Raw genomic sequence first — 46,082 nt, forward strand, 5'->3', positions numbered from 1 at the left:
CGAGGACGTCCGGTACTCGGGAGCCTCTCCGCCTTGCGATGCACGGCACCGGACGACGCGGGCCTGACCGGCAAGATCCGAAAGAGACGGCCTAGACCCGGTCGCCGCGCCGGGAGAGGGTCAGGGTGCGGTGGGCCGCCGCGACCACGGCCGGGTCCACGAACCGGCCGTCGGGGAGGGCCAGCGCGCCCGGGGTGGCCCGGGCGGCGGTGACGATCTCCTCTGCGGCGCTGACCTCTTCCGGGCCGGGCACGTAGGCCCGTTCGATCACCGGGAGCTGGCGCGGGTGGATCGCGGCCCGGCCGAGGAACCCGAGGGCCCGGCCGCGCGCGCAGGAGACGGCCAGCGCCTCCAGGTCCCGGATGTCGGGGAACACCGACTGCGCGGGCGCCACCAGTCCCGCGGCCCGCGCCGCGACCACCACCCGTGAGCGCGGCCAGTCCAGGCCCGCCTCGGCGCTGACGTTCAGGTCGGCCCGCAGGTCCGCCTCGCCGAGGGACAGGCCGTGCAGGGCCGGGTGCGCGCGCGCGATCTCGTACGCCCGCTCCACGCCCAGGGCCGATTCCAGCAGCGCGTACAGGGCCACGCCGCCGGTGCGGTTCGCGACGGCGGTGATCTGCTCGGGGGCGGCGATCTTCGGGAGCCGCAGCGCCGACAGCCCCCGGAGCCCGGTCAGGGCGCTGAGGTCGGCGCCTGCCCACGGCGAGTCCAGGGCGTTCACCCGGACCTGCACGGGCACCGGCGGCCGGTCGGCGAGCAGTTCGGCCGTCGCGGCCCGCGCGTACTCCTTGCGGGAGGCCGAGACCCCGTCCTCCAGGTCGACGATGACGGAGTCGGCCCCCGAGTGCAGGGCCTTCCAGACCACCTCGGGGCGGTCGCCGGGAGCGTACAGCCAGGTGAGGATCACAGGACTCCGTCCTTCGCGAGTGCGGTGATCTCGGCCTGGGTCAGGCCGAGTTCGGTGAGGACGGCCTCGGTGTCCGCGCCGTGGGGGCGGCCCGCCCAGCGGATGGCACCCGGGGTGCCGGACAGCCGGAAGAGCACGTTCTGCATGCGGAGCGGCCCGAGTTCCGGGTCCTCCACCTCGGTGATCGTGTCGAGCGCGGCGTACTGCGGATCGGCCATGACGTCCCGTACGTCGTAGACCAGCGCGACCGCCGCCTGGGCGTCCTCGAACGCGGCGATCACCTCCTCCGCCTTGTACCGGGCGATCCAACCGCCGACCGCCTCGTCGAGCACCCGCGCGTGGGCGGCCCGGCCGGAGCCCGTCGCGAACCAGGGCTCCGCGATCAACTCCGGTCGACCGACCAGCCGCATCACGCGCTCCGCGATGGACTGCGCCGAGGTGGACACGGCCAGCCAGCGCCCGTCCGCGCTGCGGTAGGTGTTGCGGGGCGCGTTGTTCGTGGAGCGGTTGCCCGTGCGCGGCTGGACGAAACCGAGCTGGTCGTACCAGAGCGGGTGCGGGCCCAGCACCGTCAGGATCGGCTCGATGATGGCCAGGTCCACCACCTGCCCCTGCCCGGTGCGGTCCCGGCCGGCCAACGCGGTCATCACGGCGTACGCGGTGGTCAGCGCGGCGACGGAGTCGGCGAGCCCGAACGGAGGCAGGGTCGGCGGGCCGTCCGGTTCCCCGGTGATCGCGGCGAAACCGCTCATGGCCTCGGCGAGGGTGCCGAAGCCGGGGCGGTGGGCGTACGGGCCGTGCTGGCCGAAGGCCGTCACGCGGGCCAGCACCAGCCGCGGGTTGGCGGCGGACAGCTCCGGCCAGCCCAGGCCCCACTTCTCCAGGGTCCCGGGGCGGAAGTTCTCGATGATCACGTCGGCGCCGGCGGCGAGGCGCAGCAGGGTGTTCCGCCCGCCGGGAGTGGACAGGTCGAGGGTCATCGTCCGCTTGTTGCGACCCAGCAGCTTCCACCAGAGGCCGACCCCTTCCTTGGCGGGACCGTGTCCGCGCGAGGGGTCGGGGCGGACCGGGTGCTCGACCTTGACGACCTCCGCGCCGAAGTCCCCGAGGAGGGTGGCCGCCAGCGGGCCGGCGAAGAGGGTGGCCAGGTCCAGGACGCGCAGCCCGGCGAGGGGACCGGCGGCGCCGGGGACCGGGCCGGGGCCGGCGGCGGGCGGGGGCAAAGGCGCGGAGTGGGGTGTCCGGGTCACGAGGCGCTCCCGGTGGCTCGGCCGGCCGCCGCGGCGCTCCCGTCCCCGGGCTCGGGGGCGGTGTCGGGGGCGGTCGCGGCGAAGGCATCGGTCTCGGACCGGGTCGGCATCGAGTCCTGGGCGCCGGGCCGTTGCACGGACAGCGCCGCCGCCGCCGAGGCCCAGCGCAGCGCCTCGGGCATCGGACGGCCCTCCCCGACGGCCACGGCGAGCGCCCCGACGAAGGTGTCGCCGGCGGCGGTGGTGTCCACGGCCCGGACCCGCAGGGCCGGCAGGGCCAGCGGCTCGCGCCCCCGCGCGGCGAACAGCACCCCGGCCCCACCGAGGGTGATCACCACCTGCGGCACGCTGCGCAGGAGCGCCTCGGCCGCCCGGTACGGGTCGGTGAGCCCCGTGAGGGTCGCCGCCTCGTGCTCGTTGGGCACCAGGAGGTCGGTGACGTCGAGGAGTTCGGCGGGCAGGGGTCGGGCGGGCGCCGGGGTGAGGATCGTACGGACGCCGTGGGCGCGGGCGGCGCGGGCCCCGGCGATCACGGCCTCCAGGGGGAGTTCGAGTTGCAGGAGCAGGGAGTCGGCGGAGCCGATCCGGGAGTCGTCGCCCGCCTCCAGCCCGGTGACGCGCGCGTTGGCGCCGGGGATGACGACGATGCTGTTCGCGCCCTCGTCGTCGACGGTGATGTGGGCGGTGCCGCTGGCCCCCTCCACCGTGCGCAGGGCGGCCGTCTCCACGCCGGCCGCGGCGAGCGCGGAGCGCAACCGTACGCCGAACTCGTCCGCGCCGACCGCGCCGATCATCACCACCTCGCCGCCGAGGCGGGCGGCGGCCACGGCCTGGTTGGCGCCCTTTCCGCCGGGGACCGTGTGGAACGCGCGGCCGGTGACGGTCTCCCCGAGGCGGGGCGCCTTGGAGACGTAGGCGACGAGATCCATGTTCGTACTGCCGAGCACGGCGATGGCCGTCATGAGCGGGCTGCCTCCTGAGCGGTGAGGTGGGCGAGGGTGTCGAAGCCGACGCCGTCGAAACCGGGCACGCTGGTGGCGAGACGGTTTCCCAGCGGCGCGGTCCAACGCCGCGGGAGCCGATCGGGCGATCCGGCGAGGAGCCCGGCGAGGGAACCGGCGGTGGCGCCATTGGAGTCGGTGTCCCAGCCGCCGGACACGGCGTTGCAGACGGACCGGGTGAAGTCGCCGTCGGCGTGGGTGAGCGCCGCCGCGATCAGTGCCGTGTTCGGCAGGGAGTGGACCCAGTGGTGGTGGTCGTAGCGGGCGTGGAGGACGTCCACGACCCGGTCGAATTCACGGTGCCGGCCCGCCGTGTCGATGCCGAGGCGGACGGCGTCGGCCAGGCGAGAGCGGGGCGGTACGACGGCCAGTCCGGCCCGCAGCGCGCCGTGCACGTCGCACCGGCCGCCGGCCGCCTCGGCGATGGCGGCGGCGGTGAAGAGCGCCGCGTAGATCCCGTTGCCGGTGTGGGTGAGGGCGGCGTCCCGGTGTGCCTGGGCGGCGGCGGCCACCGGGTCGCCGGGGTTGGTCCAGCCGTGGACGTCGGCCCGGATGAGGGCGCCGATCCACTCGCGGAACGGGTTGTGATGGGTGGCCGAGGCGGGGGGCTCCAGGCCCTGGAGGAGGTTGCGGTAGGCGACGCGCTCGGCGGTGAAGGTCCGGCCTGCGGGGAGTTCGTCGAGCCAGAGCCGTGCCACGTCGGCGGTGGTGAAGGACTTGCCGTGGCGCCGGAGCAGCAGCAGGTTCAGCAGGGGGTAGTTGAGGTCGTCGTCCTCGGGCATGCCGTCGATGTTCTCGGCGAGGGAGGTCGGTGCGGACCTGCGGTTCCAGGGATGCGCGGCCAGCAGCTCCGGCGGGACGCCGCGGGCGGTGAACCAGTCGGACAGCGGCCAGTTGCCGGTGGCGCGGGCCAGGGCCCGGATCCCGTCCAGGGGGAGTTTCTCGACGGGCTTGCCGAGCAGGCACCCGACGGCCCGCCCGAGCCAGGCGGCCTCCAGCCGGGCGACGTGGGTGAGGGCCGGCGGCGGCGCGGGGCGCTCGGCGAGGGTGGCGGGCCGGGGTTCGGGCCGGGGCCGGTCGGCGGGGCGGGTCGGCGGGGGAGCCGGGGGCCAGGTGGAGCGGATGGCGGCCCAGGTCTGCGGCTCGTCGGCGGCCAGCGGCGAGGGCAGCGCGGCGAGTTCGGCCAGGAGACGACCGGCGAGGGCGCGCAGCTCCGGCGGCGCGGGGGCGGCCGAGGCGCCGGCGCGGGCCGGGGCCACACGGCCCCCCGCGTCGAGCCAGGCGCGCAGCAGCGGCCGCGCCTCGCGCCCGTCCTCCGCCGCCTGACGGAACTCGTGCCCGACCAGGTCCTCCGGCTGGACCCAGGTCAGGCGCACCGCGCACGCCGCGGGCCCGGTCACCGCGGCGTCGCGATCTCGGCGAAGGCCGCCTCGTGGGCGCGGCGCCGTTCCCGGTCGCGGTCGAAGACCTCCCGGGCCACCGTCGTCAGCGCGGCCGCCGGCGCGTGCAGGTCCAGCCGGCTGGCCTCCGCCACCTGCTTCGCCCAGCCGGCGGGGACCACGGCCTCGCCGCCCAGGGCGCCGGCCATCGCCCCCGCCATGGTGGCGATGGAGTCGCAGTCCCGGCCGTAGTTGACCGCCCCGAGCACGGACTCCTCGTACGCCCCGTCGGCCACCAGCAGCATGCCCAGCGCGACGGGGAGTTCCTCGATCGAGTGCAGCCGCGAGGGCCGTCGGGCGCCGAGCGAGGGTGTGCGGTAGTCCGGGCCCACCGAGTCGTACGGGGCCACCGCCGCCCGCAGGGGGGCCAGCGCCGACTCGAAGTCCCGGTGGCGCGCGGCCACCTCGCACACCGCCGCGATGGCCTCCCGGGTGCCGTCCTTCGCCAGCGACAGGGCCGTCTCGACGACCGAGGCCGCGCTCGCGCCCGGTACGCACGCCGCCGCCACCGCGGCCGCGAACACGCCCGCCGCCTCCCTGCCGTACGAGGACTGGTGCGCGCCCGCGACGTCCAGCGCCTCCGCGTACGCGGCGGCCGGATGGCCCGCGTTGACCAGCCCGACCGGGGCCATGTACATCGCGGCGCCACAGTTGACGATGTTGCCGACGCCGGCCTCGCGGGGGTCCGTGTGGGCGTAGTGGATCCGGGTCACGATCCACTTCTCGGCCAGGAAGATCCGCTGGAGGGGCAGGGCCTCGGCTTCGAGTTCCGGGATCCAGCGGGGGTTCGTCATGAGGTCCGGGACGAGGTGGTCGGCGACCGCGTACGCGTCCAGGTGGTCCCGCACGCTCTCGTAGACCCGGACCAGCGCGTGCGTCATGAGGGTGTCGTCGGTGACGTGCCCGTCGCCCTTGTGGTACGGCGCGATGGGGCGGGCGGTGCGCCAGTCCTCGTACCAGGGGCCGACGATGCCGTGCACCCGGCCGCCGTGCCGTTCGACGATCCGGTCCGGGGACCAGCCCTCCACCGGGCCTCCCAGGGCGTCGCCGACGGCGGCGCCGATCAGGGAGCCGGCCACGCGGTCGTCGAGGGAGAGGGGAGCGTGCGTCATGTCCGAATCATCCCTTGGGGGTTGGAGTTTTTGGGGGAGGTGAGCTCCGTACGGGTGAGCAGCGCGGCGAGTTCGACGAGATCGGTGCCGGCGAGGCGGGGCAGCGCGCAGCCGGACAGGGTGCGGCAGGCCTCCCGCCAGGCGGGCGGGAGACAGTCGCCGCCCCCGAGGGCGCCGGCGAGGGCGCCGGCCAGGGCGGGGGCGGAGTCGGCGACACGGGAGAGGCAGGCGGCCGCCGGGACGGCCTCGGAGACCTTGCCGCGGGCCGCGGTGGCCAGGGCGAGGGCGACCGGGACGGTTTCGGCGGCGGCGATTCCGTAGCTGTACACGTGGTCGACGATCTGGTGTTCCAGCAGCGGGACGATGGCGAAGGCGCCGCCGTCCGGATCGGTGCGGGCGAGCTTGAGGGCGTGGCGGGCGTTGCGGCCGATCTCGGTGGAGGCGGGCAGTTGTTCGAGAGCGGCGTCCACGGCGGCGTCGGTGTCCGCGCCGGCGAGTGCGGTGGCGATGGCGGCGGCCATGGCGCGGGCGCCGTGCACCCCGTCGCCGTCCTGGGTGTACCGGGCGTCGAACTCCGCGAGGTCGGCCGCCGCGCGGGGGTCCCCGGGGTGGACGACGGCCAGGACGCAGGCGCGGACGCAGGCGGCGTCGTCGAAGTAGTGCGGGTTGTCGTGGCCGGTGGCGGGCGGGCGCAGGCCGGCGGCGAGGTTGCCGAGGCCGGCGCGGACGGAGATCCGGGCGCGCAGGGGCAGTACGGCCGACTCGACCTCGGGGGCGCGCTCGGCCGCCGCCGCGACCTCGGAGGCCAGGGCGTTCCACGCCAGGTCGATGGCCGCACGCATCCGGCGGGACCGGCTGAGGTCGCTGAGCAGCACCCCGGCAGCCGTCAGCACGGACTCGGCGGCGAAGGCGGCCCACTCGGCGTCGTCGGACGGGCCCAGGCGCAGCGGCTCCGGGGGCTGGTTGAGGGCGATCGGGACGGGGAGCGTGGTGGTGGCGTTCTGCTCGGCGAAGGTGTCGAGTTCGCGGGTGAGGCGGCGGGTCCACTCGGGCATCCGGCTGGCCCGGTGTCGGGCGGCGGGCCAGCCGGCCGCGTCGCCCGCGGCGAGACCGAGGAGCAGCCCCTCGATACGGCGCGGCCCGCTCGGCCCCGCCGGGGTGGAGGCGGTGCCGGTCGCCTCCGCGGGGGGCGGGGCGGCGAGGGCGGTGGTGCGCGGCCCGGCGGGCGGCGCCTCGGCCGGGGGGTGCCCGGGGTGCCCGCCCCGAGGGCCCCGGCCCGCGACCGTGCCCGGCGGGGGCGGACCCCCGAGCCCCGCGGGCGGGGTCGCGGCGCCCGGGACGGGGACGGGGACGGGGACGGGGGCGGAGACGGGGACGGGGACGGGAGCGAGGGCCGCGACGGGGACGGGAACGAGGGCGGGAGCGGGGGCCGCGACGGGGTCGGAGATGGGGACGGGAGCGAGGCCCGCGACGGGGTCGGCGGCGGGGGCCGCGACGGGAACGGGGACGAGGGCGGGAGCGGGGGCCGCGACGGGGTCGGAGACGGGGACGGAAACGGGGACGAGGGCCGCGGCGGGGACGGGAACGGGGTCGGCGGCGGGGGCGGGGGCCAGCGGGGGTGTGGCCTCGGCGGGCCGATCCGGTGCGGGCGGGCCGGCGGGAGGGTGGGGGCGGCCCGCTTCCGTGGGGGAGGTGGGCGGGGACGTGGGACCGGAGCCGCGCGTCCCGGTGGGCTCGGCCGAGTCCGGGGTGTAGGGGGAAGGGCTCATCGGGGGGTCTCGGCTTCCGGGGTGAGGAGGTCCGCGATGTCCAGGACGTGGTAGCCCCGCATCGAGGGGAGGCAACTGCCCCGGACCGGGCCGATCGCCGCCGCCCAGTCGGCGGGGATGGAGGGGATGCCGGACATGGCGCCGGCCAGGGCGCCCGCCACGGCGGCCGTGGTGTCGGCGTCCCGGCCCATGTTCACGGCCGTCAGGACGGAACCGGGGAAGTCCCCGCGACAGGCGGCGAAGGCGCCGAACGCCAGCCCCACGGCCTCGGGGGCCAGGTCCGTCCACGGGTAGCCGCCGATGACCACCGCCGAGCGCACCGCCCGTTCGCCGCGCGGGGCGGCGGTGACGGCCCGGCGCAGGGAGCGGGCCGTCCAGGAGTCGGACGGGATGACGGACAGGGCCGCCGAGACCACGGAGGCGGGCGAGCCGCCGGCCATGGCCGCCGCGACGCCCGCGGCGACGGCCTGGCCCCCGTAGATGCCCTCCCCGTCGTGGCTGACGGAGCCGTCGATGGCGACCAGTCGGGCGGCCTCCGCGGGCCGGCCCGCGGCGAAGACGCCGAACGGGGCGGCCCGCATGGCCAGTCCGTCGGACCAGGCGTGGCGGTGCTGCGCCGAGATGGGGGCCGCGAGCCCCCGGCGGAGGTTCTCCAGCGTGCCGCGTTCGGAGAAGCCGGCCCCCCGGAACGGGCCCTCGTCCAGGTCGGCGATCCAGTGGTGCCAGGCCCGCTCGACGTGGGCCACGGTCAGCGCGGAACCGTGCCGGGCCAGCAGCAGGCCCGAGAAGATCGCGTACTCGGTGTCGTCCGTGCCCGCGGGGTCCTCGGACACGAAGCCCTCGATCCGACCCCACTTCGCCCGGATCTGCGAAGGCTTCATGTTCTCCGCCGGGGCTCCCAGCGCGTCACCCACCGCGAGCCCCAGAAGAGCGCCCCGGGCTCGTTCGAGGAGGACCTGCGGATTGCATGCAATCAGCTCCATGGCGCGCCTCTCCACTTGATGGGACTCATGATGAGCCCTTGGGGGATTTGTGCCATGGCATGTGGTTTGTCGCTTGCCGCGAAACACCACCCGAACGCTCTCGTCACCCGGTCGCCGACCCACGAAACCGCAGGTAAGTACGGCCTTCCTTGCCGGCGGAGAGCGAAAATCGTGCGTAGGTTCGAGGTGTTCAGGGGGAGTGGGTTTCTGCGCGTCGCCTTCGCGCGCCCACTCGCAGGAAAAGGGGAGATACGCCGCATGTCCATCATCGACACCGAAGCGCCGCTGCACACCGCCCACCGCGACAACCACACCCACCGTGACGTCAACGGCGGATGGCTGCGGCCGGCCGTGTTCGGGGCGATGGACGGACTGGTCTCCAACATCGCCCTGATGACCGGAGTGGCGGGCGGCGCGGTCGCGCCGCAGACGATCGTCATCACCGGCCTCGCCGGTCTGGCCGCCGGCGCCTTCTCGATGGCCGCCGGCGAATACACCTCGGTCGCCTCGCAGCGCGAACTGGTCCTGGCGGAGCTCGACGTGGAGCGTCAGCAACTGCGCAAGCACCCGATCGACGAGATGGAGGAGTTGGCCGAGCTCTACGTGTCGCGCGGCGTCGCCCCCGCCCTGGCCCGCGAGGTGGCGATGCAGTTGTCCCGCGACCCGGAGCAGGCGCTGGAGATACACGCCCGCGAGGAGCTGGGCATCGACCCCGACGACCTTCCGTCGCCGCTGGTCGCGGCCGTGTCGTCCTTCGGGTCGTTCGCGCTGGGCGCGCTGCTCCCCGTACTCCCCTACCTGCTCGGCGCGACCGCGCTGTGGCCCGCCGTCCTGCTGGCAATGGTCGGACTCTTCGCCTGTGGCGCGGTCGTCGCCCGGGTCACCGCCCGCTCCTGGTGGTACAGCGGACTGCGGCAGCTCGTCCTGGGTGGCGCGGCCGCCGGTGTGACGTACATCCTGGGAACCTGGATCGGCGGCGCCATAGGCTAACCGGCGCGGGAGTGAGACACTATGCGGTACACAACATAAGTAGTCCGTTACCCGGCGGTTTCGATTCCGTGTCCGCGGGGCATCAGGACAGGGCGTCGGGCAATGGTGCCCGCTCCGTGCCGGGACAGCCGCGGCCCGTGACGCGTCCACAGATGTTCATGAGATCCAAGGGACCTCCCGGCAGGCCCCTTCTCCCCCTTCGGGCATGTCCGCATGTTGGAATGCGATATCCGCTTCTCGGGATTGCCGTCATCATGTAACCTGCACGAAATTTTGCAGAGGGCCAACGTCGTCCCTCGGCCATGCACATATGCCACGACGACGACGGGAGAGCCGATGCGTTCCGCATCCACGCACTCCGCGACCGGCCTCAGCACCACCGCCTGGTCGCCCATGGACGGTCGCCCCGCCCAGCAGGGCATGTACGACCCGCGCAACGAGCACGACGCCTGCGGCGTCGGCTTTGTGGCCAACCTCAGCGGCGAGGCCGGCCACACGCTGGTCGAACAGGCGCTGACCGTATTGCGGAACCTCGAACACCGCGGCGCCACCGGCTCCGAGCCCGACTCGGGCGACGGCGCCGGAATCCTGTCCCAGGTGCCGGACGCCTTCCTGCGCGAGGTGGCCGGTTTCGAGCTCCCCGAGGCCGGCGCGTACGCCGTCGGCATCGCCTTCCTCCCCGCCGACGGCACCGCACAGGCCGTCGCCGTGGAACGCATCGAGGCCATCGCCGTCGAGGAGAACCTCACGGTCCTCGGCTGGCGCGAGGTCCCGGTCACCCCGGACCTGCTCGGCAACGGCGCCCGCGCCACCATGCCCGCCTTCTCGCAGCTCTTCGTCACCGGGGGTACCGCCCAGGCCGAAGGCTCTGGGGGAGGGGCGAGCGGCATCGAGCTGGACCGCAAGGCGTTCGTGCTGCGCAAGCGCGCCGAGCGCGAGGCCGGCGTGTACTTCCCGTCGCTGTCCGCCCGCACCATCGTCTACAAGGGCATGCTGACCACCGGCCAGCTGGAGCCCTTCTTCCCCGACCTGTCCGACCGTCGCTTCGCGTCGACGCTCGCCCTGGTCCACTCCCGGTTCTCGACGAACACCTTCCCGTCCTGGCCGCTCGCCCACCCGTACCGCTTCGTCGCGCACAACGGCGAGATCAACACGGTCAAGGGCAACCGGAACTGGATGAAGGCCCGCGAGTCCCAGCTCGCCTCGGACGTCTTCGGCGAGGGCAACCTCGACCGGATCTTCCCGATCTGCACCCCCGACGCCTCCGACTCGGCCTCCTTCGACGAGGTCCTGGAGCTGCTCCACCTCGGCGGCCGGTCGCTCCCGCACAGCGTGCTGATGATGATCCCGGAGGCGTGGGAGAACCACGCGTCCATGGACCCGGACCGCCGCGCCTTCTACCAGTACCACTCCACGATGATGGAGCCCTGGGACGGCCCGGCCTGCGTCACCTTCACCGACGGCACCCAGGTCGGCGCGGTCCTCGACCGCAACGGTCTGCGCCCCGGCCGCTACTGGGTCACCGACGACGGCCTCGTCGTCCTCGGCTCCGAGGTCGGCGTGCTCGACATCGACCCGGCCAAGGTCGTCCGCAAGGGCCGCCTGCAGCCCGGCAAGATGTTCCTCGTCGACACCGCCCAGAAGCGGATCATCGAGGACGACGAGATCAAGGCCGAACTGGCCGGCGCCGCCCCCTACGCCGAATGGCTGGAAACGGGCGAGATCGAGCTCGAAGACCTTCCCGAGCGCGAGCACATCGTCCACACCCACGCCTCGGTCACCCGCCGCCAGCAGACCTTCGGCTACACCGAGGAAGAGCTGCGCATCATCCTCGCGCCGATGGCCCGCACCGCCGGCGAGCCGCTCGGCTCCATGGGCACGGACTCCCCGATCGCGGCCCTGTCCGAGCGCCCCCGGCTGCTCTTCGACTACTTCACTCAGCTCTTCGCGCAGGTCACCAACCCGCCGCTGGACGCCATCCGCGAGGAGCTCGTCACCTCGCTGCTGTCCTCGGTGGGCCCGCAGGGCAACCTGCTGGAGCCGACCGCCGCGTCCTGTCGCAGCGTCACCCTGCCCTTCCCGGTGATCGACAACGACGAGCTGGCCAAGCTGATACACGTCAACGCCGACGGCGACATGCCGGGCATGAAGGCCGCCACGCTCTCCGGCCTCTACCGGGTCTCCGGCGGCGGCGAGGCACTCGCCGCCCGCCTGGAGGAGATCCGCGGCGAGGTCGACGCGGCCATCGAGAACGGCGCCCACCTGATCGTCCTCTCGGACCGTCACTCGGACGCCGAGCACGCGCCGATCCCGTCGCTGCTGCTCACCGCCGCCGTGCACCACCACCTCATCGCCACCAAGCAGCGCACCCAGGTGGGTCTGCTGGTCGAGGCCGGCGACGTCCGCGAGGTCCACCACGTCGCGCTGCTCATCGGCTACGGCGCCGCCGCCGTCAACCCGTACCTCGCCATGGAGTCCGTCGAGGACCTGCTGCGCGCCGGTACCTTCCTGTCCGGCCTGGAGCCGGAGCAGGCCATCAAGAACCTGATCTACGCGCTCGGCAAGGGCGTCCTGAAGGTCATGTCCAAGATGGGCATCTCCACGGTCGCCTCGTACCGCGGCGCCCAGGTCTTCGAGGCCGTCGGCCTCGACCAGGAGTTCGTCGACACCTACTTCGGCGGCACCGCCACCAAGATCGGCGGCGCCGGACTCGACGTCGTCGCCAAGGAGGTGGCCGCCCGCCACGCCAAGGCGTACCCGGTCTCCGGCATCGCCGCCACGCACCGCGCACTGGAGATCGGCGGCGAGTACCAGTGGCGCCGCGAGGGCGAGCCGCACCTGTTCGACCCGGACACGGTCTTCCGCCTCCAGCACGCCACGCGCAACCGCCGGTACGACATCTTCAAGCAGTACACCGACCGGGTGAACGAGCAGTCCGAGCGGCTGATGACGCTCCGCGGACTCTTCGGGTTCAAGACCGGCGAGGCGGGCGACCGGCCCTCGATCCCCGTCGAGGAGGTCGAGTCCGTCGCCGACATCGTCAAGCGCTTCTCCACCGGCGCCATGTCGTACGGCTCCATCTCCAAGGAGGCGCACGAGACCCTCGCCATCGCCATGAACCAGTTGGGCGGCAAGTCCAACACCGGTGAGGGCGGCGAGGACCCGGACCGCCTGTACGACCCGGCGCGCCGCTCGTCCATCAAACAGGTCGCCTCCGGCCGCTTCGGCGTCACCAGCGAGTACCTGGTCAACGCGGACGACATCCAGATCAAGATGGCGCAGGGCGCCAAGCCCGGCGAGGGCGGCCAACTGCCCGGCCACAAGGTCTACCCGTGGGTCGCCAAGACCCGGCACTCCACCCCGGGCGTCGGCCTGATCTCCCCGCCCCCGCACCACGACATCTACTCCATCGAGGACCTGGCCCAGCTGATCCACGACCTCAAGAACGCCAACCCGGCGGCCCGCATCCACGTGAAGCTGGTCTCCGAGGTCGGCGTCGGAACGGTCGCCGCGGGCGTCTCCAAGGCCCACGCGGACGTCGTCCTCATCTCCGGCCACGACGGCGGAACGGGCGCCTCGCCGCTCACCTCGCTCAAGCACGCGGGCGGCCCCTGGGAGCTCGGCCTCGCCGAGACCCAGCAGACCCTGCTGCTCAACGGGCTGCGCGACCGCATCGTGGTCCAGACGGACGGCCAGCTCAAGACCGGCCGCGACGTCGTCATCGCCGCGCTGCTCGGCGCCGAGGAGTTCGGTTTCGCGACCGCGCCGCTCGTCGTCTCCGGCTGCGTCATGATGCGCGTCTGCCACCTGGACACCTGCCCCGTCGGCATCGCCACCCAGAACCCGGTCCTGCGCGACCGCTTCTCCGGCAAGCCCGAGTTCGTCGTCAACTTCTTCGAGTTCATCGCGGAGGAGGTGCGCGAGATCCTCGCCGAGCTGGGCTTCCGCACCATCGAGGAGGCCGTCGGTCACGCCGAACTCCTCGACACCAGCAAGGCCGTCACGCACTGGAAGGCCCAGGGCCTCGACCTCGAGCCCCTCTTCCACGTGCCCGAGCTGCCCGAGGGCGCGGTCCGCCACGCCCTGATCGAGCAGGACCACGGCCTGGAGAAGGCGCTCGACAACGAGCTGATCAAGCTCGCCGGCGACGCCCTGAACGCCGCCACGGCCGAAGCGGCCCAGCCGGTCCGCGCCCAGGTCGCGATCCGCAACATCAACCGGACCGTCGGCACCATGCTCGGCCACGAGGTCACCAAGAGGTTCGGTGGAGCGGGCCTGCCCGACAACACCATCGACCTGACCTTCACCGGTTCGGCCGGCCAGTCCTTCGGCGCCTTCCTGCCGCGCGGCGTGACGCTGCGCCTGGAGGGCGACGCCAACGACTACGTCGGCAAGGGCCTCTCCGGCGGCCGAGTCGTGGTCCGCCCGGACCGCGGCGCCGACCACCTCGCCGAGTACTCCACCATCGCCGGCAACACCATCGGCTACGGGGCCACCGGCGGCGAGATGTTCCTGCGCGGCCGAACCGGCGAACGCTTCTGCGTCCGCAACTCCGGCGCCCTCGTCGTCTCGGAGGGCGTGGGCGACCACGGCTGCGAGTACATGACGGGCGGCCAGGCCGTCGTCCTGGGCGAGACGGGCCGCAACTTCGCGGCCGGCATGTCGGGCGGCACCGCGTACGTCATCGACCTCGACCCGAACAACGTCAACGTCGGCAACGCCGGCGCCGTCGAGACCACCCTCTCCGACACCGACAAGCAGTGGCTGCACGACGTGGTGCGTCGCCACGAGGAGGAGACCGGCTCGACCGTGGCCGCGAAGCTCCTCGCCGACTGGTCCGTCGCGGTGGACCGCTTCAGCAAGATCATCCCGACCACGTACAAGGCAGTGCTCGCCGCCAAGGACGCCGCCGAGCTGGCCGGACTCTCGGAGTCCGAGACCACCGAGAAGATGATGGAGGCGGCGATCAATGGCTGACCCGAAGGGCTTCCTCACCACCCCGCGCGAGACCGCCTGTTCCCGTCCCGTGGCCGAGCGGCTGGAGGACTGGAACGAGGTCTACGTTCCGGGCTCGCTGCTCCCGATCATCAGCAAGCAGGCCGGCCGCTGCATGGACTGCGGCATCCCGTTCTGCCACAACGGCTGTCCCCTCGGGAACCTGATCCCGGAGTGGAACGACTTCGCGTACCGCGAGGACTGGGGCGCGGCGTCCGAGCGCCTGCACGCCACGAACAACTTCCCGGAGTTCACCGGCCGACTGTGCCCGGCCCCGTGCGAGTCGGCGTGCGTCCTCGGCATCAACCAGCCCGCCGTCACGATCAAGAACGTCGAAGTCTCGATCATCGACAAGGCCTGGGACAACGGCAACGTCACCCCCCAGCCGCCCGAGCGGCTGTCCGGCAAGACGGCCGCCGTCATCGGCTCCGGCCCGGCGGGTCTCGCCGCGGCCCAGCAACTGACCCGGGCCGGCCACACCGTGGTCGTGTACGAGCGCGCCGACCGCGTCGGCGGCCTGCTGCGCTACGGCATCCCCGAGTTCAAGATGGAGAAGGTGCACATCAACCGCCGCATCGAGCAGATGCGCGCGGAAGGCACCAAGTTCCGCACGGGCATCGAGGTCGGCCGCGACATCACGGCCACCGACCTGCGCAAGCGGTTCGACGCGGTCGTCATCGCGGCCGGCGCCACCGTCTCCCGCGACCTGCCGGTCCCCGGGCGAGAGCTCAAGGGCATCCACTTCGCCATGGAGTACCTGCCGCTCTCCAACAAGGTGCAGGAGGGCGACTTCGTCGCCCCTCCGATCACCGCCGAGGGCAAGCACGTCGTCGTCATCGGCGGCGGCGACACCGGCGCGGACTGCGTGGGCACCGCCCACCGCCAGGGCGCGGCCTCGGTCACGCAGTTGGAGATCATGCCCAAGCCGGGCGAGGAGCGGAACCCCAACCAGCCCTGGCCGACCTTCCCGATGCTGTACAAGGTCACCTCGGCCCACGAGGAGGGCGGCGAGCGGGTCTACTCCGTCTCCACCACCCACTTCGAGGGCGACGAGGACGGCAACGTCCAGTCCCTGCACCTCGTCGAGGTCGCCTTCGAGGACGGCAAGCTCGTCCAGAAGGCGGGCACCGAACGCGTCCTCCCGGCGCAACTGGTCACCCTCGCCATGGGCTTCACCGGCACCGACCAGGAGAACGGTCTGGTCCAGCAGTTCGGCCTGGACCTCGACGCGCGCGGCAACATCGAGCGCGACGCCTCGTACGCGACCAACGTGGGCGGCGTCTTCGTCGCCGGCGACGCCGGCCGCGGCCAGTCGCTCATCGTCTGGGCCATCGCGGAGGGCCGCTCGGCCGCCCGCGGCGTGGACCGCTTCCTGACGGGCGCCAGCGCCCTGCCGTACCCGGTCAAGCCGACGGACCGTTCCATCACCGTGTAGTACCGACGGTGCACCCTCCCCCGGGCCTTCCGGGGGAGACCCCTCATACGGCCCGTACAACGACGTACGGAAACCCGACACCGCGCCCGCCATGTCCCCGACCAGGGATGGCGGGCGCTGTGGCGTTCCCGGGGGGCGGTGGGTCCGGGGAGGGATGTCAGTCGGCGGTGAACTCGTACTGGAGCTCGTACAGGTGTCCGGCCTTCACCATGACGGTGACTTCGACGGGCCGGTCGCCCGCGCCGTACACCGTCCGCAGGGTACGGAGCACCGGCAGATCGCCGGGCAGCCGAAGGGCCGCGTACTGCTCCTGCGTCGCGACCCGGGCGGACACCCGGTCCACGCTGCGGCACGGCGGGAATCCGAGGGCCGCGAGCAGCGTCGGGGTGCCGCCACGGACACGGCGCTGGTCGGCGAGGGCGGTGCCGCGAGCGATGTCCGTAGGGTAATGGGACGTCACCAGTTCGGCGGGCTCGCCGTCCACGCTGATCAACTGGCGGCGGCATACCGCAAGAGCGCCCTCGGGGAGGGCGAGGGCTTCGGCGATGTCGCCGGTGACGGGCGTTTCCTCCACCCCCAGCAGGGTGCTGCGCGCCACCGAGGGGCGCTCGGCGACCGTGGCGAGCCACGGGTATGCCGCCCCGTCATCGGCCTTGGCGAGGGAGAGCGCAGGACGGACGGTGCGTTGCCGGTTCTCCCTCACGGTCACGGCCGCACCCGCCCGGCCGACGGCCAGCCCCTCGTCCTTCAGGAGCTGGACCGCCTTCTGGATCGTGGCGTTGGAGGCGTCGAACCGGTCCTTCAGTCGGGCGGTCGAAGGCAGTTTCCCACCCGGGGCGATGGCGCCGCTCATGATCTCGTCGCGCAGATCGGCTGCGATCCGGACATGCAATGGTCGGTGGTCGAGCCCGTCGGTGTCGGTCACGCGCTGTCGATCCCCATCTCGTACCGCAACTGCTGGCGGCCTCCCGGCATGAGCATCACGTCCGCCTGGATCGGGCGGTCCGCCGCGTTGTACGTGGTGCGGGCCAGGCACAGGAGCGGCTCAGCCGGGGCGAGGCGGAGGATCGCTCGCTCTTCCGCGCCGGCCGGGCGCGCGGTCACGTCCTCCACCACGCGCACGCCTACGTGCCCGAGGGCGGCGAGGAGGGTCACAGCGCCGCCGCGGATCTTCGCGCCGGCTGCCAGCGGGGTGCCGGCCGCGATGTCGGCGGGGTAATAGGTGTCCGTCAACTCGGTCGGCTCGCCGTCGAGTTCGATGATCCGGCGGCGTACGACCACCATCGGTTCGCCGGTCAGGCCGAGCATCCGGGCGACATCCTTCGGGGCGGGGACCTCCCCGGCGTACAGGATGCGCTGCCCGCCCCGCCGGCCTGCCTTCGCGCCCTCTTCGGTCCAGGCGTCCGTGTCCCCGACGGCACGCGGGGTCAGGTACGGCATCGACGTGCTGGTCCATCCGCTCCCGCTCACGCTGCCTCCCGTGCGTTCGACTCGCCCTGTCACCACCCACGTTAAGCGACGGTCTTGCTGGTTCCTACTCTCGCAAACCTTGCTGCTTTTCGCGAATAGCGATACGTTCAGTGCCGTCGTGACAGCACAGCGTCAAGGCGGTGGGGTGCCATGTCCCTGTCCAGGCAGCAGCAATTCCCTCGGGCTCGCACGTCGGTGCGCGCAGCCCGGCGGTTCGCGGACGACACGCTCGCCGTGTGGGGCATTTCCGATCGACTCGACGACGTCCGACTCTGCACGTCCGAACTCGCCGCGAACGCGGTGCTGCACGGTGTTCCGCCGGGGCGGGAGTTCTCGGTGCGGCTCGTGCGGGAGGGCGGCGTTCTGTGGATCGAGGTACGTGACAGCGGACCGGGGTGGCCGGTCGTGCGACGTGCCGGTGGAGACGATCGGGGTGGCAGGGGCCTGTGGTTGGTCAATGCTGTGGCCGACGCGTTCGAGGTTCGTGGCGAAGTTGTCGGCAAGACGGTTCGGGTCGGCTTCGGGTCGGGTTCCGGGCAGGCGGGCGAGGAGTGCGTCAGCGGGGCGTCGAGCGGGCCGTCAGGGCGGCCAGGGCCGAGCGGCTGGTGACGCCCGTCTTGTGGAAGATGTGCGACAGGTGGGTGTCGACCGTGCGGGGGCTCAGCCGCAGGCGCGCGGCGATCACCGGGGTGGTGAGGCCCTCCGCGACCAGGGCGGCGATCTGCTGCTCGCGCCGGGTGAGGGCGGGGAAACCGGGGCCGCCGGTGGGCCCGGACGCGGGGGGAACCGCGGCCCGGGCAGGGCTCGCGGCGGTTGACACCGGGGCCCGCGCAGAGCCCGCCGCGGGTGACGCCGACGCCGGGTCGGGGGCCGTCGCGGATGCGGTCGGCGGTTCGGGGGTCGGGGGGCGGACGAGGTCCGCGAGGCCCGTCAACAGCCCGGCGCCGCCCGCCGCGGCCAGCCGGTGGCCCTGCTCCCACAGCGGCGCGGCCGCCGCCGCGTCGGCCGTCAGGGAGGCCCCGAACAGCAGCGACAGCGCCTCCCACAGGGTGGCGCCCGAACGCCCCGCCTCCTCGGCCGCCTGTACGAACCGCCGCGCCGCCCCGGCCGCGTCGCCCCGGCCCACCAGGACCTGCCCCTCGCCGCGCAGCGCCGCCGCCCGCTGGGCGGGCAGGTCGAGCAGGTCCGCGTCCCGGCGGGCCCGGGCGGCCCACGCCTCGGCGGCGGGCAGGTCGCCGTCGGCGACGGCGGCGGTGACCAGGGCCTCCAGGAACAGGGGCCGCATGGACGGCTGGAGCGCGGCCAGGTCCGGTCCGCCGCCGGCCCGCAGCATCGCGGACCGGGCCCGCCGGGGATCGCCCCCGTGCAGCGCGGCGTAACTCAGGACGCACCACGCGAGGGAGGCCCACCAACTGGTCCGGGGGCCGGTCGCGGCGACGGCCTCCTCGGCGACGGTCAGCGAGGTCCGGTCGCCGGGCGGCAGAGCGGCGATCAACACCTGCGCCTTGTTCGACAGGACGAGCGCGAGCAGTTCGTCGCTCCCGATCCCGCGGGCGATGCTCTCGGCCTCGTCGGTCAGTTCCAGCGCCGACCCCAGCCGGCAGGTGGTCATGTGGACGATGGCCTTGCAGAGCAGCAGGTGCGGCAGCAGGTGCAGGGGGCCGCTGCGCCGGGCGATGGCCAGCCCCCGGTCGGCGTGCCGTTCCGCGTCGGTGTACCGCTCCAGGTAGAACTCGGCCCAGCCCAGCCGGGCCAACGGTTCGCACAGGTCGGCGAGGTCCCGGTCGGTGAGCGCGTCCACCCGGGCCCCGGCGCGGTCGGTGAACTCCCGGGCGGACGCCAGGTTCCCCTCGTACGCCTCGCCGAGCGCCGCGATGGCCAGCGCCGTGGCCGCCGCCGGCTCGTTGCCGAGGGTCCGGGCCAGCTCGAAGGTGCGCTGTACGTCGGCCCGTACGGTCGGGTAGGCCGAGGCGTGCGGGGCGGACGAGCCGAGCTCCAGGCCGAGGGCCACCGCGTCGGCCGGTCCGGGCGCGGGGGTACGGGACAGCTCGCGCCGCAGCAGCGACACGGCGGCCGGGTAGTGCCCGAGGTGGCGTTCCATCGAGGCGCACAGGGTGACGGCCGCCGCGCGCACCCCGCCGTCGTCGCCCTCGGGCACCTCGGCGATCACCTCGTGCAGCAGGTCCCGGCTCTCCCGTAACGCGCCGCAGACGCTCAACGCCCGGGCCCGCCGCAGCCGCAGCTCCCGGCGGCGCACGGCGTTCCCGGGCGTGTCCGGGAGGACCCGCAGCACCACCTCCAGCCAGTGCGCGCAGCTCGCGGGGGCCGTGGTCGCGGACTGCTCGGCCGCGTCGAGCAGCACGGCCGCGAGGTCGGGGTCCCAGCGGGCGGCGAGCGCCCGTTCCACGTGGTGGGCCCGGACGGCGGCCGAGGCACCGGCCCCGGCCAGCGCCTCGGCCGCCCGCCGGTGCATACCGGTACGACGCCGGTGTTCGGTGTTCTCGTGGATCACCGTCCGCAGCACGGGATGGCGCAGCGACCAACTGTCGCCCGGCCCGGGCCGCAGCAGGTCGCGGCGGGCCAGCGCGGCCAGGTCGGCGTCGAGCCGGGCCATGTCGGGCACGGCCGCCGTCAACGCCAGCAACGGCGCCGTGGCCTGGTCCCCGAGCACGGCGACGGCCTCGGCGGTACGCCGCTGCGCGGTGGTGAGCGGGGTCAGTTCGTCGAGGAGCAGCGCGGCGAGCCCGCCGTCGGGGACGGCCGCGCCGGCCTGCCCCTGGAGCAGCGTCAGGAAGTACAGCGGGTTGCCCTCGCTGGCGGCGTACAGCCGGGCGGCCCGGGCGGGCGCCAGTCCGGGTGCGAGGTCGGGCGCGAGCCGGGCGACGCAGGCCTCCTCGGGGAGCGGTCCGAGGTCCAGGCGCAGGACGGCGGCGGTGTCCACGCCCCGGGTGAGCGCGGCGGTGAGCGAGGGCGAGGTCTGCCGGTCCCGCCGGGCCACGGCGATGATCACCGGGGTGCGCGGGGGATGCCGTACGAGGTGGTCGAGCAGCTCCAGCGAGGCCGGGTCCGCCCAGTGGAGGTCGTCGAGGGCGATGAGCAGGCCCGGTCCGCCGCGGCCCAGGCGGGTGAGCAGGCGTCCCGTCGCCCGGTGCACGGCGAACCGTTCGGCGTCCGCGCCGATCCCGCCCGCGTCCACCCCGTACAGGACGGGAGCGGCGGCCGCGGCGTCCGGCCCGTCCGGCGGCCCCGCGTCGAGGTCGGTGAAGGCGTCGGTGAACACCCCGAACGGGATGTGCCGCTCGAACTCGGCCGCCCGGCCGCGCAGTACGGTCATGCCCCGGTCGGCGGCCCGCGCGCACAGCTCCGTCAGCAGGCGGCTCTTGCCGATGCCCGCAGCGCCCGTGAGGTCGACGACGGCGGGGGCGCCGCCGTCGAGCACCTCGACCAGGTGCCGGAGTTCGGCGGCCCTCCCGACCAGTGGAGTCCTGCGCATCATCAGCCCCCCGAGTCGGCGCCGGCCAGGACCGGTACACCCGGATTGTCTCCCGTGCGCGCGGCTTACGTAGGTGGTTCCACGGATGTGGGACGGACGGCGGGCTGTCACGCTCGAAATCGACTCCGGCTGTGTCTGACGAGGAGGCCGCATGCGTCGATTACGCGTACTCGTGGTTGCGTCCCTGACCTTACCCGCGCTCGCGCTCGCGGGCTGCGGAGGGCACGGGTCGCCCCGGTCCCTGCCCTCCGATCCGCTCGTGCCGAGCGCGGCGACCTCCTCCACCGCCGCACCGACGCCCACACCCTCCCCGACGCCCACCCCCACACCCACGCCGACCCCGACGTGCACGGTCACCTCCGGCATGGGCCCGGACGAGAAGGCCGCCTACCTCAAGGCCCTCAGGAGCAAGGACCGCCCGGACTACAGCGCCCTGTTCATGACGGACACCGGGGTCTACCTGAGCCTGAAGGACGGCAAACGCCCCTGCGAGGCGGTGGAGGTGAAGATCGGCCACTTCCGCGTCGACATGACCCGCGCCACCGGCAGGCCGGGCTACTCCTACTCCTACAAGCCGATCAACACGGTCATCGTCAAGGTCGGGCCCCGCGACGGGTTCGCCCCGGGGAGCGTCCCCCCGCCGCCGGAGGGATGCGGGGGAACGCTGTCCGTCCTGTACGTCGGTGACGAGATCACCGAGGACGACCTGCCGGACGGACTGCGGCTCCCGAGCGCCGATTCCTCGATCGACTGGACGCTGGTCGTGCTCACCGCGGACCGCGCCCTCGACGGGGTCTTCCAGCCGCCGGCCGGCGTACGGAACTGCTGAGCCGGCCCGGCGGGACGGCGCGCCGTGGGGGTGTGCGTCGACCGCCGGGCCACGGGGCCGCTCCTCGGCGGGGGAGCGGGAAACACGACGGGCGGTACCGCTGGGGGGCGGTACCGCCCGTCGTGACGGGCCGCCGTGACGGGACATACCACCCGTCGTGACGGGACGTCGTGGCGCCCGCCGTGACGGGCCGTACCGCCCGCCGTGACGGGACGTCGCACCGCCCGCCGTGACGGGGCCGGGCCCGGTTCGCTCGTGCGGGTGACGCGTCGCGGGAGCCGCGCGGGCGCCGGTCCCGCCGGACGCGGGCCGGCCACCGGTCCGGGCTTCGGCGGCCGGATCCGGGAGGCGCGGGCGCCGCCGCCCGGGCGGGTCCGACCGTAGGCCGTACGGCCCATGTGCGGCCGATCGCGGCGCAGTTGAGGGCACCCGCCGTCTGGTACCTCTGGCCCCATGCCCTCCCGAATGCTGCTGCTGCGCTGTCTGCTGGGCGCCGCCCTGCTCATGCCCGCCCAGGCCGCGGTCGCCGTCACCGCCCCCGGCGGCGAAGGACGCACCGTCGACTACCGCGGGCTGCGGCTCACCGTCCCCGCCGACTGGCGGGTCGTCGACCTCGACCGGACCCCCGACGCCTGCCTGCGCCTCGACCGGCCCACGCTGTACCTCGGCCACGCCGGGACCCAGGCCGAATGCACCGGCCGAGCCGCCGTCACCCGCGCCGACACCCTGCACCTGGAGCCACTCGACGGGGCCCCGCCGCGCGCCGACGTCCCCACCCTGAAGGCGAACCCCGGGGCGCCGCTCCCGCGGACCGGGAGCGACAGCAACGAGCTGCGGTACGCGCTGCGCGGCTCCGGGGTGATGGCCACCGTCTCGTACGGCACCGGGCCCGACACGGTACGCGGCCTCCTGGAGCGGGCCCGCCGCACGCCCGCCGGTGCCCCCAGGACGGTCGTGGACGTGGTGACCGCCGCCCTGCCGGCGCCCCGCAGCGCCCAGGAACCTTTCACCGGCCTCGGCTTCGACGCCTGCACCGCCCCGACCCAGTCGGCGATGACGGCCTGGCGGCAGGGCTCGCCCTTCGGCGCCGTCGGCGTGTACATCGGCGGCCTGGCCCGGGCCTGCGCGCAGCCGCAACTGACCTCCGGCTGGGTCCGCGGGCAGACCGAGGCGGGCTGGCACCTGATGCCGATCTGGGTGGGCCCGCAGCCCTGGCGCAGCAACACCACCGGGCTGTCCACCGACCCCTCCCGGGCCAACGAGCAGGGCATCGCCGCCGCCGAGGGCGCCGCCGGCGCGGCGCGGTCACTGGGCCTGGGGTCGGGCACGCTCCTCTACAACGACCTGGAGCACTACACCGATCGGGCCACCTGGGACGCACCGGTCGTGGCCTACCTCACCGCCTGGACGGTGCGGTTGCACGAGCTGGGGTACAAGTCGGCGGCCTACGTGCACGCGGCCTCCGGGGTGCCGGCGCTGAGCGCGCACCACCATCAGGCGCCGCAGGCCATGCCGGACGTGCTGTGGGTGGCCCGGTGGAACCTCTCGGCGAGCGTCTCGGACGCCGACATGGGCCTGTCCACCGGGACGACCAAGTGGGCGGGCCGGCGCCGGGCCCACCAGTTCCGCGGCGGTCACGACGCCACGTACGGCGGGGTGACGATCAACATCGATCGCAGTTGGATCGACGTCGATCCCCGCCTCCTCGCCGTCCCCGGGACGATCGGGCTCGGTCCCCTGGCCTGAAGGGCGTCCGGCCCGAGGGGCGTCTCAGCCGGCGGGGGAGTCCCCGGCCGGGTCCTCGCGCGCCGGCTCGTCGTCGTTGCCCCGGCGCAGGGTGTGGACGCCGCGCTCCGGGGTCCACGTCCGCACCACCAGGTCGTCGCCCTCGACGGTGATCCGCACGATCTCCGTCAGGTCGGCGTGGAAGAGGTGGAAGGGGTGCGGGGTCTCGGTCTCCTCCGCGTACCGGTGGAGTTCCGGCGGGTCCACCAGCTCCAGCGCCCGCCCGGAGATCCGGACGTCCCCGCCCTCCATCTCCTCGCCGGGGCCCGGATTGGAGTGCAGCGCGAACCGGGGGTCGCGCTGGAGGTCCCTGGCCTTCATGGAACCGGCCATCATGCCGAGCCACAGTTCCCCGCCGCGGATGTCCACGTTCAGCCCGGCCAGTCGGGGCGAGCCGTCCTTGCGGAGGGTGCCGAGGACGTGGTGCGGATACCGCGCGAAGCGGGCCCGGACGGCCGCCGCGAACTCCGGCTCCGCCGTCTCGAACACGGCCCAGTTGTTCGTCGTCGTCATCCCTCCATCCAAGCGCGGATCGCGCGCCGCCGCCGCTCAGACGCGCAGGATGCCGGCCTCCCGGGCCGCCGCCAGCCAGGACGGGAACTCCGCGACCAGCCGGTCGTACAGCACGTCGTCCGGGACCCGGCGCGGGTCCTCGCCGGCGTGGAAGTAGCCCGCGTTGTCGACGACCCGCTTCGCGGGGACGGGGAGTTCGTCGAGGCGGCGCAGGAAGTCGAACTGGGTGCTGCGGGTGTTGCCGAAGCCGATGAACTGCCAGAACAGCGGCAGCCGGGCGGCCTTGCAGAGGTACCGCTCCGCCAAGGCCTTGTTGATCGGGCCGCCGTCCGTCTGGAACACGACCAGGGCGGGGTCCGCGGCACCGGACTCCAGGTAGTGGTCGATCACCCCGTCCATCGCCAGGTGATAGGCGGTCTGGCCCATGTGGCCGAGCCCGTCGGCGATCTCGGTGACCCGCCCCTCGTGTCGGCCGAGCACGACCTCCTCCACGGCGTCTATCTCCGTGGAGAAGAAGACCACCGGGACCCGCCCGTCGTCGTCCAGGTGCGCTGACAGCCCCAGCACACGGTCGGCCAGGGCCTGGACGCTTCCGTCGCGGTAGTACGGCCTCATCGATCCGGAGCGGTCCAGTACCAGATAGACCGCGGCGCGCTCTCCCTCCAGTCCGTGCTTGCGGAGGGATATGCCGGCGCTCTTGTACAGGTTCACGAGCGCCGGAGCCGTCTCTCGCATCTTCCCGAGACTGATCGCGCTGCCGGTCATACGGCCGAGATTACGGCAGTACCCGACGCTGTGAGCCCGATTCGGGCGGCCGGCCGCGGGCGCACCCCACCGCCTTCGCGCGTTCCGGCGGCCCTACGGCCGTGTGCCGCGCTCCGTCGCGAGTGCCTCGATGTCGTCGAGCATCGCGGCCGCCAGGTCGCGTTCGGAGGCGTAGTACCGCTCGGCCCACTTGAGGGTCAGCGTCGGGTAGGCCCAGGAGGCCTCCTGCTCGGCCGCTTCCGCGTCCGCCACCGCACCGCGGCGCATCGTCTCCGCGAAATCCCTTTGCCGTAGCAGGACTTCGCGCATCTGCTCCGGCTCCAGCAGGTGGCCGAGCCACAGTCGGAGCATGGGTCCGTGCTTGAGCACCGGCGGGTCGACCGGCGCCTCGCGCGCCCATTCCCGTACGGCCGTCATGCCTTCGTCGGTGATCCGGTACACGCGTTTGTCGCGGGTGCCGGTCTCCTGGGCGACCAGGCGCGAGGAGGCGTATCCGGCCTTCTCCAGCCGCTTGAGTTCGCTGTAGATCTGGCTGAAGGACGGGCTCCAGTAGAAGAAGCGCAGCGACCCGTCCGACCACTTCTTCAGGTCGTAGCCGGAGAGCTCCTCGCCGAAGGAGAGCAGCCCGAGCACTGCCCAGCCGGTCGCGGGGAGGGGGCGCTTGTTCGTCTCGTCTGCCACGCGGCGCAGTCTACGACCGGTCCGCGCGGGCCCTCTTCCCCCGACAGGGTATGACTGCTAGGAATATTCCTCATAGGTACACCTGGCCTCGTCCCCCGGGATGCGTGTTCGGAGTCCGCCGGTGGGGCCGGAAGGTCATTCCGCGCTCACGTGCCCTGGAGGGCCGCACCGTGATCCCACTGGACGGCAAGGTCGTCGTCATCACCGGCGCCGGGCGCGGGCAGGGCGCCGCCGAGGCCCGCCTGTGCGCGGAGGCGGGAGCCCGGGTCGTCGTCACCGACATCCGGGAGGAGGAGGGCCGGGAGGTCGCCGCGACCCTGGAGGACCAGGGGCTGTACGTCCACCACGACGTGGCCGACGCCGACGGCTGGGCCCGGGTCGTACGGGAGGCCGTGGCCTCCTTCGGCACGATCTCGGCGCTCGTCAACAACGCGGCCCTGTGGCGCACCGCCCACGTGGAGCGGCAGTCCCTCGCCGACTTCGAGGCGCTGCTGCGGGTCAACCTGCTCGGGCCCTTCCTCGGCATCCAGGCCGTCGCCCCCGTCATGCGCGCCGGCGGGGGCGGTTCGATCGTCAACGTCTCCTCCACCGCCGGACTGGTCGGCATCCCGGGCCACGCGGCCTACGGATCCACCAAGTTCGCCCTGCGCGGGCTGACCCGGTCGGCCGCCCTGGACCTGGCGGGGGACCGGATCCGCGTCAACTCCGTGCACCCGGGCGCCATCGACACCCCGATGATCTCCGCGGTGTCGGACAAGGACTGGTCCCACGTCCCGCTGGGCCGCATGGGCCGGCCCGAGGAGGTGGGGGAACTGGTTCGCTTCCTCTGCTCGGACGCCTCCTCGTACGTCACCGGCGGCGAGTTCACCGTGGACGGGGGGACGACGGCCCGATGAGCGATCCCCTCTCGCCCGCCGCCCGGCGGCTGTGCGACCTCATGGCCGCGGCCTTCCCCGGCCCCGGCGACCCGGACGCCCTGCGGGCCGCTGCCGCCGCCGGCGGGCGCGCCCCCGGACCCGCGGTGGCCGACGTGCACGACGACGACGCCTGCGGGGTCCCCGTCCGCGTGTACGACCCCGACCCCGGGGCCGCGGGGCGCCCGCTCGTCGTCTACCTCCACGGCGGCGGCTGGGTGATGTGCGACCTCGACACCCACGACGCCGGCTGCCGCCGGCTCGCCGCCGCCTCGGGCGCGGTCGTCGTCTCCGTCGACTACCGGCTCGCCCCCGAACACCCCTGGCCCGCCGCGCCCGACGACGCGCTGACCGCGCTGCTGTGGGCCCGCTCCCGAGCCGCCGCGCTGGGCTGCGACCCTGACAGGGCGATCGTCGCCGGGGACTCCAGCGGGGGCACCCTGGCGGCCGTGACCGCACTGCGGGCCCCCGAACTCCTCGCGGGACAACTGCTGTTCTACCCGCCCCTGGACGCGGCCATGGACACCCCGTCCGTGGAGAGGTACGGGCGGGGGTACTTCCACACCGCCGCCCACATGGCCTGGTACTGGGACCGGTACGGCGGGGACCCCGCGCACCCGCACGTCTCGCCGCTGCGCGCCCCCGACCTGACCGGACTGCCGCGCACCCTGATCGTCCTCGCCGACTGCGACGTGCTGCGGGACGAGGGCCTGGCGTACGCCCGCCGGCTGGGGGAGGCGGGCGTGGACTGCGGCGTCCAGCTCCACCCGGGCGTCTTCCACGGCTTCCTGGGCACACCGCTGCCGGCCGCCGGCGCGGCGTACGCGGCGGCCGCCGCGTGGATCAGGGGCTGAGGGGGCGGCACGGCCCCGCCCGTGGAGGCCGTGCGGTGCTCCTCGGACGCGCCCGCGGCGCGGCGGGCACGGGTGAACCGCTGTCGAAGATCGGCGGCGGCGCGAACAATGGGCCCATGACGACCCCCTCCCGCGCCCGCTCCTTCGACGCCGCCGCCGCGCTGTACGCCGCGCACCGGCCCGCCTACCCCGACGCGCTCCTCGACGCCCTGGAGGAGCTGAGCGGTCGCCCGCTCGCCGGCTCCCGGGTCGCCGACGTGGGGGCCGGGACCGGCATCGCGACGGCCCTGCTGCACGCGCGCGGGGCACACGTCCTCGCCGTCGAGCCCGGGGACGGGATGGCCGCCGAACTGCGCCGAGCGCACCCCGGGATACCGCTGGTGCGCGGGGACGGCGACCGACTGCCGCTGGCCGACGGCGCCTTCGACCTGCTCACCTACGCGCAGGCCTGGCACTGGACCGACCCGGCCCGCTCCGTCCCCGAGGCCCGCCGCGTGCTGCGGCCCGGCGGCGCGCTCGCGATCTGGTGGAACGACATGGACGAGTCGGTGCCGTGGGTCGCCGACCAGGCCGCGCGGATCCGGGCCCTCTTCGGCGCCGACGGCGTGTCCTTCCGCACGCTGCCCGCCGGCCTCGACTCCGGCTTCCGCACCCGCACCGTGCCCTGGTCCCGCCGGATCACCCTCGACGAGCACCTCGCCAACCTCGCCAGCCACTCGGCGTTCCTGCTCCTCGGCGAGGCCGGCACCCGGGAGTTCACGGACCGGGAGCGGTCGGTGCTGGGCGCCCTCTTCCCGGACGGCACGGTGGAGGAGCCGTACGTGGTCAGCCTCCACGTGAGCGTCCTGTGACGGGCGCGGTGACGGGTGCCGTGACGGGGGCGCCCCACGCCCGGGACCGCGACCACGCCCGGGACCGCGACCACGCCCACCGCTACCGCCCGGCGGCCTCGAGTACCGCCGCCCGGCACGCCGACGGCGTCCCCCACGCGTCCCGCAGCGGGCGGGCCTTGCGCAGCCACAGCGACAGGTCCAGCTCCTCGGTGTAGCCGATCGCCCCGTGGAGTTGGAGCGCCGTCATCGCCGCCGCGTACGAGGCCTCGCCCGCCGCGAGCTTCGCCGCAGCGACCTCGCCCGGATCGAGGGACAGCCCGGCCGCCCACACCAGCGGCCGGGCGAACTCCAGGCCCAGCAGGGTGTCCGCCAGCCGGTGCTTGACCGCCTGGAACCCGCCGATCTGCATGCCGAACTGTGTGCGCTGCTTCGCGTACTCCACCGTCCGCGCCAACAGGGCCTCCCCGACGCCCAGGCACTGCGCCGCCGTCAGCAGCCGCGCCCACCCCAGGGCGCTCCGCGCCGCCGCCGTCACCGAGGGCCCGCGGGCCAGCAGCTCACCGCCCCCGGCCGGGGGACGCAGCAGCCTGCGCGCCGGGTCCGTCGAGCGCAGGACGGGCGGTCCGCCGTCCGGGTCCGCCAGCCGCAGTTCGCCGGCCTCCGACACCGTGAAGCAGTACGTGGCCGCGTCCGCGTCCAGGGCGTACGGGGCCGCGCCCGGCAGGGTCAGCGAGGCCGAGGCCCCGCCCGAGACCAGCCCGGGGAGGAAGCGCTTCGCCGGCCCCTCGTCGTCCAGACCCGCCAGCAGCACCGAGGCCGCGACCGTCTCCACCACCGGACCCGGCACCCCGGCCCGCCCCAACTCCACGAACCCGAGGGTCGCTTCCAGGGGCAGCGGGCCGAGCCCCTCGTGTTCCTCGCCGGCGGCGAGCGCGAACAGGCCGGTGTCGGCGAGGCGGGACCACAGGGCGCGCCCCGGCGCGTGGTCGCCCGCGCCCCAGGCCCGTACGGCCGCCGGGACCTCGGACGCGTCGAGCAGCCGGCGCAGCGTCCGGACGAACTCGCGCTGCTCGTCGGTCGGAAGGAAGCGCATCAGCGGCGGCCCTTCGGGAGGCCGAGCAGCCGCTCGGCGATGATGTCGCGCTGGATCTCGTTCGTCCCGGCGTAGATCGGACCTGCCAGGGAGAAGAGCCACGGTTCGGCCCACTCGCCGTCCGCCAGCTCCGCGTCCGCGCCCAGCAGGTCGAGCGCCGTCTCGTGCAGGGCGATGTCGTACCGGGACCAGAACACCTTGTTCAGGCTGGACTCGGCGCCGATCGTCTCGCCGGCCGCGAACCGCGAGGCGTTCCCCCAGGTGAACAGCTCGTACGCGCGCGCCCCGACCAGCGCGTCCGCGACCCGGTCCGACAGTGCGGTGTCGGCGGGATCCCCGACCTCCCGCCACAGTCCGAGCAGCCGGTCCGCCGCCGCCAGGAACCGGCCGGGGGAGCGCAGGGTCAGCCCCCGCTCGTTGCCGGTCGTGGACATCGCGATCCGCCAGCCCTGTCCCGGCTCCCCGATGACGTCCTCGTCCGGGACGAACACCCGGTCCAGGAAGAGTTCCGCGAAGGCCGGTTTGCCGTCCAGGCGGCCGATCGGCCGCACCGTCACCCCCGGCGCCCGCAGGTCGAACATCAGGTATGTCAGCCCTTGGTGCGGCTTGGGGGCCTGCGGGTCGGTCCGGAAGATGCCGAACGCCCGGTCCGCGAACGCGGCCCGCGAGGACCAGGTCTTCTGCCCGGACAGCAGCCAACCCCCCTCCGTGCGGACCGCCCTCGACGTCAGGGAGGCCAGGTCGGAGCCCGACTCCGGCTCCGACCAGGCCTGCGCCCAGATCACCTCGCCGCTCGCCATGGACGGCAGCACCCGCGCCCGCTGCTCGGCGCTCGCGTGGTCGAACAGGGTGGGCGCCAGCAGGTTGATGCCGTTCTGGGAGACCCGGCCGGGCGCGCCCGCCGCCCAGTACTCCTCCTCGAACACCAGCCACCGCTCGATGTCCACGTCCCGGCCGCCGTACTCCTCGGGCCAGGACACCACCGCCCAACGGTCGGCGTGCAGCCGGGCCTCCCACTCCCGGTGCGCGGCGAAGCCCTCGGCGGTCTCCAGCGAGGGGAGGGGGGCGGCCGGGACGTGTCCGGCCAGCCAGGCGCGGGCCTCCTCGCGGAAGGCCTCCACCCGCGGGCCGTGGGTGAGGTCCATCAGTCGGTCGCCCCCTTCACGGTGGCGCCCTCCGGGGCCGCGTGGAACACCGGGGGTCCGTCGGTCTCGGGGGTGCGGGCAGCGGACATCGACACATCCTTCCCTAACAAGTGTTTGGTAGGTTAACGTACGGGCATGAGCGCCGTCGAGGAGAGCGGCGCCGGCTCTTCTCGACGGCGACACCGTCCACCCGGACCGGGCGGGATCCCCCGCGACACCATCGCCGAGCGGCTCCTCGGCCTTCCCCAGGAGGTACGGGCGTGAACGCACCCGAGGCACCCGAGTACGTCGCCGGGCACGGGCTGCTCGCCGGCCGGACCGCCGTGATCACCGCCGCCGCCGGGGCCGGCATCGGCGGCGCCACCGCCCGCCGCTTCCTGGAGGAGGGCGCCCGCGTCCTGATCGGCGACGTTCACGCCCGCCGCCTCAAGGAGACCGAGGACGCGCTGGCCGCCGAGTTCGGGTCGGACCGGATCGACTCCCTGCCGTGCGACGTCACCGACGAGGACCAGGTCCGGGCCCTGTTCACACACGCCGAACAGACCCACGGCGCCCTCGACATCGTCGTCAACAACGCCGGACTCGGCGGCACCGCCGCCCTCGTCGACATGACCGACGACCAGTGGGGCCGGGTCCTCGACGTCACCCTCAACGGCACCTTCCGCTGCACCCGCGCCGCCCTGCGCTCCTTCAAGGCCGCCGGCACCGGCGGCGGGGTCGTCGTCAACAACGCCTCCGTCGTCGGCTGGCGCGCCCAGACCGGTCAGGCCCACTACGCCGCCGCGAAGGCAGGGGTGATGGCCCTGACCCGCTGCGCCGCCCTGGAGGCCGCCGAGTTCGGCGTACGGATCAACGCGGTCGCCCCCAGCCTCGCCATGCACCCGCACCTGGTGAAGGTCACGAGCGAGGAACTCCTCGCCGAACTCACCGCCCGCGAGGCCTTCGGCCGGTACGCCGAACCCTGGGAGGTCGCCAACGTCATCGTGTTCCTGGCCAGCGGCTACTCGTCGTACATGACCGGCGAGACGGTGTCGGTCAGCAGCCAGCACGCGTAGGTCGACAATGGGCGCGTGCCGACGAACAAGAAGAAGCCACAGGTGACCGCGTCCCCCGAGCGCAGGCGGGAGCTCCTCGACACCGCCGCCGAGGTCTTCGCCGCGCAGGGCTACAACGCCACCACCGTGCGCAAGATCGCCGATGCCGCCGGGATGCTCGCCGGCAGCCTCTACTACCACTTCGATTCCAAGGAATCGATGCTCGACGAGATCCTCTCGGCCTTCCTGAACGAGCTGTGGGCGGGGTACGACACCGTCCTCGCCGCCGGCCTCGGCCCCAGGGAGACCATCGAGGCCCTCGTCACCGAGTCCTTCCGGGAGATCGACCGGCACCGCGCCGCCGTCGCGATCTACCAGAAGGAATCCCGCCACCTGTCCGCGCAACCCCGCTTCCACTACCTCTCCGACTCGCAGCAGAAGTTCGAGAAGGCCTGGCTGGGGACGCTGGAACGCGGGGTGGCGGCCAAGGCGTTCCGGGCCGACCTGGACATCCGCCTCACCTACCGCTTCGTGCGCGACACGGTGTGGGTCGCGGCCTCCTGGTACCGGCCGGGCGGACAGCACAGCCCCGACGAGATCGCCCGTCAGTACCTGTCGATGGTGCTGGACGGGATCGCCCTGCGCGACTGACCGAACCAGAGGAGTCCCGATGCCCGAGGCCTACATCGTCGACGCCGTACGCACCCCCGTGGGGCGACGCAAGGGAGGCCTGGCCGGCGTGCACCCCGCCGACCTCGGCGCCCACGTCCTGCGGGCCCTGATGGAACGATCCGGCGTGGACCCCGCCGCCGTCGAGGACGTGGTCTTCGGCTGCCTCGACACCGTCGGGCCGCAGGCCGGCGACATCGCGCGGACCGCCTGGCTCGCCGCCGGCCTCCCCGAGGAGGTCCCCGGGGTGACGGTGGACCGCCAGTGCGGCTCCTCCCAGCAGGCCGTCCACTTCGCGGCGCAGGGCGTGCTGTCCGGCACCCAGGACCTGGTCGTCGCCGGCGGCACCCAGAACATGTCGATGATCCCGATCGCCTTCGCCTCGCGGCAGGCCGCCGAGCCGCTGGGCCTCACCGAGGGCCCGTACGCGGGATCGCGGGGCTGGCGCGCCCGGTACGGCGACGCGCCCGTCAACCAGTTCCACGGGGCGCAGATGATCGCCGAGAAGTGGGGGATCTCGCGCCTCGACATGGAGGAGTTCGCACTGCGCTCCCACCGGCGGGCCCTGCGCGCGATCGACGAGGGACGCTTCGAACGGGAGGTCGTGCCGTACGGCGACGTCCGCGTGGACGAGGGTCCGCGCCGGGACACCACCCTGGAGAAGATGGCCGGCCTGAGGCCCGTGGTCGAGGGCGGCACCATCACGGCGGCCGTCTCCTCCCAGGTCTCCGACGGCGCCGCGGCCATGCTGATCGCCTCCGAGCGGGCGGTCGCCGAACACGGCCTGCGCCCCCGGGCCCGTGTCCACCACCTGTCCGTACGGGGCGAGGACCCGATCCGGATGCTGTCCGCCCCGATCCCGGCGACGGCGCACGCCCTGAAGAAGACGGGGCTCTCGCTCGACGAGATCGACCTCGTGGAGATCAACGAGGCCTTCGCCCCCGTCGTGCTGGCCTGGCTGAAGGAGACCGGCGCGGACCCCGATCGGGTGAACGTCAACGGCGGCGCCATCGCGCTCGGCCACCCCCTGGGCGCGACCGGCGTCAAGCTCATGACGACCCTGCTGCACGAGCTGGAGCGCACCGGGGGCCGCTACGGCCTCCAGACGATGTGCGAGGGCGGCGGACAGGCCAACGTGACGATCATCGAGCGGCTCTGAGGCCCCGGGAGACCGGACCCGCTCCGGGGCGCTCGGACGCTCCGGAGCCAGGTCAGGGACCCGTGGGGGCGCGGGTGCGCCGGCGTGTGCTAGCTTAGAGCTCGTTGCAGTTGTGGTACCCATGAACTTTATGTGCGCCTGACGGGAATGCTCCGACAGGCGCTTTAATTGTTTTTACCGGGATCTCCGGATGGGGCCCTTGCCGCCTATTCAGGAGATTCAAATGGCACTTGGCACCGTGAAGTGGTTCAACTCGGAAAAGGGCTTCGGCTTCATCGAGCAGGACGGTGGCGGCCCGGACGTCTTCGCCCACTACTCGAACATCGCCACCCAGGGCTTCCGTGAGCTCCAGGAGGGCCAGCGCGTGTCCTTCGACGTCACCCAGGGCCAGAAGGGCCCCCAGGCGGAGAACATCCTCCCCGCCAACTGACGTAATCAGCACGCCGGGGTCCGCACCGTGAAGGTGCGGGCCCCGGCTTGTCTGCTGTTTCGACTGTTTGTTTTACCTGCCGGTTTCAGGAGGGCTTTCTCGCATGACCAGCTCCAGCTCCGCACGACCCAGCCGCCGCCCCACCCGGGGTCGAGGTGCGGCTCAGGGACGTCCGAAGGCTGGCGCGGGACGGCAGAAGTCCGCCCCCGTGGCCAGGCCCCAAGAATTCACCATGCCCGAACCGCTGACCCCGGCCCTGCCGCCGGTCGCCGCGTTCGAGGACATGGGCATGCCCGAGGCGCTGCTGAAGACCCTCGCCGCCCAGGGCGTCACCGACCCCTTCCCGATCCAGGCCGCCACGCTGCCGAACTCGCTCGCCGGCCGTGACCTGCTCGGCCGCGGCCGTACCGGCTCCGGCAAGACCCTCGCCTTCGGCCTGGCGCTGCTGGCCCGTACCGCCGGTCGCCGCGCGCAGCCGAAGCAGCCGCTCGCGCTGGTCCTCGTCCCGACCCGCGAACTCGCGCAGCAGGTCACCGACGCCCTGGCCCCCTACGCCACGGCCGTCAACCTGCGCATCGCGACCGTCGTCGGCGGCATGTCGATCAACCGGCAGTCCGGCGCGCTGCGCCGCGGCTCCGAGGTGCTCGTCGCCACCCCCGGCCGGCTGAAGGACCTCATCGACCGCGGTGACGCCGACCTCTCGCAGGTCTCCATCACGGTCCTCGACGAGGCCGACCAGATGACCGACATGGGCTTCATGCCGCAGGTCACCGCGCTGCTCAAGCAGGTCGAGGCCGACGGCCAGACCATGCTGTTCTCCGCGACGCTCGACAAGAACATCGACAAGCTCGTCAAGATGTTCCTGCACGACCCGGTCGCCTTCTCCGTCGACCCGTCCGCCGGCGCGGTCAGCACGATGGAGCACCACGTCCTGTACGTCATGGACGAGACCGACAAGAAGGCCGTGGCCACGCGCATAGCCGCACGCGACGGCCGGGTGATCATGTTCGTCGACACCAAGCGCGGGGTCGACCGCATGGTCAAGAAGCTCCTCGCGGACGGCGTCCGCGCCTCCGGCCTGCACGGCGGCCGCTCGCAGCCGCAGCGCAACCGGACCCTGGACTGGTTCAAGACGGGCGAGGTCACCGCGCTGGTCGCCACCAACGTGGCCGCCCGCGGCATCCACATCGACGACCTCGACCTCGTCGTCAACGTGGACCCGCCCACCGACCACAAGGACTACCTGCACCGCGGTGGCCGCACCGCCCGCGCCGGCGAGTCCGGCAGCGTCGTCACCCTGGTCCTGCCCGACCAGAAGCGCGACATGACCCGTCTGATGTCGGACGCCGGGATCTCCCCGCGCACCGCGCAGATCAAGTCCTCCGACGCGGAACTGTCCCGCCTGACCGGCGCCAAGGAGCCCTCGGGCGTCCCCGTGGTGCTGGACGTGCCGCAGCCCACCCCGCCGAAGCCGCGCAGCGCCGGCCGCTCCGGCGGCGGCTCCACCGCGGGCGGCGCGCGTCGTCGTTCCGGCGGCGGCCAGGGCGGCGCCGCGGCCCCGACCACCGCGGGCGGCGGCGACCGTTCGCGTCGGGCCCGTTCCGCCGGCGGCCAGGGCGGCACCGGCCAGTCCGGCGCACGCGGCCAGGGCGCCCCGGCGGGCTCCCGCGGTCAGGGCGGCGGCCAGGGCGGTGCCCGCACCGGCGGCGCCCCCGCCGCGCGTCGTCGCTCCGGCGGCGGCCGTCCGGCGGCCGGGCGCGCGGGTTCCTGACCCCCAGCCCGACCCTTCGCCCCACGAACACACCACACCGGTACGCCGGGCGGCGCGGAACACGCGCCGCCCGGCGTACCGGCGTTTCGGGCCCCGGCAGGATCCGAAGAGCCGGCCTAGCGGACCATCCGGGCTTGGAGCTTGGCGAGGGTCCGCAGGTCCAGGCCGAGGCCGTCCGTGAGGTAGCCGTAGAAGCCGCCGTAGTCCGCCTCCATGCGGGCGGTCGCGGCGGCCAGGTAGTCCGGCCGGACCTCCTGGAGCGGGATCAGCAGGTCCGGGTTCTGCATCCGGCCCGACTGCTTGAGGCCGGCCCGCACCTGGGCGTCGTACGCCGCGCGGAAGGTGTTCGAGGCGAGGTAGTCGCGTTCGGCGGTGTCCTCGGGCACGGCGAGGGCGCGCAGCAGCACGTAACTCATCCAGCCCGTACGGTCCTTGCCCGAGGTGCAGTGGTACAGCAGCGGGCCCTGCCCGCCGTCGGCGATCTCCCGCAGGGTGGTCGCGAACTGCGCCCGGTTCTCGGGGCTCGTCACGAACGTGCGGTAGATGTCGCGCATGTAGGCCTCGGCGCGACCGCCGCCGAGCATCTGCTCCTGCGTGGCGGGGTCCCCGCTGGCGATCGCGCCGACCAGGGTCGCGTACAGGCCCAGGTCGCTGACGGGACGGGCGGTGGGGAGGAGTCCGGCGGGCAGCTTGTCGGCGCCGTCGTACTGGACCTCCATCGGGATGCGGAAGTCGACGACCTTGCGCAGGCCGAGCCCGGAGACGGTGGTGAGGTCCGCGGCGGTCAACTTGCCGAGCGCGTCGGAACGGTAGACCAGCCCCTGACGGACCTGCCCACCGGTCCAGGTGCGGTACCCGCCCAGGTCGCGGACGTTGACCGCGCCCTGGAGGGGGATCTGACGGATCGTTTCCGCCGACGGGCGGAACCGCTCGGAGGCAGCGGCGGAAACGGTGGTCGCGGCGGTACCGGTGGCCGCGGCGGGCGGCGGCGCGGCGTACGCGGCGGCGGGGAGGGTCCCGGCGGCGAGGACGGCGGCGAGCACCGCGGTCGCCAGGCGGATTCGGGCACGGCTCATCTGGGGCGACTCCTGTGACGGAGAAGGGGGATCACCCTGCCGGCGGCAGGGCGCCGAGCGGATGCGGGGGGTGCGGGGGGTGCGGGGGGTTGAGGTCGTGCAGTCGGTCCAGCACGGTGTGCGCCTCGGCCATGACCCGGGCGACGAGTTCCGCACACGACGGAAGGTCCTCGATCACGCCCGCGACCTGGCCCGATGCCATGACGCCGAGGTCCGTACGGCCCTCGACCATGGACGCCTTGAGGAGCATGGGGGTGTTCGCGGCGAGCAGGACCTGGCTCCAGGACAGGTCCTTGCCGTGTTTCATCGCCAGGCCGTCACGCACCATCCGCGACCAGGACAGCCCCGACAGCTTCCGGAAGCCGGCCGCGTGCCGCACCGCCTTGGCGAGGGCCCGCGCGCGGCCCGCCCGCTCCAGGGAGACGACCAGCTCGCTGCGGAGCATCCGGTGCGGCAGCCCGTCGACGGCGGTGGTGACGGTGACGTCCTTGACCGTGGCCTTCAGGTACTCGGCCTTGACGGCGTCCGGGACGGTGGAGTCCGAGGTCAACAGGAAGCGGGTGCCCATGGCGATGCCAGCCGCCCCGTACGACAGCGCGGCGACCAGCCCGCGCCCGTCGTGGAACCCGCCCGCCGCGATCACCGGGATGTCCACCGCGTCCACCACCTGCGGCAGCAGCACCGTCGTGGCCACGTCGCCGGTGTGCCCGCCGCCCTCGCCGCCCTGCACGATCACCGCGTCGGCGCCCCAGGCGGCGACCTTCTCGGCGTGCCGCCGGGCCCCGATCGAGGGGACGACGACCACGCCCGCGTCCTTGAGGCGGGCGATCAGCTCCTTCGACGGGGCGAGGGCGAACGAGGCGACCCGCACCCCCTCGTCGACGATCAGCCGGACCCGCTCGGCCGCGTCCCCGGCGTCCGCGCGCAGATTGACCCCGAACGGGGCGTCCGTACGCGACTTCACCTCGTGGATCGCCGCACGCAACTGCTCCGTCGTCATCGTCGCCGAGGCCAGGATCCCCAGCGCCCCCGCGTTCGCCGCCGCCGACACCAGTCGGGGCCCGGCCACCCAGCCCATGCCCGTCTGCACGATCGGATGGCGGACCCCGACCAGCCTGGTGAATGCCGTCTCCATCCGTCAGGCCCGCACTTCCCGGTCGCGCAGCCCCTCGGGGTCGACGACCTCGCGGATCAGCCGCAGTTCCTCCGGCGTCGGCTCCCGGGTGTACGGGACCTCGTCGGCGATCGTCAGCTCGAAGCCGGTGGCCTCCCGGACCTGCTCGACGCCCACGCCCGGATGCACGGACACCAGGCGCATGGCATGGTCCGGGCCGGTGAAGTCGAAGACCCCGAGATCACTGACCACGCGCGGCAGGCGGTGGAAGCGGGTCGCCCCGGCCGCCTCCGCGCGGTCGTAGCCGACACCGCAGACCATGTCGACCCGCTCCACGAACACCCGGCGGGAATGCTTCGGGATCCAGTAACTCACCGGATTGTTGAGGGAGTTGACGGGCGCCCCGCGCACCCCGAGGAGCTGGCGCGTCGGCTGCTCCCACTCCCCGATGCAGGAGATGTTCTGGTTGCCGTACCGGTCGATCTGGCTCGCGCCCATCATCACGTGCCGCCGGCCGCCGGTGACCATCGTGAGGTGACGGCGGTACGGCAGCCAGCCCTCGGGCGTCCCGTCGAGCCCGACCAGCGTGGCCTCGCCGTCGGTCAGCAGCAGGTCGGGGGAGAAGGTCCGCTTCGCGAGACGGGCCCCGAAGGACGGGATCAGACCCATCGGCGAGGCGAGCACCTCGCCGTCGCCCCGCCAGGCCTCGGCGCAGGCGATCACGCAGTACTCGGCGCGACTGACGCCCGCGGTGGCGGCCGGCTCCGGCTCTGTGCTCACTGCTGCTCCTCGTGCCAGGTCCGCACGGCGGACTGGTAGTCGTGCTCGCTCGCGCCGGACAGGAACCGGGCGGCGAACTCGGGCCAGGGGGTGCTCGCGTACAGCTTCTGGAAGCGCTCGTCGCGGTCGTGGTCGGGCACGCAGGAGGTGAAGTGCGCGCCGTTCGGCGTCTCCACCACACCGGTGACGGAGTGCCGGCTGACCAGCAGGGACTGCGGCGGGCCCGCCTTGGACAGCTCGGCGGTCTCGACGAGCCGCTCGCAGGAGACGTACGCGGTGTCCGCGGCCTCGCAGAACAGGTCGTCGAAGTACGGGTCGGGGCCCAGGTACTGGGCGTTGCCGAGGCGGTCGGCGCGGTTGAGGTGTACGAGCGCGGCGTCCATGCGCAGCGCGGGGACGGCGACGAACTCCTCGCCGTCCTCGTAGGGGGAGGTGACGGTCCGCAGGTTCGGGTTGACCCGCATGACGTCGGAGCCGAGGCCGGCGCGGACGGGCAGGAAGGGCAGCCGGTTGGCGGCGGCGTGCAGCCCCCACATGAACATGGCCTCGTCGAGCTCGGTGAGGGCGAAGGCGCCCCGCTCGCGGGCGGCCCGGTAGTGCGGCTCCAGCGGGATCGAGTCGAGGGTGACGAAGGGGGTGACGAGCCGGCGGATCCGGCCCGCGGCGGCCAGCAGGCCGACGTCGGGGCCGCCGTACGAGACCACGGTGAGATCGGTGATCTCGCTTCGGAGCAGTGCCCGCACCAGGGCCATGGGCTTGCGCCGCGACCCCCAGCCGCCGATGCCGACGGTCATGCCGCTGCGCAGCCGGCCGACCACCTCCTCGGGGGACATCACCTTGTCCGACGCCGACGTGCCGCTCATGCCTCGTCCGCCTTTCCGAAGGTGTCGCGGACCCGGTCGGCGACCCCGCCGAGGTTTGCCTCGAAGGTGAAGCCCTGCTCGAAGCGGTAGCTGCGCCGCACGTCCACGGGGTCGATGCCGTTGATGGCGGCCTTGGCCAGCCGGATCAGCAGGCCGTCCTTGCGGGCGATCTCGGCGGCGAGTTCCAGCGCCGCCGCCCGCAGTCCGGCGGGCGGGACCACCTTCCACACCGAACCGTGCGCGTGCAGTTCGGCGGCGCCGACGGTCCGCGAGGTGTAGTACAGGGTGCGCATCAGGTGCTGGGGGACGAGGCGGGCCAGGTGGGTGGCCGCGCCGAGCGCGCCCCGGTCCAGTTCCGGCAGGCCGAAGACGGCGTCGTCGGAGGCGACGATCGCGTCGGCGTTGCCGACCAGGCCTATCCCGCCGCCCAGGCAGAAGCCGTTCACGGCGGCGACGACGGGGACCTCGCAGTCGTACACGGCGGCGAACGCCTCGTAGCAGCCCCGATTGGCGCCGATGAGGGCGTCGTGGCCGGTGTCGCGCTGCATCTCCTTGATGTCCACGCCCGCGTTGAAGCCCCGGCCCTCGGCGGCGAGGACGACGCACCGGACGTCGGGGTCGCGGCCGGCGGCGCGCAGGGCGTCGGCCAGCTCGTACCAGCCCTGTACGGGCAGTGCGTTGACGGGAGGGAAGTCGACTGTGACGAGTGCGATGCCCTTGTCGGGCCCGGAGGTGGAGACACCCATGAGCGGATCAGCTACCTTTCCACCAAACATTTGTTAGGTGAGGAAGGTAGCAGCCGATGGAGCTCAACGGGAGGGTCGTCGTCGTCACCGGCGGGACCCGGGGCGTCGGCGCCGGCATCGCGCGATCGTTCCTCGCGGCCGGCGCGCAGGTCCTCGTCTGCGCCCGCCGCCCACCGGACGAACCGGTGACCTCGGCGGGCCGCACGGCCGCGTTCACGCCGCTCGACCTGCGTGACCCGGCCGCCGTGACGGAGTTCTTCGCGGCGGCGGCGCACCGGTACGGGCGCCTCGACTGCCTGGTGAACAACGCGGGCGGCACCCCGTACCGGCTGCTGGGGGAGGGCGACGCCGAACGGCACGCACGGGTCGTCGAACTGAACCTGGTGGCCCCCCTGACCGCCTCACTGGCGGCGTACCCGTGGCTGCGGGACGCGCACGGCTCGGTCGTGATGATCGGCAGCGTCAGCGGCACCCGCCCCTCACCCGGCACGGCCGCCTACGGCGCGGCCAAGGCGGGACTGGAGAACCTGGCCCGGTCGATGGCCGTGGAATGGGCGCCCGAGGTACGGGTCAACTCGCTGATCCTCGGCATGGTGCGCACCGAACTGTCCCACCTGCACTACGGGGACGAGGCCGGGATCGCCGCCGTCGGCGCGACCGTGCCGCTGGGGCGACTGGCCGAGCCGGGCGACGTGGGCGAGGCGGCGGTGTTCCTCGCCGGCGACCGGGCCGGATACGTGAGCGGCGCGAGCCTGCTCGTGCACGGAGGCGGCGAACGCCCGGCCTTCCTGGACGCGGCGACTGTCAACAAGGAGGACTGACATGGGACTTGCCGAAGGTCGTGTGGTCATCGTGACGGGCGCGGGGCGGGGGCTGGGCCGCGCCCACGCGCTGGCCTTCGCGGCGGAAGGGGCGAAGGTCGTCGTCAACGACCTGGGGGTCGGCCTCGACGGGCTGCCCGGCCCGGACGGTCCGGCGGCCCGGGTCGTCGAGGAGATCCGCGCGCTGGGCGGGGAGGCACTGGCGCACGGCGGGGACATCGCCACCGCGCGGGGCGCGGCCTCGCTGGTCGCGGACGCCGTCGCCTGCTTCGGGCGGCTGGACACCCTCGTCAACAACGCCGGTTTCCTGCGGGACCGGATGCTGGTCAACCTGGACGAGGACGACTGGGACGCGGTGATGCGGGTGCACCTGAAGGGGCACTTCCTGCCGCTCAAGCACGCCGCCGCGCACTGGCGGGCGCAGGCGAAGGCGGGCCGGCCCGTCGCGGCGCGGGTGGTCAACACCTCCTCGGGCGCGGGACTGCTCGGATCGGTGGGGCAGGGCAACTACAGCGCGGCCAAGGCCGGGATCCTCGGCCTGACCCTGGTCGCGGCGGAGGAGATGGGCCGGTACGGGGTCCAGGTCAACGCCATCGCCCCGGCGGCCCGGACCCGGATGACGGAGGAGACCTTCGCCCGGACCATGGCGGCGCTGGCGGCCGGGGAGTTCGACGCGATGGCCCCGGAGAACGTGTCCCCGCTGGTGGTGTGGCTGGGCTCCGACGCCTCGGCCGGGGTGAGCGGCCGGGTCTTCGAGGCCGAGGGCGGCCGGATCACGGTCATGGAGGGCTGGCGGCCGGGCCCGACGGCGGAGCGCGGCGGGCGCTGGACCCCGGCGGAGGCGGGGGAGGCGGCGACGAAGCTCTTGGCGGCGGCGGAGACACCGCAGCCGGTGTACGGGGCGCGGTAGTCCGGGCGGCAGGACCAGCTCCCCTCCCTTCGGCTTCCCTCGACTTCCCTCGAAGGGAGGGGAGTCGGGGATTCCGGCCACCTCCGCGTGCGGGCGTGGTTACGCTCGGCCACGGACTGGACCCGACCGAACGCCGTACGGCGCCGCGAGCATGGGGGTGACCGCCCGTGGTCAACATCCGCAACCTCGATCCCAGCGCATCGCCGCTGGACTACTACGGCTCCGAACTGCGCCGCCTCAGGGAGGACGCCGGGCTGACGCAGGGGCAGCTCGGAGACATCATCTTCTGCGCGGGCTCCCTGGTCGGACAGATCGAGACGGCGAGGAAGGTACCCACCCGCGCGTTCTCGGAGCGGGCGGACGCGGCGCTCGTGACGGGCGGGGTGTTCTCCCGGCTGGTGGGGCTGGTGCTGAGGAGCCAGTTGCCGACGTGGTTCCAGGCGTACGCCGACATGGAGGCCAAGGCGGCGTACATCTCCACGTACCAGTCGCAGTTGGTGTACGGGCTCCTCCAGACCGAGGAGTACGCGCGGGCGGTACTGGCGACAGGTCTGCCTGACAACCTCGAAGAGTTGTTGGGTGCCCGCATGGAGCGGCATCGGGTCCTCGGCAAGGAGCAGCCGCCCATGGTCTGGGTGGTGCTGGACGAGGCTGTGTTGCACCGGCCAATCGGTGACCGAGAAATCATGCGTAGCCAACTAGCTCATTTGTTGAGTTTCCGTGGAAACCGTTGGGTGAGGGTCCAGGTACTCCCCGTGGAAGCTGGTGAACACGCAGGATTGATTGGGTCGTTCAATACCTTGAGGTTCGACAACGACCCGGACCTCGTCTATACGGAGGACCTCATCTCGGGGCACATGACGGCCAACCCCGACACGGTCAAAGAAGCAGCTCTTCGTTACGCTCACTTGCAGGCCGCGGCTCTCTCTGTGGAGTGCTCGGCGGCGTTGATCGTCCGCGTAATGGAGGAACGTTATGGGCACCAGCCAGGACTTGACCCACGCGCGGTGGCGTAAGTCCAGTTACAGCGGCAACACCGGCGGCGACTGCGTAGAGGTCGCCCCCCAGCCCTGCATGGTCGCCGTGCGGGACTCCAAGGACCCCGACGGCCCCGTCTTCACCGTCGGCCGCGCCGCCTTCGCCGCCTTCGTCGGGGCCCTGTAGGCGCACAGCCGTAGACGCGGACCCGCTGGTCGGCAGGGTTCGCGCACAGAGAAAGAAGCTCCGGGCCCGGCCCCCTGGCGAGGGGTCGGATCCGGAGCTTCTCTCGTGCGATGGAGTATGACTACCCGCTACATCCACCCGCTGAACCGCATGCGGCCCATGATGTTGTCCGCAACCTGATCCGAGACCGCCGGCGCGGGGTTCCGGGCCGGATGCGGGAGCGCCGGCGCCGGTTCACGTGTCGCACTCCAGGACCGTGCGGCACAGCCCGCAGCGGGCCCGGACGGGCCCGCCGACCGGCAGTCGAAGCCACTGCCGGCAGAGCGGGCACGGGAAGCTCACCCGCTGCCCTTCCGCGTGCCGCTCGAAGCGGTACGAGGCGCCCGGCGCGGCGGATCCGGTCCGGCGGTCGCGCGCGTACCGCAGGCGTTCCGGCCAGGAGGCGGCCGCCAGCGGGGCGCGGCGGTGGTCCCGGGCCGCGAGGGCGCGACCGCGCGCGTACGCCTCGTACGCCCGGGGGCTGGTGAACCGGGTGGAGAGGTCCTCGCCGGTCAGCTCGCCGCGCTTGGCGAGGACGTAGCCGAACTCCTCCGGGGTGAGGTAGCCGAGCTTCTGGTGCGTCAACTCGTCCTCGCGGTAGGCGTCGAGGAGCAGCCAGCCCGCGCCCAGGTAGGCGGCGGTGGTGTCGGTGAGGATCTCGTTCTCCTCGGTGGTGGGAAACCGCAGGTCCAGGCGGTGCAGCAGGACATGGGCGGTCTCGTGGGCGAGCGCCGCGCCGAGGTCCCGGCGGTGGGTGCGGAAGCGCTCGTTGACCTCGACGAAGTACTCGGGGCCCGGGCCGAGTTCCACGGTGGCCGCCTCCGTCATCGCCCGGTAGCCGATCACCAGCCGGGCGTCGGGCAGCCGCAGCGCGCGCACCACGGCGCGGGCCACGCGCTGCGCCCCGAGGTGGGGGTCGTCCTCGGGGGAGAAGGCCGCGTCGGCGGCGGGGAGGCCGGCGTCGTAGGCGCGGATCCCGTCGTACGACAGGCGGCGGAAGAGGGCCGTCAGGGCGCGGTGAACCGTGTCCACGTGCGGAAAACCGTGCTCGACCGGGCTGCCGCGCCCGTGGTTCTGCGTCATGCGGGCCCCCACGCCGAAAGTTGTCCGAAAACGCGTTCTTGATGGCGGCCATACGCGGGATGTGTCATGGACTCGTCATTCACCCGATGACGCGCACGGCCCAACCCCCCACGAAAGGCAGTGTGTCGACTGTGTCCACCCTTGCCACGACCCTCAAGCGCGCCCTCGCCGTCGGCGCCGTCGCCCTGGCCGCCGTCAGCCTCCAGCCCGGCTCCGCCACCGCCTCCCAGGCGCCCGTCGTCGGCGGAACCCGCGCCGCCCAGGGCGAGTTCCCGTTCATGGTCCGCCTCTCCATGGGCTGCGGCGGCGCCCTGTACACCCAGCAGATCGTCCTCACCGCCGCCCACTGCGTGAACGGCTCCGGCAACAACACCTCCATCACCGCCACCGCCGGCGTCGTCGACCTCAACAGCTCCAGTGCCGTCAAGGTCAAGTCCACCAAGGTGCTCCAGGCCCCCGGCTACAACGGGCAGGGCAAGGACTGGGCCCTCATCAAACTCGCCAAGCCCATCAACCTGCCCACCCTCAAGATCGCCGAGACCAAGACCTACGACAACGGCACCTTCACCGTCGCCGGCTGGGGCGCCACCCGCGAGGGCGGCGGCCAGCAGCGGTACCTCATGAAGGCCACCGTCCCCTTCGTCTCCGACGCCTCCTGCCAGAACGCCTACGGCAGCGACCTCGTCCCCGGCGAGGAGATCTGCGCCGGCCTGCCCCAGGGCGGCGTCGACACCTGTCAGGGCGACTCCGGCGGCCCCATGTTCCGCCGCGACGCCGCCAACGCCTGGATCCAGGTCGGCATCGTCAGTTGGGGCGAGGGCTGCGCCCGCCCGAACTACCCCGGCGTCTACACCGAGGTCTCCACCTTCGCCACCGCCATCAAGAACGCCGCGGCGACCCTCTGACCCACCCTCGTCCTTCCGGCCGAACCGCGCGGCGGGGAAACGGCCGGAAGGACGAGGCGCCCCACCCCACGCGCACGTAACGTCGAACGAACCATCGCGGGACCGGCACACCGTCGTGCCGGTCCCGCGGCACCCTCCCGACGGCCCGCCGAGCGGTTGCGGGACGCCACGCGCACCGGTCCCATGGAACGAATCCCTCCGGGACGACACCATCGGCAGCGGGCGACAGTGGGGCAGGCAACGCATGACGATCAGAGTGGTCATCGCGGACGACCAGGAGATGGTCAGGACCGGCTTCCGGATGATCCTCGAAAGCCAACCGGACATCGAGGTCGTCGCGGACGTCGTCGACGGCGAGGAGGCCCTCGCGGCCGTCGCCGCCCACCGACCCGACGTCCTGCTCCTCGACATCCGCATGCCCCGGCTCGACGGCCTCGAAGTCACCCGACGCCTCGCCGGCCAGGACACCCCGCGCATCGTCATCGTCACCACCTTCGACCTCGACGAATACGTCCACGCGGCGCTCCGCGGCGGAGCGTCCGGCTTCCTCCTGAAGGACGCGAGCCCGGCCATGCTGGTTGAAGCGGTCCGCGCGGCAGCCGTCGGCGACTCCCTGGTCTCGCCCGCCATCACCGTGCGGCTGCTCCGCGAAATGGCCCACGCCCCGCCCGCCCGAGCCGCCCGCCGCCCCTCGGAACCCCTCACCGAACGCGAGGTCGACGTGGTGCGCTGCCTCGCCCGCGGCCAGACCAACGCCGAGATCGCCGGTGAACTCTTCGTCTCACTGTCCACCGTCAAGACCCACCTGGCCAACGTCCAGACCAAACTCGACGCCCGCAACCGCGTCGAGATCGCCGCCTGGGCCTGGGAAAGCGGCCTGGCCGCCGGCGCGGCGTGAGCCGGGGCCCCCGGCGGGGTGCGCATACCGGGCCGGGGCGCGGTGCGAGCCCTGGGCGCCGGCACAGCACGAGCCCTGGCCGCCGGCCCGGGCCCCGACCCGGCCGCCGGCGTGGTGTGAGTGCCGGGCGCCGGCGTCGTGTGAGCCCCGGCCGCTGGCGCGGTGTGCTTCCCGGGCCGGAGTGCGGTACGAGCCCCGGCCCCCGGCGCGGCACGAGCCCCGGCCGCCGGGCCGTGGTGCCCCCGGCCTGCCGGTCCGGCGTGGCCCGTCCCGGCCGCCGGCGTGGTGTGAGTGCCGGGCGCCGGCGTCGTGTGAGCCCCGGCCGCTGGCGCGGTGTGCTTCCCGGGCCGGAGTGCGGTACGAG

General features: G+C 73.5%; 42 protein-coding genes. 21 read left to right on the top strand and 21 right to left on the bottom strand.

What is annotated here, in order from left to right:
• Positions 1 to 91: 91 nt before the first annotated feature.
• The 7 genes from ACFYW3_RS37505 to ACFYW3_RS37535 form a co-directional block, all read right to left on the bottom strand.
• Positions 92 to 907 (bottom strand): CoA ester lyase, encoded by an 816-nt coding sequence (locus ACFYW3_RS37505; protein WP_053682195.1) that lies wholly within the window; start codon positions 905 to 907, stop codon positions 92 to 94.
• A complete protein-coding gene (locus tag ACFYW3_RS37510) occupies positions 904 to 2,157 on the bottom strand; it encodes a CaiB/BaiF CoA transferase family protein (protein ID WP_389388818.1) in 1,254 nt (417 codons plus the stop codon). Before ACFYW3_RS37510 ends, ACFYW3_RS37505 begins: the two co-directional genes overlap by 4 nt.
• Positions 2,154 to 3,119: a ribokinase gene (rbsK, locus tag ACFYW3_RS37515; protein ID WP_389388819.1), complete on the bottom strand. Its 966-nt coding sequence runs from the start codon at positions 3,117 to 3,119 to the stop codon at positions 2,154 to 2,156. The genes ACFYW3_RS37510 and rbsK overlap by 4 nt, the downstream gene beginning before the upstream one ends.
• Positions 3,116 to 4,558: an ADP-ribosylglycohydrolase family protein gene (locus ACFYW3_RS37520; protein ID WP_389388820.1), complete on the bottom strand. Its 1,443-nt coding sequence runs from the start codon at positions 4,556 to 4,558 to the stop codon at positions 3,116 to 3,118. The genes rbsK and ACFYW3_RS37520 overlap by 4 nt, the downstream gene beginning before the upstream one ends.
• Positions 4,555 to 5,709 (bottom strand): ADP-ribosylglycohydrolase family protein, encoded by a 1,155-nt coding sequence (locus ACFYW3_RS37525; protein ID WP_351763646.1) that lies wholly within the window; start codon positions 5,707 to 5,709, stop codon positions 4,555 to 4,557. The genes ACFYW3_RS37520 and ACFYW3_RS37525 overlap by 4 nt, the downstream gene beginning before the upstream one ends.
• Entirely contained in the window at positions 5,706 to 7,157 is a 1,452-nt protein-coding gene (locus ACFYW3_RS37530) for an ADP-ribosylglycohydrolase family protein (RefSeq protein WP_389388843.1), read from the bottom strand. The genes ACFYW3_RS37525 and ACFYW3_RS37530 overlap by 4 nt, the downstream gene beginning before the upstream one ends.
• Positions 7,158 to 7,474: 317 nt before the next feature.
• A complete protein-coding gene (locus tag ACFYW3_RS37535) occupies positions 7,475 to 8,461 on the bottom strand; it encodes an ADP-ribosylglycohydrolase family protein (RefSeq protein ID WP_053680037.1) in 987 nt (328 codons plus the stop codon).
• A 258-nt stretch (positions 8,462 to 8,719) separates the two neighbouring features.
• Here ACFYW3_RS37535 and ACFYW3_RS37540 point away from each other — a divergent pair, with 258 nt between their 5' ends.
• From ACFYW3_RS37540 to ACFYW3_RS37550, 3 genes are all read left to right on the top strand, one after another.
• Entirely contained in the window at positions 8,720 to 9,451 is a 732-nt protein-coding gene (locus tag ACFYW3_RS37540) for a VIT1/CCC1 transporter family protein (protein WP_351763740.1), read from the top strand.
• A gap of 393 nt (positions 9,452 to 9,844) precedes the next feature.
• A complete protein-coding gene (gene gltB / locus ACFYW3_RS37545; RefSeq protein ID WP_389388844.1) occupies positions 9,845 to 14,428 on the top strand; it encodes a glutamate synthase large subunit in 4,584 nt (1,527 codons plus the stop codon).
• Positions 14,421 to 15,881, top strand: a complete 1,461-nt coding sequence (locus ACFYW3_RS37550; RefSeq protein WP_351762480.1) for a glutamate synthase subunit beta — start codon at positions 14,421 to 14,423, stop codon at positions 15,879 to 15,881. The genes gltB and ACFYW3_RS37550 overlap by 8 nt, the downstream gene beginning before the upstream one ends.
• 157 nt (positions 15,882 to 16,038) lie before the next feature.
• On the opposite strand, the gene ACFYW3_RS37555 is transcribed toward ACFYW3_RS37550, so the two are convergent.
• Together ACFYW3_RS37555 and ACFYW3_RS37560 are read right to left on the bottom strand one after the other, a co-directional pair.
• On the bottom strand, positions 16,039 to 16,806 hold the full coding sequence (locus tag ACFYW3_RS37555; protein ID WP_351762478.1) for a GntR family transcriptional regulator: 768 nt from the start codon (positions 16,804 to 16,806) through the stop codon (positions 16,039 to 16,041).
• A complete protein-coding gene (locus ACFYW3_RS37560; protein ID WP_389388821.1) occupies positions 16,803 to 17,351 on the bottom strand; it encodes a GntR family transcriptional regulator in 549 nt (182 codons plus the stop codon). The genes ACFYW3_RS37555 and ACFYW3_RS37560 overlap by 4 nt, the downstream gene beginning before the upstream one ends.
• A 150-nt stretch (positions 17,352 to 17,501) precedes the next feature.
• Here ACFYW3_RS37560 and ACFYW3_RS37565 point away from each other — a divergent pair, with 150 nt between their 5' ends.
• Positions 17,502 to 17,960, top strand: coding sequence for an ATP-binding protein (locus ACFYW3_RS37565; protein ID WP_389388822.1), 459 nt, complete (start codon positions 17,502 to 17,504; stop codon positions 17,958 to 17,960).
• On the opposite strand, the gene ACFYW3_RS37570 is transcribed toward ACFYW3_RS37565, so the two are convergent.
• The gene (locus ACFYW3_RS37570) at positions 17,908 to 20,847 is read right to left on the bottom strand and encodes an AAA family ATPase (protein ID WP_389388823.1); all 2,940 of its coding nucleotides are present in this window, start codon (positions 20,845 to 20,847) and stop codon (positions 17,908 to 17,910) included. The genes ACFYW3_RS37565 and ACFYW3_RS37570 overlap by 53 nt on opposite strands.
• 148 nt (positions 20,848 to 20,995) lie before the next feature.
• Here ACFYW3_RS37570 and ACFYW3_RS37575 point away from each other — a divergent pair, with 148 nt between their 5' ends.
• Together ACFYW3_RS37575 and ACFYW3_RS37580 are read left to right on the top strand one after the other, a co-directional pair.
• Positions 20,996 to 21,673, top strand: a complete 678-nt coding sequence (locus ACFYW3_RS37575) for a hypothetical protein (protein WP_389388824.1) — start codon at positions 20,996 to 20,998, stop codon at positions 21,671 to 21,673.
• A 453-nt stretch (positions 21,674 to 22,126) separates the two neighbouring features.
• Positions 22,127 to 23,419, top strand: coding sequence for a DUF1906 domain-containing protein (locus tag ACFYW3_RS37580; RefSeq protein ID WP_389388825.1), 1,293 nt, complete (start codon positions 22,127 to 22,129; stop codon positions 23,417 to 23,419).
• Positions 23,420 to 23,443: 24 nt separating this feature from the next.
• Here the strand turns inward: ACFYW3_RS37580 and ACFYW3_RS37585 are convergent, their stop codons facing one another.
• The 3 genes from ACFYW3_RS37585 to ACFYW3_RS37595 form a co-directional block, all read right to left on the bottom strand.
• Positions 23,444 to 23,971, bottom strand: coding sequence for a pyridoxamine 5'-phosphate oxidase family protein (locus tag ACFYW3_RS37585; RefSeq protein ID WP_389388826.1), 528 nt, complete (start codon positions 23,969 to 23,971; stop codon positions 23,444 to 23,446).
• A gap of 36 nt (positions 23,972 to 24,007) precedes the next feature.
• Positions 24,008 to 24,736, bottom strand: a complete 729-nt coding sequence (locus ACFYW3_RS37590; protein ID WP_389388827.1) for a vWA domain-containing protein — start codon at positions 24,734 to 24,736, stop codon at positions 24,008 to 24,010.
• Between the two features lie 93 nt (positions 24,737 to 24,829).
• Complete coding sequence (locus ACFYW3_RS37595; RefSeq protein WP_389388828.1) at positions 24,830 to 25,417, bottom strand: PadR family transcriptional regulator; 588 nt, start codon at positions 25,415 to 25,417, stop codon at positions 24,830 to 24,832.
• 170 nt (positions 25,418 to 25,587) lie between these two features.
• On the opposite strand from ACFYW3_RS37595, the gene ACFYW3_RS37600 reads away from it, so the two are divergent.
• From ACFYW3_RS37600 to ACFYW3_RS37610, 3 genes are all read left to right on the top strand, one after another.
• The gene (locus tag ACFYW3_RS37600; RefSeq protein ID WP_389388829.1) at positions 25,588 to 26,313 is read left to right on the top strand and encodes an SDR family NAD(P)-dependent oxidoreductase; all 726 of its coding nucleotides are present in this window, start codon (positions 25,588 to 25,590) and stop codon (positions 26,311 to 26,313) included.
• Positions 26,310 to 27,185 (top strand): alpha/beta hydrolase, encoded by an 876-nt coding sequence (locus ACFYW3_RS37605; RefSeq protein ID WP_389388830.1) that lies wholly within the window; start codon positions 26,310 to 26,312, stop codon positions 27,183 to 27,185. The genes ACFYW3_RS37600 and ACFYW3_RS37605 overlap by 4 nt, the downstream gene beginning before the upstream one ends.
• A gap of 116 nt (positions 27,186 to 27,301) precedes the next feature.
• Positions 27,302 to 28,036, top strand: coding sequence for a class I SAM-dependent methyltransferase (locus ACFYW3_RS37610; protein WP_351762448.1), 735 nt, complete (start codon positions 27,302 to 27,304; stop codon positions 28,034 to 28,036).
• A gap of 82 nt (positions 28,037 to 28,118) precedes the next feature.
• Here the strand turns inward: ACFYW3_RS37610 and ACFYW3_RS37615 are convergent, their stop codons facing one another.
• Positions 28,119 to 29,111 (bottom strand): acyl-CoA dehydrogenase family protein, encoded by a 993-nt coding sequence (locus tag ACFYW3_RS37615; RefSeq protein ID WP_389388831.1) that lies wholly within the window; start codon positions 29,109 to 29,111, stop codon positions 28,119 to 28,121.
• The gene (locus ACFYW3_RS37620; RefSeq protein WP_389388832.1) at positions 29,111 to 30,256 is read right to left on the bottom strand and encodes an acyl-CoA dehydrogenase family protein; all 1,146 of its coding nucleotides are present in this window, start codon (positions 30,254 to 30,256) and stop codon (positions 29,111 to 29,113) included. Before ACFYW3_RS37620 ends, ACFYW3_RS37615 begins: the two co-directional genes overlap by 1 nt.
• Positions 30,257 to 30,391: 135 nt before the next feature.
• On the opposite strand from ACFYW3_RS37620, the gene ACFYW3_RS37625 reads away from it, so the two are divergent.
• The 6 genes from ACFYW3_RS37625 to ACFYW3_RS37650 all read left to right on the top strand — a co-directional run bounded on the left by ACFYW3_RS37625 (position 30,392) and on the right by ACFYW3_RS37650 (position 35,319).
• The gene (locus tag ACFYW3_RS37625; RefSeq protein ID WP_351762441.1) at positions 30,392 to 30,520 is read left to right on the top strand and encodes a hypothetical protein; all 129 of its coding nucleotides are present in this window, start codon (positions 30,392 to 30,394) and stop codon (positions 30,518 to 30,520) included.
• Complete coding sequence (locus ACFYW3_RS37630; RefSeq protein WP_351762438.1) at positions 30,517 to 31,311, top strand: SDR family oxidoreductase; 795 nt, start codon at positions 30,517 to 30,519, stop codon at positions 31,309 to 31,311. The genes ACFYW3_RS37625 and ACFYW3_RS37630 overlap by 4 nt, the downstream gene beginning before the upstream one ends.
• A gap of 15 nt (positions 31,312 to 31,326) precedes the next feature.
• On the top strand, positions 31,327 to 31,941 hold the full coding sequence (locus ACFYW3_RS37635) for a TetR/AcrR family transcriptional regulator (protein WP_053680063.1): 615 nt from the start codon (positions 31,327 to 31,329) through the stop codon (positions 31,939 to 31,941).
• Positions 31,942 to 31,960: 19 nt separating this feature from the next.
• Positions 31,961 to 33,118 (top strand): acetyl-CoA C-acetyltransferase, encoded by a 1,158-nt coding sequence (locus ACFYW3_RS37640; protein ID WP_351762436.1) that lies wholly within the window; start codon positions 31,961 to 31,963, stop codon positions 33,116 to 33,118.
• Between the two features lie 223 nt (positions 33,119 to 33,341).
• Positions 33,342 to 33,548: a cold-shock protein gene (locus tag ACFYW3_RS37645; RefSeq protein ID WP_030707191.1), complete on the top strand. Its 207-nt coding sequence runs from the start codon at positions 33,342 to 33,344 to the stop codon at positions 33,546 to 33,548.
• A 103-nt stretch (positions 33,549 to 33,651) separates the two neighbouring features.
• Complete coding sequence (locus tag ACFYW3_RS37650) at positions 33,652 to 35,319, top strand: DEAD/DEAH box helicase (RefSeq protein ID WP_389388833.1); 1,668 nt, start codon at positions 33,652 to 33,654, stop codon at positions 35,317 to 35,319.
• Between the two features lie 116 nt (positions 35,320 to 35,435).
• Here ACFYW3_RS37650 and ACFYW3_RS37655 read toward each other — a convergent pair whose 3' ends face one another.
• Genes ACFYW3_RS37655 through ACFYW3_RS37675 form a run of 5 tightly spaced genes read right to left on the bottom strand, consistent with a single transcriptional unit; the run spans position 35,436 to position 39,898 of the window.
• A complete protein-coding gene (locus ACFYW3_RS37655; protein WP_389388834.1) occupies positions 35,436 to 36,395 on the bottom strand; it encodes a tyrosine-protein phosphatase in 960 nt (319 codons plus the stop codon).
• A 31-nt stretch (positions 36,396 to 36,426) separates the two neighbouring features.
• A complete protein-coding gene (locus ACFYW3_RS37660; protein WP_351757180.1) occupies positions 36,427 to 37,530 on the bottom strand; it encodes a nitronate monooxygenase in 1,104 nt (367 codons plus the stop codon).
• A 3-nt stretch (positions 37,531 to 37,533) separates the two neighbouring features.
• Complete coding sequence (locus ACFYW3_RS37665; protein ID WP_389388835.1) at positions 37,534 to 38,289, bottom strand: CoA-transferase subunit beta; 756 nt, start codon at positions 38,287 to 38,289, stop codon at positions 37,534 to 37,536.
• Positions 38,286 to 39,152 (bottom strand): CoA-transferase, encoded by an 867-nt coding sequence (locus tag ACFYW3_RS37670; protein ID WP_351757186.1) that lies wholly within the window; start codon positions 39,150 to 39,152, stop codon positions 38,286 to 38,288. The genes ACFYW3_RS37665 and ACFYW3_RS37670 overlap by 4 nt, the downstream gene beginning before the upstream one ends.
• A complete protein-coding gene (locus ACFYW3_RS37675; protein WP_351757188.1) occupies positions 39,149 to 39,898 on the bottom strand; it encodes an enoyl-CoA hydratase family protein in 750 nt (249 codons plus the stop codon). The genes ACFYW3_RS37670 and ACFYW3_RS37675 overlap by 4 nt, the downstream gene beginning before the upstream one ends.
• Positions 39,899 to 39,954: 56 nt before the next feature.
• On the opposite strand from ACFYW3_RS37675, the gene ACFYW3_RS37680 reads away from it, so the two are divergent.
• The 4 genes from ACFYW3_RS37680 (at position 39,955) to ACFYW3_RS37695 (ending at position 42,793) form a co-directional block, all read left to right on the top strand.
• The gene (locus ACFYW3_RS37680) at positions 39,955 to 40,719 is read left to right on the top strand and encodes an SDR family oxidoreductase (RefSeq protein WP_389388836.1); all 765 of its coding nucleotides are present in this window, start codon (positions 39,955 to 39,957) and stop codon (positions 40,717 to 40,719) included.
• Position 40,720: 1 nt separating this feature from the next.
• On the top strand, positions 40,721 to 41,629 hold the full coding sequence (locus ACFYW3_RS37685) for an SDR family oxidoreductase (RefSeq protein WP_389388837.1): 909 nt from the start codon (positions 40,721 to 40,723) through the stop codon (positions 41,627 to 41,629).
• A gap of 167 nt (positions 41,630 to 41,796) precedes the next feature.
• The gene (locus ACFYW3_RS37690) at positions 41,797 to 42,645 is read left to right on the top strand and encodes a helix-turn-helix transcriptional regulator (protein WP_351757196.1); all 849 of its coding nucleotides are present in this window, start codon (positions 41,797 to 41,799) and stop codon (positions 42,643 to 42,645) included.
• Complete coding sequence (locus ACFYW3_RS37695; protein WP_351916475.1) at positions 42,605 to 42,793, top strand: DUF397 domain-containing protein; 189 nt, start codon at positions 42,605 to 42,607, stop codon at positions 42,791 to 42,793. The genes ACFYW3_RS37690 and ACFYW3_RS37695 overlap by 41 nt, the downstream gene beginning before the upstream one ends.
• Before the next feature lie 234 nt (positions 42,794 to 43,027).
• Here the strand turns inward: ACFYW3_RS37695 and ACFYW3_RS37700 are convergent, their stop codons facing one another.
• Positions 43,028 to 43,915, bottom strand: a complete 888-nt coding sequence (locus ACFYW3_RS37700) for a hypothetical protein (RefSeq protein ID WP_389388838.1) — start codon at positions 43,913 to 43,915, stop codon at positions 43,028 to 43,030.
• A gap of 86 nt (positions 43,916 to 44,001) precedes the next feature.
• On the opposite strand from ACFYW3_RS37700, the gene ACFYW3_RS37705 reads away from it, so the two are divergent.
• The gene (locus ACFYW3_RS37705; protein ID WP_389388839.1) at positions 44,002 to 44,820 is read left to right on the top strand and encodes a serine protease; all 819 of its coding nucleotides are present in this window, start codon (positions 44,002 to 44,004) and stop codon (positions 44,818 to 44,820) included.
• 244 nt (positions 44,821 to 45,064) lie between these two features.
• Positions 45,065 to 45,718 (top strand): response regulator transcription factor, encoded by a 654-nt coding sequence (locus ACFYW3_RS37710; protein ID WP_053680089.1) that lies wholly within the window; start codon positions 45,065 to 45,067, stop codon positions 45,716 to 45,718.
• Positions 45,719 to 46,082: the final 364 nt, after the last annotated feature.

It is taken from the genome of Streptomyces sp. NPDC002602 (assembly GCF_042889445.1).
Classification (GTDB): Bacteria; Actinomycetota; Actinomycetes; order Streptomycetales; family Streptomycetaceae; genus Streptomyces.

Coding starts and splice junctions, on each gene's coding strand:
- ACFYW3_RS37525 (WP_351763646.1), bottom strand. CDS start 5,709: ATGACGCACGCTCCCCTCTCCCTCGACGACCGCGTGGCCGGCTCCCTG.
- ACFYW3_RS37575 (WP_389388824.1), top strand. CDS start 20,996: ATGCGTCGATTACGCGTACTCGTGGTTGCGTCCCTGACCTTACCCGCG.
- ACFYW3_RS37625 (WP_351762441.1), top strand. CDS start 30,392: ATGAGCGCCGTCGAGGAGAGCGGCGCCGGCTCTTCTCGACGGCGACAC.
- rbsK (WP_389388819.1), bottom strand. CDS start 3,119: ATGACGGCCATCGCCGTGCTCGGCAGTACGAACATGGATCTCGTCGCC.
- ACFYW3_RS37700 (WP_389388838.1), bottom strand. CDS start 43,915: ATGACGCAGAACCACGGGCGCGGCAGCCCGGTCGAGCACGGTTTTCCG.
- ACFYW3_RS37685 (WP_389388837.1), top strand. CDS start 40,721: ATGGGACTTGCCGAAGGTCGTGTGGTCATCGTGACGGGCGCGGGGCGG.
- ACFYW3_RS37710 (WP_053680089.1), top strand. CDS start 45,065: ATGACGATCAGAGTGGTCATCGCGGACGACCAGGAGATGGTCAGGACC.
- ACFYW3_RS37610 (WP_351762448.1), top strand. CDS start 27,302: ATGACGACCCCCTCCCGCGCCCGCTCCTTCGACGCCGCCGCCGCGCTG.
- ACFYW3_RS37670 (WP_351757186.1), bottom strand. CDS start 39,152: ATGAGCGGCACGTCGGCGTCGGACAAGGTGATGTCCCCCGAGGAGGTG.
- ACFYW3_RS37650 (WP_389388833.1), top strand. CDS start 33,652: ATGACCAGCTCCAGCTCCGCACGACCCAGCCGCCGCCCCACCCGGGGT.
- ACFYW3_RS37655 (WP_389388834.1), bottom strand. CDS start 36,395: ATGAGCCGTGCCCGAATCCGCCTGGCGACCGCGGTGCTCGCCGCCGTC.
- ACFYW3_RS37585 (WP_389388826.1), bottom strand. CDS start 23,971: ATGACGACGACGAACAACTGGGCCGTGTTCGAGACGGCGGAGCCGGAG.
- ACFYW3_RS37680 (WP_389388836.1), top strand. CDS start 39,955: ATGGAGCTCAACGGGAGGGTCGTCGTCGTCACCGGCGGGACCCGGGGC.
- ACFYW3_RS37590 (WP_389388827.1), bottom strand. CDS start 24,736: ATGACCGGCAGCGCGATCAGTCTCGGGAAGATGCGAGAGACGGCTCCG.
- ACFYW3_RS37675 (WP_351757188.1), bottom strand. CDS start 39,898: ATGGGTGTCTCCACCTCCGGGCCCGACAAGGGCATCGCACTCGTCACA.
- ACFYW3_RS37570 (WP_389388823.1), bottom strand. CDS start 20,847: ATGATGCGCAGGACTCCACTGGTCGGGAGGGCCGCCGAACTCCGGCAC.
- ACFYW3_RS37535 (WP_053680037.1), bottom strand. CDS start 8,461: ATGGAGCTGATTGCATGCAATCCGCAGGTCCTCCTCGAACGAGCCCGG.
- ACFYW3_RS37605 (WP_389388830.1), top strand. CDS start 26,310: ATGAGCGATCCCCTCTCGCCCGCCGCCCGGCGGCTGTGCGACCTCATG.
- ACFYW3_RS37695 (WP_351916475.1), top strand. CDS start 42,605: ATGGGCACCAGCCAGGACTTGACCCACGCGCGGTGGCGTAAGTCCAGT.
- ACFYW3_RS37640 (WP_351762436.1), top strand. CDS start 31,961: ATGCCCGAGGCCTACATCGTCGACGCCGTACGCACCCCCGTGGGGCGA.
- ACFYW3_RS37660 (WP_351757180.1), bottom strand. CDS start 37,530: ATGGAGACGGCATTCACCAGGCTGGTCGGGGTCCGCCATCCGATCGTG.
- gltB (WP_389388844.1), top strand. CDS start 9,845: ATGGACGGTCGCCCCGCCCAGCAGGGCATGTACGACCCGCGCAACGAG.
- ACFYW3_RS37615 (WP_389388831.1), bottom strand. CDS start 29,111: ATGCGCTTCCTTCCGACCGACGAGCAGCGCGAGTTCGTCCGGACGCTG.
- ACFYW3_RS37620 (WP_389388832.1), bottom strand. CDS start 30,256: ATGGACCTCACCCACGGCCCGCGGGTGGAGGCCTTCCGCGAGGAGGCC.
- ACFYW3_RS37580 (WP_389388825.1), top strand. CDS start 22,127: ATGCCCTCCCGAATGCTGCTGCTGCGCTGTCTGCTGGGCGCCGCCCTG.
- ACFYW3_RS37705 (WP_389388839.1), top strand. CDS start 44,002: ATGACGCGCACGGCCCAACCCCCCACGAAAGGCAGTGTGTCGACTGTG.
- ACFYW3_RS37540 (WP_351763740.1), top strand. CDS start 8,720: ATGTCCATCATCGACACCGAAGCGCCGCTGCACACCGCCCACCGCGAC.
- ACFYW3_RS37550 (WP_351762480.1), top strand. CDS start 14,421: ATGGCTGACCCGAAGGGCTTCCTCACCACCCCGCGCGAGACCGCCTGT.
- ACFYW3_RS37565 (WP_389388822.1), top strand. CDS start 17,502: ATGTCCCTGTCCAGGCAGCAGCAATTCCCTCGGGCTCGCACGTCGGTG.
- ACFYW3_RS37645 (WP_030707191.1), top strand. CDS start 33,342: ATGGCACTTGGCACCGTGAAGTGGTTCAACTCGGAAAAGGGCTTCGGC.